We start from the raw sequence: 54,633 nt of genomic DNA, 5'->3' as shown, positions 1-54,633 counted from the left end.
ATCGTGCTGGACTCGCCCGTCCTCGACTGGCACACCACCCTGCGCGCCCTCGTCACCGCCCGCCGCACCCCCGCCCCGCTGGTCCCGCTCGCCGTCCGGGCCGCCGAGGGCCGCGCGGGGCTGCGGGTCGACCGCCGGCCGCCGGGCTCGGACCCGGCCGCGCTGCGCGTCCCCGTCCTGATCTTCCACGGCCCCGACGACACGCTGGCCCCCTGGGAACCCTCCCGCCGGCTCGCCGCCGCCCGGCCCGACCTGGTCACCCTGCGTACCGTCGCTCAGGCCGGGCACGGGGCGATGTGGAACGCCGACCCCGAGCGCTACGAGGAGGCGCTCCGGCGCTTCCTCGTCTCCCTCGTGTGATCCCTTATGTGAAAGGACTGTGGCAGACGGGGCGGGGTGGGTGGATCGCCCCGGTTCGTCCGCCCGCTGCCTTGTGGAAACGGCTGGTTCCGTTTGGGCTTTCGGCCAGTGACGGGCGAGACTGCTTCCGTGACGTCCCGAAAGCCTGATGAGCAGTTGGCTCGCGACTCCAGACTCCGACTCGTCTCCCCGCGCTCCGTCGCCACGGCGCGCAAGGCGGTCACCGACCGGCGAACCCGGACGGCACCGCGTCCCCCGGCGGGCACCCCCGCCCCGGCGGACCTGGCGAACCGGGCCCGCGCCTCCCTCGCGGACGCGGTACGGCTGGCCCGCTGGGCCGAGCTGAACCTCGGAGCCGGCGACGGCGCGCGGCCCGCCCCGGCGGCCGCGCTGCCCGCCTCCGACGTCGAACGGGCCGCCACCGAGCTGTCCCTGACGCACGGCCAGATCCGGGTCGGCTGGGACCGCGCCCGGCTCTCCGGCCTCGTCGAGGTGCACGGCGGCCACGCCCGGCCCGGCTGGCGGCTGCGGGCCTGGGACCGCGACGACACCGCCGTGCTGCGCGGCTGGGTCGCGCTCTTCGACGCCTGGTCGCTGGTCCACCCGGCCCCCGCCGACATCGCCCCCTCGGCCGTCGCCGAAGTGGTCGAGGCGATGCCCCAGTTGCTGTCGCTGCTCCAGCTCTCCGCCGGTCCCGTCACCGTCCCGGACCTGCTGGACCTCCTCGGACAGCGGGTCAGCGAACTCCAGGGCGAGCGCTGCGAGGTCCCCTACGGCCCCCAGCCCGCCCCCGGCTCCGCCGCCGCCCTCGCCGAGAGCCGGCCCGTCCCGCTCGCCCGGCTGCTGCGCTGGGCGCTCGGCGGACTCGCCGCCGTGGACGCCGTCACCCTGGGCCCCGCCCGCGCCACCCTGACCCCGCTCGGCAGCTGGGCCGTCTGGGTCAAGCTGGAGCAGATCTGCGTCGCCGCGCAGAGCCCCGCCGGGAACATCGAGCAGTCCGCCGCCGCCATGCTGCACGGCTGCGCCCGGCTCACCCCCGGACCGGCCCGTGCCGAGTACCAGGCCTGGCTCGCCGCCCGGCCCGTCGGCCACGCCGTCAGCGAGCTGCTGCACGCGGCCCGCGGTGAGGACGCCCTCCTGCGCGGCCTGGCCTTCGAGGCCCTGCGCGTGGTCGGCGCCCCCGCCGAGCCCGAGGTCCGCGCGGCCGTACGGGAAGCGGCGCTGCGGCCCTACGCCCTGCTCTGGCTCGCCGAGCACGACGGGGTCGACCCCGACGAGGCCCAGCACGTCCTGACCCCGGAGGAGTCGACCTGGCTCTGGGTGGACACGGCCGCGGCCATCGCCGACCACGGTGAGGCCGACCTGCTCGCCCGCCACCTGGACTCGGCCGTACGCACCACCGTGCCCCGCCTGCTGGACGAGGTCCGCGCCATCGGCCACCCCCGCACGGTCCAGGTGCTGGTCGCGCTGGCCGCCGCCCACCCCGACCCGGCCCTGGCCAAGGCCGTCCGCCGGGCCGCCTTCCAGGTCCACACCGGCGGCGCCTGAGCCCCGGCCGCCTTTTCCCGGGGCCGCCCCGGCGGGCGGCGGACCCCGGGCGGGGGAGGCTCCGGGCGGGGGAGGTCCCGCGCCGCCGCGCCTCCGGCCGGGGCGCACCGCCGCTTCGCTCAGACCTGCGGCGCGTACGTCCCGAAGCTCCAGATGTTGCCCTCGCCGTCCCGGGCCATGTAGTCCCGCGAGCCGTACTCCTGGTCGGTGGGCTCCATCAGGATCTCCACCCCGTGCTCCACGGCCCGCCGGTGGTGGGCGTCCACGTCGTCCACCACGATGTAGACCCCCACGGGCCCGGCGCCCTCCATCGCCTTGTCGAAGGCCCCGCCCCGGCCCTTGCTGCCGAGCATCACGGCCCCGTTCCCGTACGACAGCTCCGCGTGCATCACCGTCCCGTCGTCACCCTCGTACACCGCGAGCTGGGTGAAGCCGAACGCCTCGGTCAGCAGCCGGATCGCCGCCTTGGCGTCGCGGTAGAGCAGGGTCGGAAAGACGGTCGGAACGCCTGCCATGACGATCACTCCCTCTCGTGAGCTGCGCGTGTGACTCACGACACAGCATGGCAGGGAGGGCCGACCGTCAGCGGAAGGTGTCGCACCGGGCCATGTCGCCCGTGCGGTAGCCCTGGTAGAACCACTGCTGGCGCTGCTCGGACGAGCCGTGGGTCCAGGACTCCGGGGTCACCCGGCCCTGGAACTTCTCCTGGATCCGGTCGTCGCCCACCGCGGCCGCCGCGTCCAGGCCGTCGCGGATGTCCTGGTCGGTCAGGCTGGTGATCAGCGGCCGGCCCGTCGACTTGTCCGGGGTCCGCGTGGCGTTGCGCGCCCAGACCCCCGCGTAGCAGTCGGCCTGGAGTTCGACCTTGACCGCGTTGCTGTTCGCGCCCTGCTGCCCGTCCTGGGCCCGCTGGAGCGTCCCGGTCAGGTTCTGGATGTGGTGCCCGTACTCGTGGGCGACGACGTACGCCTGGGCGAAGGGGCCGCCACTGGCGCCGAACTTCGTCCGCAGCTCGTTGAAGAAGCCGAGGTCCAGGTAGACCTGCCGGTCGGCGGGGCAGTAGAAGGGGCCGACCGCCGAGGTGGCCGCGCCGCACGCGGTGCTCACCCGGCCGGTGAAGAAGACGGTGGAGGCCGGGCTGTACTGCGTGCCGCGCCGCTGGAGCTCCTGCTTCCAGAAGTCCTGGGTGCTGTTCACCACGGCGACCAGCCGGCAGTCCTCCCGCGCGTTCGCGTCCTGCCCGGTCCGGCAGGTCTGCTGCACCTGGGCGGCCGAGGACGAGGTCGCCGCCGGCTCCGGGCTGCCGTCCGAGAGCCCCAGCTGGTCCGGGCCCACCCCGAAGAGCAGGCCCAGCACCAGGGCGATCAGGCCGATGACGCCGCCGCCGACGGTGGCCCTGCCGCCCGGGATCCGGCTCCCGCGCACGTCCTTGACCTCGGAGGTGTCCAGATTGGCGTCGTCGTCGAACTGCATACCGCACCGCCTCGTGTCCCGTGGCCGCCCCTGCGGCGAGTATCACCCCCTTCATCCTCGTACGCGCCGAGGCGCCCCGACAGGGCCCCGGGGCCGAACGGGCGAGGGGAGACGGCGGCAGGCCCCGAAAAGTGGTTGCGCACCCCCGGTAGAATGAACCCATGGCAAATCTCCTCGCGGATTAGCGGCGTCGAAGAAACGCGCGTCCTGCCCCCCTTCCGCCGTCCCCACCGCCCTGGAGTATTTCCGTGATCACCGCCACCGGCGTCGAGCTGCGCGCCGGCGCCCGCATCCTCATCGAGTCCGCCTCCTTCCGCGTCGCCAAGGGCGACCGCATCGGCCTCGTCGGCCGCAACGGAGCGGGCAAGACCACCCTCACCAAGTGCCTCGCGGGCGAGGGCCAGCCCGCCGCCGGCTCCATCGCCCGCTCCGGCGAGGTCGGCTACCTGCCGCAGGACCCCCGCACCGGCGACCTCGACGTGCTCGCCCGCGACCGGATCCTCTCCGCCCGCGGACTCGACGTACTGATCAAGAAGATGCGCATGAACGAGGAGCGCATCGCCACCGGCAGCGGCGGCACCCGCGACAAGGCCATGAAGCAGTACGAGCGCCAGGAGACGGAGTTCCTGACCAAGGGCGGGTACGCCGCCGAGGCGGAGGCCGCCACCATCTCGGCCGCCCTCGGCCTGCCCGACCGGGTGCTCGGCCAGCCCCTGCACACCCTCTCCGGCGGTCAGCGCCGCCGCGTCGAGCTGGCCCGGATCCTCTTCTCGGACGCCGACACCCTGCTCCTCGACGAGCCCACCAACCACCTCGACGCCGACTCGATCGTCTGGCTGCGCGACTACCTGAAGAACTACCGCGGCGGCTTCATCGTGATCTCCCACGACGTCGACCTGGTCGAGACGGTGGTCAACAAGGTGTTCTACCTGGACGCCAACCGCGCCCAGATCGACGTCTACAACATGGGCTGGAAGCTCTACCAGCAGCAGCGCGAGGCCGACGAGAAGCGCCGCAAGCGCGAGCGCCAGAACGCCGAGAAGAAGGCCGCGGCCCTGAACTCGCAGGCCGACAAGATGCGCGCCAAGGCCACGAAGACGGTCGCCGCCCAGAACATGGCCAAGCGCGCCGACCGGCTGCTCGCGGGCCTGGACGCCGTCCGCGTCTCCGACAAGGTCGCCAAGCTGCGCTTCCCCGACCCGGCCCCCTGCGGCAAGACGCCGCTGACCGCCGAGGGCCTGTCGAAGTCGTACGGCTCGCTGGAGATCTTCACCGACGTCGACCTGGCCATCGACAAGGGCTCCCGCGTGGTCATCCTCGGCCTCAACGGCGCCGGCAAGACCACCCTGCTGCGGCTGCTCTCGGGCACCGAGAAGCCCGACACCGGCACCGTCGTGCCCGGGCACGGCCTCAAGCTCGGGTACTACGCCCAGGAGCACGAGACCCTCGACCCCGAGCGCACCGTCCTGGAGAACATGCGCTCCTCCGCGCCGGACCTGGACCTGGTGGCCGTCCGCAAGACGCTCGGCTCCTTCCTCTTCTCCGGCGACGACGTCGACAAGCCCGCGGGGGTGCTCTCAGGCGGTGAGAAGACCCGGCTGGCCCTTGCCACGCTGGTCGTCTCCTCCGCCAACGTGCTGCTCCTCGACGAGCCCACCAACAACCTCGACCCGGCCAGCCGCGAGGAGATCCTCGGGGCGCTGCGCACCTACAAGGGCGCCGTCATCCTCGTCACCCACGACGAGGGCGCCGTGGAGGCCCTGGAGCCCGAGCGGATCATCCTGCTCCCGGACGGGGTCGAGGACCTGTGGGGCCCCGACTACCGGGACCTCGTCGCCCTCGCCTGACAGCCCCCGGGACCGCTGATCCAGTTCCTTATGGATCATTCGGCTCAGACGTGATCCATCATCTGAGTGAGACGCTCTCGTACCGTCGCGCTCTGTACGACGGCCCCTGCCGCCTTCCTTCCGGATGTGCGCCAGGGGCCGCTTCATCTCTGCGTCGGGCCCCTGACCTGGCTATTCCTCTTGGCGGCGGGGAAGTGTGACGGAGGTCATGTGGCGGAAGTGAAGATTCCGTTCTGCTCGCGCGTCCAGTGATCGGGAAATGCCGCCGTACCGACCTTGCTGAATGGGTGGCCAGGAAGCCGGGGAGGGGTGATCATGAGAAGTCCAGAGCGCACTTCCCATGAGGAGGCACGGGTGGCCGAGACTCTGAAGAAGGGCAGCCGGGTAACCGGCGCCGCGCGCGACAAGCTCGCGGCAGACCTGAAGAAGAAGTACGACTCCGGTGCGAGTATCCGGGCACTGGCCGAAGAGACCGGCCGGTCCTACGGATTCGTCCACCGGATGCTCAGCGAATCCGGAGTCACGCTGCGTGGCCGCGGTGGCGCGACACGCGGCAAGAAGGCGGCTGCGGCCTGACCCTGGCCGACAGGCCGAGGCCGGCGCCGCAGGCGCGCACGACACCCCGTTCGGTTCCACGGTTCGGTTCCACGCGCGGTTCCTTCGGTGGCCCCCGGTCGGCTCCATGGTCGACCGGGTGGTTACTGTGCAGTCACTTAGGCCGGAACACGGCCGCGACTGCACACCGGAGGCACCAGATGGCTCTGCTCGACAAGGACGGCGTACGGCTCACCATCGACGACTCGCTCGCCACGGTGACCCTGACCAATCCGGCCAAGCGAAACGCTCAATCCCCCGCGCTCTGGCGGGCGTTGGCGGAGGCCGGACGGTCGTTGCCGGGCACCGTCCGGGTCGTCGTGCTGCGCGGCGAGGGCAAGTCCTTCTCTGCGGGGCTCGACCGGCAGGCGTTCACCCCCGAAGGCTTCGAGGGCGAGCCGTCCTTCCTCGATCTGGCCCGTGGATCCGACGCGGACCTCGACTCCACCATCGCCGCGTACCAGGAGGCTTTCACCTGGTGGCGGCGCAATGACATCGTCTCCGTCGCCGCCGTGCAGGGGCACGCGATCGGCGCCGGCTTCCAGCTCGCGCTCGCGTGCGACCTGCGGGTGGTCGCGGACGACGTGCAGTTCGCCATGCGCGAGACCAGCCTGGGCCTCGTGCCCGACCTGGCCGGCACCCAGCCGCTGACCGCACTGGTCGGCTACGCCCGCGCGCTCGAAATCTGCGCGACGGGCCGCTTCGTGCACGCCGAGGAGGCCGAGCGGGTGGGCCTCGCCAACCTGGTCGTACCGGCCGACGAGCTCGACGCCGCCGTCCAGGACCTCGCCACGGCCCTGCTGGCCCCGCCGCGCGACGCCGTCATCGAGACCAAGGCGCTGCTCCGCGCCGCCGGCTCCCGCACCTACGACGACCAGCGCGCCGCCGAGCGCGCCGCCCAGGCACGCCGTCTGCGCGACCTGGCCGGCCTCTCCGACTGATCCCGGCCGCCCCGCGAGCGCCCGTACCGCACCGGTTCCCACCGGCCGGAAGGTTCATCCCGACCCCCGGACGGTGCGGTCCGAGGGCGCTCCCGGGGAAGGGCGCTTACGGTGGACGGGAGTCCGCAGTCCGTACGGCGCGAAAGGACCAGCGATGACCGAAACCTCATCAGGGGGCTTCGCGAAGGACCCCGCAGAGCGCGGCCGCACCACCATCGCCGACGGCGTGGTGGAGAAGATCGCCGGACTGGCCGCCCGCGAGGTGGCCGGAGTCCATGCCATGGGCAGTGGCAGCGGCCTCTCCCGTACCTTCGGCGCCGTCCGCGACCGGGTCCCCGGCGGAACCAAATCCGCCGTCAGCCGCGGGGTGAAAGCCGAGGTCGGTGAGGTCCAGACGGCCCTCGACCTGGAGATCATCGTCGTTTACGGCGTGTCGATCCGCGACGTCGCCGGGGCGGTCCGTGAGAACGTGATCTCGTCGGTCGAGCGCATGACCGGCCTGGAAGTCGTCGAGGTCAACATCGCAGTCAGCGACGTCAAACTGCCCGACGAAGAGGACGACGAACCGGAATCCCGCCTCCAGTAGCCGAGAGGAGCCACCCACATGAGCATGGCGATCGCCGGCCTGCTGGCCGGCATGCTGCTCGGCTTCGCCGGCTACTTCGGCGGCTTCGGAGCCTTCCTGCTGGTGGCGGCGCTCGGCGCCGTCGGCTTCGTCGTCGGCCGGTTCCTCGACGGGGACCTGGAAGCCGGGGACCTGTTCCGCCCGCGCGGCCGTGACGACCGGCGCGGGCCCCGGTGAGCGCCCCCGCGCCGCGGACCCCACCGCTGCCGGTGCCGGCCGCCGACCGGGGAGCCACCCGCATCGCCGACCGGGTCGTGGCCAAGATCGCGGCCCGGGCCGCGCGAGAGGCCCTCGCCGGAAACCTGCCCGGCAAGGCCCCGCACGCGGCCGTCACCCTCCACCACGACACCGCCCGCGTACGGGTGAGCCTGGAGCTGGACTACCCGGCCGACCTCGCCGCCCAGTGCGCCGCGGTACGCCGCCTCGTCGCCCTCCGGATCGAGGAGTACACCCAGATGGCGGTACCCGAGGTCGCCGTCGACATCGAGCACCTGCACCCCACCAGCCCGCTCCGGCAGTCCTCCGCCGGGCGGGAGCGGCGGCTGCGGTGACGCCCCCGCGACGCCTGCGCTCCGCCCGGCGGATCCCGGCCGCGCTCACCGCGCTGGCCGTGCTCGCGGTGGCCGGGCTGTTCCTCTACGACCTGGCCGCGGTACGGGCGGACCGGCCCGGGATGCGCTGGCGCCGCGAACTCGCCGGCCGGCTGGAGCAGTACACCCCGGCCGATCCCGAAGTGCTGGTGGTGGGCGCGGTCCTGGCCCTGGTGGGGGCGCTGCTCCTGCTGCTCGCGTTCGCCCCCGGGCTGCGCGGCCTGCTGACCATGCGCGCCGAGCCCGGGGTCCGCGCCGGGATCCGGCGCAAGGCCGCGGCCCTGGTGCTGCGGGACCGGGCCATGGAGGTCTCCGGGATCCGGTCGGTACGGGTACGGATGGGCCGTGGCCGGGTCGGGGTCCGGGCCACCTCGCACTTCCGCGAACTGGACGACGTACGGGCCGACCTGGACGCGGCCCTCGCCGCCGGCATCGAGGAACTGGGCCTCGCGCATCCGCCGCGGCCCCGCGTCCGGGTCAGGAGGTGAGCGGATGCTCGCGGTGGTGAACCGGTCCCTGCTGGCGCTGACCGGGTTGGTCCTGCTGGCGGCCGGCGTCTGTCTGCTGACCGGCGCCCCGCCCCTGGCCGGGCGCCACGCCCCGCTGCTCACGGCCGCCGACCGGCAGCGTTACGCGCAGGCCGGGGCCTGGGTGTGGTGGGTGCTGATGGCCGGGCTGGCGCTGTGCGTGCTGCTCGCGCTGTGGTGGCTGCTGGCGCAGCTGCGCCGCTCGCGGCTGGCCGAGCTGCCCGTGGACACCGGCGACGGGGCCTTCGCCCTGCTGCGCGGGCGCGCCCTGGAGTCGGCGGTGGCCGCCGACGCGGGGGCGCTCGCCGGGGTGGCCGGCTGCCGGGTCGCGCTGCGGGGCCGGCGCGGCTCCCCGGCCCTGCGCGTCGCGCTCGAACTGGAACCCCACGCCGTCCCCGCCGACACGCTGGCCGCCCTCGCGGGTCCGGTCCTCACCCGGGCCCGGACCTCGGCGGGCCTTCCCGCACTGCCGGCCGAGGCCCGCCTGAAGGTCGGCGGCCACCAGGCGCGACGGGTCACCTGAGGGGCGGGTGCCCGCGCCGCGCCCGGGTGGCCGTCAGAAGCCGTGGCGGGAGCCGCCGTCGACCGGGAGCATCACACCGGTGAGGTAGGACGCCGCCGGGGACAGCAGGAAGGCGGCCGTACGGCCGAACTCCTCGGGCGTCCCGTAGCGGCGCAGCGGGATCCGGGACTCGTTCGCGGCCCGGGCGGCGTCCGCGTCGCCGGACAGCGCGTCCAGCTCCCGCACCCGGTCGGTGTCGATCCGGGCCGGCAGCAGCCCGACCACGCGGATCCCCCGCGGGCCCAGCTCCACCGACAGGGACTTCGCGAAGCCCGCGAGCCCGGGCCGCAGGCCGTTGGAGATGGTCAGGCCGGGGATCGGTTCGTGGACGGAGCCCGACAGCACGAAGCCGATGACCCCGCCCTCGCCCAGCTCGGCCGCCGCCGCCCGGGCGAGGCGGACCGCGCCCAGGAACACCGACTCGAAGGCCGCCGCCCACTGCTCGTCCGTGTTGTCCGCCGCGCTGCCCGCCGGGGGCCCGCCGACGCTGATGAGGATGCCGTCGAAACGGCCGAAGCGCTCCTTGGCGGTGGCCACCAGCCGCGCCGCCACCTCCGGGTCGGCATTGTCCGCCGCCATGCCGAGCGCGCCCGGGCCGAGCCCGGCGGCCGCGTCGGCCGCCCGCTTCTCGTCCCGGCCGGTCAGTACGACCTTCGCCCCGTCGGCGGCCAGTTCCCGTGCGGAGGCGAAGCCGAGGCCCCGGGTGGCTCCGGTGACGACGTAGACGCGGTCCTTCAGTCCAAGATCCATGCGGGCCACGCTACGCCGAAGCGGGCTCCAGCGTCGCGGCCTTCTCGGCGGCTTCCTCCCGGTCGCGCCTCTCGCGGCGGACCAGGACCACCCAGCCCACCGGTACCGCCGCCGCGAACAGCCACCACTGGACGGCGTACGCCATGTGCGGGCCGATCGAATCGTGGTCGGGCTCGGACACCGCCTCCGGGCTGCCGTCCGGCGGGAGCGGAGCGGTCAGTTCCAGGTACCCGCCGAGGACCGGCCGGCCCGTCGCGGCGGCCTGCTGGGCACTGTTGATCAGCATCACCTGACGGTCCGGGAGGCCCTTGCGGTCCTTGATCCCGCTGTCGCCGCTGGTTTCGTCGGCCTTCAGCCGCCCGGTGACGGTGACCTCGCCGGAGGGCGCGGCCGGCACCGGCGGATAGGCCCGGGAGTCTTCGCCGCCCGCCACCCAGCCGCGGTTGACCAGCACCGCGCGGCCGTCGGCCAGCAGCAGCGGGGTCACGACCTGGAAGCCGACCTTGTCGTCGTTCGAGGTGCGCATCCGCACGACCACCTCGTGCGCCGTGTCGTAGGTGCCGGTGGCGGTGACGGCCCGCCAGTAGTCGGCCCTCGGGACGGTGTGGCCGGGCGAGGTGACCTCGGTCATCGGCACGGGCTTCGCGTACAGGTTCTTCGCGATCAGCTCGTTCTGCGCGACCCGGTGCTCATGGCGGTGGAACTGCCAGAACCCCAGCTTGATCATCACCGGGATGAGGACGAGGGCGATGAGGGTGAGGCACACCCACTGCCGGGTCAGGACGAAGCGGTACACACCCACGACGGTACCCGGGGGGACGGCGACCCCGGCGGCCGGGTGGCCCTCCGGGGTCGGAAGCGGACGCGCGGGCGGTACGGGGGACGGCGCGGGACGGCCCGGTGGCGGCCCAGTGGCGGCGCGAGGGGCCGTGGGCAGGGGGCCTCAGACGCGGTCGGTGATGCCCACCTTCCCCTCCGCGCGGGCGCAGTGCGCACCGCAGAACCACTGGCCCTCCACCTCGACGCCCTGCCCGATGATCTGAACCCGGCAGTGCTCGCAGATGGGCGCCATCCGGTGGATGGCGCAGGAGAAACAGTCGAAGACGTGCACGGCGCCCTGCGCGTGCACCTCGAAGGACATCCCGTAATCGTTTCCGCAGACCTCACAACGTGCCATGCGCCGCATGCTGCGCACGGCGGACGACCGGAACAAGATCCACCGGGGTGAGTCGCCGCCCCTGCACCCGGCCGGAGCAACGCGCCCGTACCGCTCCTACGCCTGCTCGCCGGCGGGCGCCACGTCCCGCAACAGCTGGGTGAAGGCCGCCTCGTCCACCACCGGGGTGCCGAAGGCCTTCGCCTTGACGGTCTTGGACGTCGCCGAGTCGGGGTCGTTGGTCACGAGCAGGCTGGTGAGCCGCGACACGCTCGATGCGATGTGCAGCCCCGCGTCGATCGCCCGGTCCTCCAGTAGCTCCCGGTCCACCGAGGTGTCACCGGAGAACGCGACCCGCATGCCCTGCTTCAGCGGCCTGCCGTCCTCGTAACGGCCCGGGTTGGGGTACGGGCACGCCGGCCGCTTGCGCGAGGCCCGCCAGGTGCCGGAAGTGCCGTACGCGGCCTGGTAGCCGATCCGGGGCGTGGCGGGGGCATCCGACCACTCCGTCAGCGGGCGGCACTCCAGCAGGGGCAGCCGTACGCCGCCCCGCGCGGCCGCGTGCAGCGAGGGCCGGAACGCCTCCGCCAGCACCCGGGCGTCGTCGAGCGCGTGGTGGGCGCGCTGCTGGACCACGCCGAAGTGCGCGGCGAGCGACTCCAGCTTGTGGTTGGGCAGCGGGAGGTCCAGCTCCTTCGACAGGGCGATGGTGCACAGCCGCTGACGGACCGGCGCGGTCGCGGAGGCCCGGGCGTACTCCCGGGCGATCATCTGCCAGTCGAAGATGGCGTTGTGCGCGACGAGCACCCGGCCCGCGAGCCGGTCCGCGAACTCCTCGGCGATGTCCTCGAAGAGGGGCGCGTCGGCGAGCACGGCGCTGGTCAGTCCGTGGATCCAGACGGGGCCCGGATCCCGGCGCGGGTTGACCAGGGTGTACCAGTGGTCCTCCACCTCGCCCCGCGCGTCGAGCCGGTAGACGGCCGCGGACACGATCCGGTCGTCACGAGCGAGCCCGGTGGTCTCCACGTCGACGACCGCGTACCCCTGGGGGTACGCGGCCGGCCACGTCGTGTCTGCGGTCGTACGGTCGTCGAGCATGGTCACAGAGGATATCGGCCCGGACCGACAACCGTGCCCCCGCGGCCTTCCGGCCCGGTTCCGGGCGGCGCCAGGAGGGCGTGGACGAGGGCCCGTACGGACAGCAGGAACAGCCGTTCCGGGTCGGCCGGCCGGGCCAGGGCGCGGGCGAGGTCCGGATCGTCGGGGGCCGTGGCCGGGTCCCAGAGGTCGCCCTCGGCGGGGGACTGGGCGGGGGCGCGCTCGCGATTGCGCTCCACCAGCAGGTAGCCGACGATCTGGAACTGGACCGCGCGCACGGCGTCGGCGGCGCGCGCCCCGCGCAGACCGGCGGCGTGCACCTCGTGGACCAGGGCCTGCTGGGCGGGCAGGAACATCCGCTCGGTGAGGCCGCGTTCGTGGACCATCGCGATCAGGTGCGGGCGTTCGCGCAGTTCGCGGCGGAGGATGCGGGCCACCGACACGATCCGGTCGGCAGGGGTGCGGCCGACGGGGCGGACCGCGCCCATCTCCTGCACGGTGCGTTCCACGAGGGCGTCGAGCAGGGACTCCCGGTTGCCGACGTGCCAGTAGATGGAGGTCACCGCCGTGCCCAGGTCGGCGGCGAGCCCCCGCATGGTCAGGGCGGCCGGGCCGTTCGCCCGGACCAGCGCGGCGGCGGCCGTCAGCACCTCCTCGCGCGTCAGCGGGTTCCTCGCCATCGGCCGGCCGCCAATCTGTCGGATCGTCAGTTCTGGGCGTGCAGGGGTCTTTACCCTTCATCGTCGGCGGTGTAACTGTGTTACAGACCGACCGAAGGAGGGTGCGATACATGGCACGCGTACGGTACGGAGCGCGCACCGAGGCCGAGATCGCGGCATCGCGCGAGAAGAGTTCGAAGCTCCCCGACATCTGGTCCACCGGGGTCGTGGCCGTCTGGGAGAGCGACCCGGACGTGGTGGCGGCGGTCCTGCCGCCGCCGCTCAAGCCCGCGGAGCGGCCCCTGGTACGGGCCAACATCAGCAAGGTCGAACTGCCCGGCTACCCGCTCGGCGCCGGCTCGGTGGCCGTCGCCGCCCGGCACGGCGACGTCGAGGGCTGGTACCCGCTGGTCATGCCGATGACGCACGAGCGCGCCCTGACCGGCGGCCGCGAGGTGTTCGGCGAACCGAAGAAGCTGGGCGAGGTGACCGTCGAGCGCGAGGGCCTCGTCGTACGGGCCGCCCTCGCCCGGCACGGGATCGCCTTCGTGGAGGTGCGCGGGGCCGTGGACCGTCCGCTGCCGCTGCCCGAACCCGTGCGGAAGACCGACTTCTACTTCAAGTTCCTCCCCGCCGTGGACGGTTCGGGCTTCGAGTCCGACCCGGTGCTGGTCCACTGCACGCGCAACGAGAAGGTGCGCAAGCTGGAGCACATCACCGGTGACGTGGTGCTCCGCGAGTCGATGTACGACCCCGTCGCCGACCTCCCCGTACGCCGCGTCGTGGAGATCACCATCGGCGAGAAGACCACCGACCAGAAGGGCCGGGCCGTCGAGCGCGTCAGCGCCCAGGCCCTCCTGCCGTACGTCCACCAGCGCTACGACGACCCGATGCAGATCCTCGACGGGCCGCCCGAGGGGAGCGTCTGACATGCGCCTCGAACCCGGACAGGTGGCCGTCGTCACCGGCGCCGCGAGTGGCATCGGCCTCGCCATGGCCCGCCGCTTCGCCGCCGAGGGGCTGAAGGTGGTCCTCGCCGACGTGGAGGAGGGCGCCCTGAGCGAGGCCGCCGGTGAACTCGCCGCCGAGGGGGCCGAGGTGCTGGCCCGGCCCGTGGACGTCAGCGAGCGCGACTCCGTCCTGGCCCTCGCCGACGCCGCCTACGACGCCTTCGGCGCCGTCCACGTCCTCTGCAACAACGCGGGCGTCGGCTCGGGCGCCGAGGGCCGGATGTGGGAGCACGAGCCCAACGACTGGGCCTGGGCCTTCTCCGTCAACGTCTGGGGCGTCTTCCACGGCATCCAGGCCTTCGTCCCCCGCATGATCGCGGGCGGCGGCCCCGGCCACGTCGTCAACACCTCCTCCGCCGACGGCGGCATCGCGCCCCTGCCCACCGCCTCCGTCTACGCCGTCACCAAGGCGGCCGTGGTCACCATGACCGAGTCCCTCTACGCCCACCTCAAGGCGGAGGGCGCCCCCGTCGGCGCCTCCGTCCTCTTCCCCGGACCGCACATGCTGCGCACCGGCCTGTGGGAGTCCCACCGCAACCGGCCCGAGCGCTACGCGAAGCAGCGGCCGCGCAAGTCCCCGTACCGCAGCCTCGACCAGTACGAGGCCGCCATGAAGAAGGCCGGGCACGAGGTGGACTTCACCCCGGTCGAGGAGGTCGCCGAGCACGTGGTCGACGGCATCCGCGCCGACCGGTTCTGGATGCTGCCTGCCAGTGAGCACAGCGACCGGCAGATCCGCGCCCGCTCGCAGGCGATGCTCGACCGCGCGAACCCCGCCTACCTCGAAAGCTTCATCCTCGACTGAGGAGCGAAGGAGCCCTGCCGTGAACGCGTACGAAGACCCGTACCTGATCATCTCCTCCGACTGTCACGCCGGTCTGCCCACCGAGCGGTACCGCCCCTACCTCGACTCCCGTTTCCACCGCGAGTTCGACGAGTTCCTCGGCCAGCGCGACGCCCGCCGCGAGGAAGCCACCCGGCTCGGCGTGCGCAACGAGGCCTTCGCCGAGAAGTGGTTCCACGATCACGAGGAGGGCCTCAAGGGCGGCTGGGACAGCGCGCAGCGGCTGAAGGAACTCGACGGGGATGGGGTGGCCGCCGAGGTCGTCTTCCCCGACGCGGACGCCGTCGACAGCCAGACCGCCGCCCCCTTCGGGGTGGGCCTCGGCCTCTCCGGGGACCAGGACCCCGAGCTGGGCATGGCGGGCGCGCGGGCGCACAACCGCTGGCTCGCCGAGTTCGTCGCGGCGAACCCGGAACGCCACTGCGGGGTCGCGCTGCTGCCGATCACGGGCGAGCCCGCGCAGGTGGTCGCCGAGATCCACCGGGCCAAGGAGTCCGGGCTGGGCGCCCTGATGATCCCCTCGATGTGGGTGGACAAGGCGCCGTACCACGACCGCCGCTACGACCCCGTCTGGGCGGCGGCCGCCGAGACCGCGATGCCGGTCGTCACCCACTCGGGGGCCGCGCCCCGCCACGAGTACGGGAACCACCTCGGCATCTACGTCTCCGAGGTCACCTGGTGGCCGGCCCGCCCGCTGTGGTTCCTGCTCTGGTCCGGGGTCTTCGAACGCCACCCGGGCCTGAAGTTCGGCGTCGCGGAGTCGGGCTGCTGGTGGCTGCCGAACCAGCTCTGGTTCATGGACCGGCTCTACCTCGGGGCGCACGGCGGCAAGAAGCTGTCCCCCTTCGCGGAGCTGAAGCGGCCCCCGAGCGAGTACCTGGACCGCCAGGTCTTCGTCTGCGCGACCAACACCAAACGGCGCGAACTCGCGCAGCGCTACGAGATCGGCGTCGACAACATCCTCTGGGGCTCGGACTTCCCGCACCCCGAGGGCACCTGGCCCGACACCCGCAACTGGCTGCGCAGGACCTTCCACGACATCCCGGTGGCCGAGACCCGCCGGATGCTCGGACTGGCGGCGGCGGACGTCTTCGGCTTCGACACCGCGAAGCTCGCCCCGCTCGCCCGCCGGATCGGCCCCACCCCCGCGGAGCTCGGCCAGTCCCCGGACCAGGCGGCGGTGGAGGCCTCCTGGGCCCGCTCCCGCGAGACGGGCCGGCACTGGCTCACCGACCACGACTTCCCGGTCCTGGGACAGGAGGTCCCGTCATGACCGAGGACCGCTACACCGTCATCTCGGCGGACTGCCACGCGGGCGCCGACCTCCTCGACTACAAGCCGTACCTGGAGGCCCGCCATCACGACGCGTTCGACGCCTGGGCCGCCACCTACGTCAACCCGTACGAGGACCTCCTCGCCGACACCGCCGACCGCAACTGGAACTCGGCCCGGCGGCTGGCCGAACTCGAAGCGGACGGCATCGTCGCGGAGGTCCTCTTCCCCAACACCATCCCGCCGTTCTTCCCCAAGACCTCGCTGATGGCCCAGCCGCCGACGGCCGCCGAGTACGAACTGCGCTGGGCCGGCCTCCAGGCCCACAACCGCTGGCTGGCCGACTTCTGCGCCGATGCCCCGGGCCGGCGGGCCGGGGTGGCCCAGATCCTGCTGAACGACGTGGACGAGGCGGTACGGGAGATCCGCCGGGCCCGGGCGGCGGGCCTCACGGGCGGGATCCTGCTGCCGGGCGTCCCGCCGGGCTCGGTGGTCCCGGAGCTGTACGCGCAGGCGTACGACCCGATCTGGGCGGTCTGCGCGGAGCTCGACGTCCCGGTCAACCACCACGGCGGCTCGGCCTCCCCGCCGCTGGGCGACGAACCGGCGGCGCGGGCGGTGTTCATGGTGGAGACCACCTGGTTCTCGCACCGGGCGCTGTGGCACCTGATCTTCGGCGGGGCCTTCCGCCGCCACCCGGGCCTCAAGCTGGTCCTGACGGAGCAGGGCTCCGGCTGGATCCCGGGCGTCCTGGACATGCTGGACTACTACCACGGCCGGCTGGTCGCGGCTTCGTCCACGGCGGAGGCCAAGTTCGGCGCGGGGCTGGCCGAGGCGATGGGGCGCGGGCCGAGCGAGGTGTGGCGGGAGAACTGCTTCGTCGGGGCCAGCTTCATGCGCCCCCACGAGGTGCCGCTGCGGGACCGGATCGGCCTCGACAAGATCATGTGGGGCAGCGACTACCCCCACGACGAGGGCACCACCCCCTTCTCCCGCGAAGGCCTCCGCATCGCCTACGCGGGCCTGCCCCGGGACGAGGTCGCCGCGATGGTCGGCGGCAACGCCGCCCGCGTCTACGGCTTCGACCTCGCGCTCCTGGACGCGGTGGCCGCGAAACACGGCCCCCTGGTCTCGGAGATCGCCGAGCCCCTGGAGCGGATCCCCGAGGGCGCCACCAGCCCGGCCTTCGCCCGCGGCGCCTCGGTCCGCGTCTGGTGACCGGCTCCCGCCGGAGCGGCCCGGTCCGTGGGGGACCCGGGCCGCCCCGGCGGGTCAGGGGACGTAGGTGATCCGCTCCGGGGGCAGGGCCTCGGCGCCGTGCACCCGGACGGTGGCCGCCACGCGCACCGTGAGCCCGTCCAGCCCGGCCAAGGGGGTGAGGTCGTACTCGCCCCCGTTGAGGAGGGTCAGCCGGGTCAGATGGGGCAGCTCCCGCAGCACGGAGAGGCCTTGCGGGACGGCGCAGTCACCCAGGGCGAGCCACTCCATGCCGGGGCAGCGCAGCAGCACCTCGGGGCCGACCTCCGCGTCGAGGATCTGCAGCCCCTTGAGGGCGGACGGATCGGGCAGGGCCAGGAAGCCGGCCGTCTGCCCGGGGCCGGAGAAGGTCAGCCAGGTCAGCGCGGGCCAGCGGCCGATGTCGTCGAGGGCGAGGTGCGCGGCCCGGGGGTGCAGGTGCAGGGAGGTCAGCCCGGCGGGCGCGGGCAGGTCGGAGACCCGGTCGATGCCGGGCACCGGGTAGTCGAGGTACAGGTACGTCAGGGCGTCCATGCGGGCCAGCGGGGCGAGGCCCAGCCGCTCCGGGGCGTTGATGAGGGTGAGGCTCTTCAGGGACCGCAGCTCGGTCAGCGGGTCCAGGAACGCGATCCGCTGGCAGCCGTACATCCCCAGGTACTTCAGGTCCTCGAACACCTTGAGGCCGGCCAGGTCCGTCAGTGAGCTCTGCAGGAGTACGAGGTTCTCCAGCTCGCGCAGGGCCCGTACCTGCGGCGGCAGGCTCCCGCCGCCGACGAGGCCGATCCAGCGGACGCCGGTCAGCCGGGGCAGCACCGCGAGCTGCGCGGGGGTGCGCACCCACAGCTGGACGTCGTCCAGCCGGGTCCGCGCCAGCACGGCGTCCGCGTACTCCCCCGCCTGCTCGAAGCGGTCCCAGCCCTCGGCCAGTTCCCGGCGCACCTTGTACCGGTGGTCCGGCCGGAACCGGGCCAGCACCTCCACCGCCTGGTCACCGCCGATCAGCGTCGCCGTCCGTACGGTGGCCGCCGCCGCGTCCTCCTCCAGGAGCAGCGGCTCCGTCAGCAGCTCCAGCACCAGCGGCCCCGCCTTCGCCAGCTCCTCCGCCTGCGCGGCGCTGCGCGGCGGCAGCAGTTCGGCCGTGCGGCGTTCGACCTCCCGGCGTACCGACGGGTCCAGCTCCGGGGCGTGTTCGAGGCAGGCGGCGGCCAGCAGGACCAGCCGGTCGCGGTACTTCCGCACCTTGTCGGCCCGGGCCAGGATCCGGCGCAGCAGCGTGGCCCGCTCGTCGGCCCGGGCGTGCCCCACCGCCATCCGCACCACGTCGTCCCAGGTGTCGTCGTGGGCGTTGCGCACCAGCACCCCGAGGTCGCGGGCCTCCACGGCGGCCTTCGCCCCGAGGTAGTCTTGGAAGGTCCGGTGGACGAAGTCGACCGTGCCCGGCACGGGTTCGCGCAGCAGCCCGCTGCGGATCAACAGGTGGCTGAAGACCTCGGCCGCGGTGCCCTGCGCCCGGACCTGGGGCATGGAGTCCAGCCACTCCTCCACCATCTGCACGGCCTCGTCGCGGTCGGCCTCGTTCTGGCCGTTGCGGATCAGCCAGTACGCCAGCCGCTGGAGCAGCACGGTCTGTTCCTCGCGGGTGAGCCGGACCCCCTCCACCCCGCTGATCTCCCGCTCGGCGTCGCGCCGGACGAGCAGCATCTCCAGGGCCGCGTCGTACAGCTCCTTGCGCACCCGGGGGAGGTGCGTGCGGCGGTCCCGGTTCAGGGCGCACAGCAGGGCGCACATCAGCGGGTTCGCGGCCAGCCTGCCCAGGTCGCGGCGGGTGGCGACGGCCTCGCGCAGGGAGGTCTCGTACGTGTCGACCTCGGCGCGCTGGGCCGCGTCGGCGCACTCGGCGCGGGCGGCGGCGTGCCACTGCCCGACGAAGGCGCCGATGTCCTCCCGTTCCATGGGCAGCAGGGAGTGGGCGGTGAAGCCCTGGCCGGCGAGCCAGCCCTCGGGGACCGCCGACGGGCGGGTCGTCACCACGTAACGGGCCTTCGGGAAGGCGGAGACCAGACCGCGCAGCCACGCCTGCGTACGGCCGCGCAGCCGCAGCGGGACCTCGTCCACCCCGTCGACCAGGACCAGCGCCCGCCCGGTGCGCATCATGTCCTCGGCCCAGCCCGGCGGAGCGGTCAGCGGTACGCCGGACTCCGGCAGGAACTCGGCCGGCAGGGGCAGGCGTTCGGCGGCGGTGAAGGAGCGCAGCCGCAGGACGAACGGGACGCAGGCGTTCCAGGGCGCGAGGTCACCGGTGAAGGAGCGGCCGGCGGCGTTGACGGCCAGCCACTGCACGAGGGTGCTCTTGCCGGATCCGGCGGGGCCGCGCAGCAGCGTCCGGTCGGCGGCGGCCAGCGCGTCGGCCGCCTTGCGGATCGTCCGGTGGGAGGCGGCCTCGCCCGCGAGCAGCTGCTCGCCGCTCACCGCGAGGCTGATGTAGGCCACGTCCAGCGGCCATTCGCGCGGGGAGCTGCTGAGGGTGACGCCGAAGAGCTGGAGGCGGCCGTGGGCTCCGGCGGTGTACGCGGCGTAGCGCTCCTCGAAGGCGTGCGCCGCGCCGCTCGGGGCGTCCTTGAGGTCCTGGACCGCGTGGGCCAGGGAGGTGGTGCGGTCCAGCAGTTCGACGCCGACGCGCGGGCCGAAGCCGGGCAGGGTCGTCATGTGCTCCACCGCGTGGGCGCAGCTCTGGGTGACCAGTTCCCGGTACAGCGCCTGCGCGGGGCCGCTCAGTCCGGCCGGCGGGGAGTGGGCCAGGACGTGATCGGCGAGAGCCCCGGGGGCGAGGTCCAGGGCGAGCAGGGTGTCCAGGTCGAGGGTGCCCAGGGCGGCGAAGGCGTCGCCGACGGCGTCCACCGCCGACAGCCGCTCGTTCTCCGGCAGTGTCGCCGAGGCCGCGTCGAGCCGCCGGGCGAGGCTCTCGGTGAGCCGGCGTATCTCGCGATCGCGCAGTTCCGCCGGGGGCCGCTGCCAGGGCCGGACGGGCGCGACCGGGTCGGGTACCTGGCCCGCGCCCGGGGCCCGGGCCAGGAAGGACTTCACCACGGCGCTCGCCGCCGTACCCGCCACCCGTAAGAGCAAGCTTTCCAGACCCGTCACACGACCTCCCCGACCCGATCGGCCAGTATCGCCGGTACCGCCGGTAACGCGGTCGGATACCGATCGGTAACAACCTCTAGCGCGGGCCCCGGAGGCGCCTCTATGGTGCGGGACATGCCGAACCTGCCCGATGTCGTGCTGTGGTCCATACCCGCCTTCGTGCTGCTCACCGTCATCGAGGTGGTGAGCTACCGGCTCCATCCCGACGACGATGCCGCCGGGTACGACCCCAAGGACGCGGTCACCAGCGTCACGATGGGCCTCGGCAGCATCGGGTTCGACCTGCTCTGGAAGATCCCGGTCGTCGCCGTCTTCACCGCCGTCTACGAACTGACGCCGCTGCGCGTGCCGTTCCTCTGGTGGACCGCCCTGCTGATGCTGCTCGTCCAGGACTTCCTCTACTACTGGCAGCACCGCCTCCACCACGTCATCCGCATCCTGTGGGCCTGCCACGTGGTCCACCACAGCAGCAAGCGGTTCAACCTCACCACCGCCCTGCGGCAGCCCTGGACCAGCGCCACCACCTGGTGGTTCTACCTGCCGATGGTCGCCCTCGGGGTACACCCGGCCGCGATCCCGTTCTGCTACGGCCTCAACCTGCTGTACCAGTTCTGGGTCCACACCGAGCGCATCGGGAAGCTGCCGCGGGCGTACGAGTACGTGTTCAACACGCCCTCCCACCACCGCGTCCACCACGCCTCCCAGGGCGGCTACCTCGATCGCAACTTCGGCGGGATCCTGATCGTCTGGGACCGGATGTTCGGGTCCTGGGTGGGGGAGACGGAGCGGCCCGTCTACGGGCTCACCAAGAACATCGACACCCACAACCCGCTGCGCGTCGCCACGCACGAGTACGCCGCCATCGCCCGCGACGTACGCGCCGCACGCAGCTGGCGCGAGCGCGCCGGCCGCGTCTTCGCCGGCCCGGGCTGGCAGCCGACGGCCGCGCCCGCCGCCGCCCGGCCCGCCGCGCCCGCCGCCCGGCCCGCCGCGCCCGCCGCCCGGCCCGCCGTCGCTTCGGCCGCCCCCGCCCAGTCCGCCCAGCCCGCCGCGTCCGCCGCCAAGGCCCCGGCTCCCCAGGCCTCCGCGCCGGAGCCCGGACGCGTCGCGTGAGCGCCACCGGGTCCCGTACGCCGTTCCGGCAGGCGGCGCCCCGCCCCGCCGCGGCCGGCGCCGGGCGGCTGCTGCTCGGCGCCTTCGCCGTGGCCGCGGCCGTCGACCTCGGCGCGCTGCTGGCCGGCTGGCACCTCGGGCACGTGATCGCCAAGCCGCTGCTGATGCCGCTGCTGGTGGCGTACGTCCTCACCCGCCGGGCCCCCCGGCCGCTGGTCGCCGCCCTGCTGTTCGGCTGGGGCGGGGACGTGGCCCTGCTCTTCGACGCCGATGCCGCCTTCCTCGTCGGCATGGGCTCCTTCGCCGCCGGGCACGTCTGCTACCTCGTGCTCTTCGGCCGGCGCCGGACCGGCCCCGCCCTAGCGGTCGCGTACACCCTCGCGCTCGCCGGGACCGTCGCGCTGCTCTGGCCGGACCTGCCGCCCGGCCTCCGCGTCCCCGTCGCCGGGTACAGCCTGCTGCTCACCGCCATGGCCTACCGCTCCGGCGCGCTCGGCCGCGCCGCGGGCCTCGGCGGGGCGCTGTTCCTGCTCTCCGACACCCTGATCGCCACCGGGGTCGCCGACTGGCCCCAGCCGCCCCGCCCCGACTTCTGGATCATGGCCACCTACCTCGCGGCCCAGTACCTGCTGGCCGCGGGCGCACTCGCTCCGGAGCGGGCGTACGGTAGGAAAGTCCTACAAGACTGAACGACCCTGATCCGAAGGGCTGCATCACCATGCGCGCCACCGTCATCCACGCCCCGCACGACATCCGCGTGGAGGAGGTGCCCGACGCCGCGATCCAGCGTCCCGAGGACGCCGTCGTCCGCGTCCTGCGCGCCTGCATCTGCGGCAGCGACCTCTGGGCCTACCGCGGCGAGGCCGCCCGGGAGCCCGGTCAGCGGATCGGGCACGAGTTCCTCGGCGTCGTCGAGGAGACCGGTTCCGCCGTCTCCGGACTGCGCGCCGGCGACCTGGTCGTGGCCCCCTTCATGTGGTCCGACGGCACCTGCGACTACTGCTCCGAGGGCCTGTACACCTCCTGCGTGCACGGCGGCTTCTGGGGCTCGGTCGGCCACGACGGCGGCCAGGGCGAGGCGGTGCGCGTCCCGCACGCCGACGGCACCCTGGTCCGGCTCCCGGCCGACGCCGCCTCCGACGACCACCTGCTGACGGGGCTGCTCGCCCTCTCCGACGTCATGGGCACCGGCCACCACGCCGCCCTCGGCGCGGGCGTCCGCAAGGGCTCCACCGTCGCGGTCGTCGGCGACGGGGCGGTCGGGCTGTGCGGCGTACTGGCCGCCAAGCGGCTCGGCGCCGACCGGATCATCGCCCTGGGCCGGCACACCGTCCGCACCGACATCGCCAGGCTGTTCGGCGCCACCGACGTGGTCGCGGAGCGCGGCGAGGCGGCCGAGGCTGCCGTGCGCGAGCTGACCGGCGGGCAGGGCGCGCACGCCGTCATCGAAGCCGTCGGCACCGAGCAGTCCATGCGCACCGCCTTGAACATCACCCGCGACGGCGGGGCCATCGGCTACGTCGGCGTCCCGCACGGCAGCGGCACCGGCCTCGACCTGGGCGAGATGTTCAACCGCAACCTCACCCTGCGCGGCGGGGTCGCGCCGGTCCGCGCGTACATACCGGAGTTGCTGGAGGACGTGCTGAGCGGTGCCATCGACCCGGCGCCCGTCTTCGACCGCGCCGTGTCCCTGGACGAGGTCCCGGAGGGCTACCGGGCGATGGACGACCGCAGCGCCCTCAAGGTCCTGATCAAGCCCTAGGCCGCGACGGGGACGGGCCGGGCGGGGAGTTCCCCGCCCGGCCCGTTCCGCTTCTCGCGTGGTGAGCGCCGCTACTTGACGGCCTTGAGCGCGTCGACCACGCCCGAGCCGTAGTAGCCCGTCTGGCCCCACTTGGCCTTGCAGGTGGCGGCGTCCACCAGCAGGCCGTTGTCGTCGTAGATCTTGTCCGGGCAGGCCGTCTTCGTCGCCTCGGCCTTGAGCAGTGCCTGGATCTGCGAGGGAGTCGCCCACGGGTGGGCGCTCTTGATCAGCGCCGCGACGCCCGCCACGTGCGGGGTGGCCATCGAGGTGCCCTGCTTGTAGCCGTAGCCGCCGCCCGGGAGGGTGGACAGCACCCGGCCGTTGGCGTCGGGGGTGGCCGGGATCTGCCACTTGTCGCCGCCGGGCGCGGCGACGTCGACGACGCCGAGTCCGAAGCTGGAGTAGTACGACCGGAAGCCCTGGGCGCCGGTCGCGCTGACCGTGACCACACCGGGCAGCTGGGCCGGCAGGTCCAGGCAGGTCTTCGGGTCGATGGTGCGCGGGACGGGAGTGGCGTCGTCCGGGCTGGTCGGGTCGACGAGCGAGTCGGCGGCCAGGTCGTACTCCTCGTTGCCCGCCGCCGCCACGTTCAGCACGCCCTTGCGCTCGGCGTACTTGGTGGCCCGCGCGAGGGACTCCACCAGCGCCTTCTGGTCGTCGTCCGACTTGCAGTTGAACATCCACGGGTCGACGTAATAGCTGTTGTTCGTCACCTCGATCCCCTTCTCGGCGGCGAACATGAAGCCGCAGACGACCGCCTCGGTGAAGAACAGGCTGGTCCCGGGCTCGCTCACCTTGATGCCGGCGACCTTCACCCCGGGCGCGACCCCGCTGACGCCGATGCCGTTGCGGGGCGCGGCGATGGTGCCCGCGACGTGCGTGCCGTGGTCGGAGCCGTCCGGGTACGGGCGCCAGGCCCCGTCGGTGGTGTCCGCGACGCCCCCCACGCAGTTGGCGGACTGGCTCTTGGAGAAGTTCGCGGCCAGATCGGGGTGGGTGTCGTCCACACCCGTGTCGATGACGCCCACGGTGACGTCCGGGCTGCCATCGTTGATCTTGTGAGCCTGATCGGCCTTGATCGCCCGCAGGTCCCACTGGTTCGACTCCAGGGGCTCCTGCCCCGGAGCCGCCTGCGCCGCCGCCTTCGCCGCGTCCGCCGCGCTCAGCTTCTGCGTCGTGCCCTCCTCGGTGGTCTGCACCGTCTGGAGGGGAGCCGTCCGGGTGGCGCCGACCGACACGAAGAGGCTGCGCTGGGCCCGCAGCACCTTGGCGAAGTCCGGGTTCTGGGAGTGTGCGACGACGACCCCGATCTGCTCATAGGACGTCACCACCGTTCCGCCGGCCCGCTCGATGGCCTTCTGGGCCTGCTTCACCGTCCCGTACGCGGTCAGGTTCGCCACGTACGACAGCTTCGGGCCCACGGGGGCTGCCTTCGCGGCCGTCGCCGGGCCCGCCGTGTCGCCGACCGGCGCGGCCGAGGCCGCCACCGAGGGCAGGAAGGCGAGTGAGGCCGTGAGCGCCAGGCCGACCGGAACGGCGAGGGCTCGCCGGCGGCCGTGTCCCAGATGAGCCATGGGTTCTCCACATCATCCGCGAAAAAGCCGTCCGCACGCGGTCGCGTCGGACGGGTTCATGACACGCGAACCTAGCGCTGACGTTCCCTTCTGCGCCATGCGTTCGAGAAATCAGTTCTCCGAAAAGCCGAAGAGTCACAGAAACAGCGGGTGTTGAACCGTCCCGACACGCCGGCCGTGCCGTTGACAGGGGGGTATCAGCACCGCCGTCCCCCCACACGGAGGTTGCTTTGCCCGTCCCCACCGCACCCGCGCCACAAGGAGAACCCCCCGTGACCACCGAAGCAAAGCCCCCGCTGAGCGGCGCGGCAGCGCCACCGGCGAGCCCCACGGCCGAGCAGTACGCGGCCGCGCAGCAGAGCCCCGAGTTCACGGAACTGCGCCGCTCCTACCGCTCCTTCGCCTTCCCGCTCACCGTGGCCTTCATCGTCTGGTACCTGCTCTACGTCCTGCTGTGCAACTACGCGGGCGGCTTCATGGGGACCAAACTCTTCGGCAACGTGAACGTCGCCCTGGTGCTCGGACTCGCCCAGTTCGCGACGACCTTCCTCATCGCCTGGTGGTACTCGCGCCACGCCGCCACCCGCCTCGACCCGCAGGCCGAGGCCATCAAGGCGCGCCTGGAGGCCGGAGCATGAGCGCGATCGCGCCGCTGACGCTCGCCGCCGGAGCGAGCGAGCACCGCCCGCTGATCCTCACCCTGTTCGGGCTGTTCGTCCTCGCCACCCTCGGCATCACGATCTGGGCCGGCCGCCAGACCAAGGACGCCGCCGACTTCTACGCGGGCGGCCGCCAGTTCACCGGCTTCCAGAACGGCCTGGCCATCTCCGGCGACTACATGTCCGCCGCGTCCTTCCTCGGCATCGCCGGAGTCATCGCCCTCAAGGGCTACGACGGCTTCCTCTACTCCATCGGCTTCCTGGTCGCCTGGCTGGTGGCCCTGCTGCTCGTCGCCGAGCCGCTGCGCAACTCCGGCCGCTACACGATGGGCGACGTCCTCGCGTACCGGATGCGCCAGCGGCCCGTCCGCACCGCCGCCGGCACCTCCACCATCGTCGTCTCGATCTTCTACCTGCTCGCGCAGATGGCCGGCGCCGGCGTGCTGGTCTCGCTGCTGCTCGGCATCACCAGCGACGCCGGCCAGATCGGGATCGTCGCCCTGGTCGGCCTGCTGATGATCGTCTACGTGACCATCGGCGGCATGAAGGGCACCACCTGGGTGCAGATGGTCAAGGCCGTCCTGCTGATCGCCGGGGCCCTGCTCATCACCTTCCTGGTGATGTGGAAGTTCCACTTCAACGTCTCCGCCCTGCTCGGCAAGGCCGCCGAGAACAGCGGCAAGCACGCCGCCTTCCTGGAGCCGGGGCTCAAATACGGCATCACCGGGAACTCGAAGCTGGACTTCATCTCCCTCGGCCTCGCCCTGGTCCTCGGCACCGCCGGCCTGCCGCACATCCTGATCCGCTTCTACACCGTCCCCACCGCGAAGGCCGCCCGCAAGTCCGTGAACTGGGCCATCGGCATCATCGGCGTCTTCTACCTGATGACGATCGCCCTCGGCTTCGGCGCCGCCGCGCTGCTCAGCCCCAAGGAGATCACCGACTCCAACCCGTCGGGCAACACCGCCGCCCCGCTGCTGGCCCAGGCCGTCGGCGGCGGCGCCGATTCCACCGGCGGCGCGGTCCTGCTCGCCGTGATCTCCGCGGTCGCCTTCGCGACGATCCTCGCGGTGGTCGCCGGCCTGACCCTCGCCTCCTCGTCCTCCTTCGCGCACGACATCTACGTGAACGTGATCCGCAAGGGCGAGGCCACCGAGAAGGAGGAGGTACGGGCCGCCCGCTGGTCCACCGTCGTGATCGGCGCCGTCGCCATCGTCCTCGGCGCGCTCGCCCGGGACATCAACATCGCCGGCCTGGTGGCCCTCGCCTTCGCCGTCGCGGCCTCGGCGAACCTGCCGACGATCCTCTACAGCCTCTTCTGGAAGCGCTTCACCACCCGGGGCGCCCTCTGGTCCATCTACGGGGGCCTGGTCTCCTCGGTGGTGCTGGTGCTGTTCTCGCCCGTGGTCTCCGGCAACGAGAAGACCTCCATGTTCAAGGGCGTCGACTTCCACTGGTTCCCCCTGGAGAACCCCGGGATCGTCTCCATCCCCCTCGGCTTCCTCCTCGGCTGGCTGGGAACCGTCCTGTCCAAGGAGAAGGCCGACCCCCAGAAGTTCGCCGAGCTGGAGGTGCGCTCCCTCACCGGAACAGGGGCGCACTGAGATCCGCCGAACACCCGGCGCGGCCGCCTCGTACTTCTCTACGACGCGGCCGCGCCACCTCTCGTTCCTTCGGGCCCCCCTGCGGGAGATCCCCGTCGCGTAGGCTCGAAAGGAGCGCACCCGCGTACCCGCGACTGCGCCAAGCTCTACGGATCCGGACAGGGAGGGGGCCCACAGTGCTTCTCGACACCTACGGCCGCGTGGCGACCGACCTGCGCGTCTCGCTCACCGACCGGTGCAATCTGCGCTGTACCTACTGCATGCCCGAGGAGGGCCTGCAGTGGCTCGGCAAGTCCGACCTGCTGAGCGACGACGAGATCGTGCGGCTGATCCGCATCGCCGTCACCGACCTCGGCATCACCGAAGTCCGCTTCACCGGCGGCGAACCGCTGCTGCGGCCCGGCCTGGTCGGCATCGTCGAGCGGTGCGCGGCCCTGGAGCCCCGCCCGCGGATGTCCCTGACCACCAACGGCATCGGCCTCAAGCGCACGGCGCAGGCGCTCAAGGCCGCCGGCCTGGACCGGGTAAACGTTTCGCTGGACACGCTGCGCCCCGAGGTCTTCAAGACCCTCACCCGCCGCGACCGCCACCGCGACGTGATCGACGGCATGGCCGCCGCCCGCGCGGCCGGTCTGACCCCCGTCAAGGTCAACGCCGTCCTGATGCCCGGCCTGAACGACGACGAAGCCCCCGACCTGCTCGCCTGGGCCGTGGAGAACGCCTACGAACTCCGCTTCATCGAGCAGATGCCGCTGGACGCCCAGCACGGCTGGAAGCGCGACGGCATGATCACCGCCGGGGACATCCTCCAGTCCCTGCGCACCCGCTTCACCCTCACCGAGGAAGGCTCCGAGGAGCGCGGCTCCGCCCCCGCAGAGCGCTGGCTGGTCGACGGCGGCCCGGCCACCGTCGGGGTCATCGCCTCCGTGACCCGCCCCTTCTGCGGAGCCTGCGACCGTACCCGGCTCACCGCCGACGGCCAGATCCGTACGTGCCTGTTCGCCACCGAGGAGTCGGACCTGCGCTCCGCCCTGCGCTCCGGCGCACCGGACGAGGAGATCGCCCGCCTGTGGAAGGTGGCGATGTGGGGCAAGAAGGCCGGGTCCGGTCTCGACGACCCGTCCTTCCTCCAGCCCGACCGCCCCATGTCGGCGATCGGCGGCTGAGCCGCCGGGCCGTTTCCCGGCCGGGGGATCGGGCGCGGCCCTCGGGCGCGCTCCTCGGGCGCGCTCCTCAGGTGCGCTCCTCAGGTGCGCTCCGAGCCCTCCGGCTGTTCCCACGCGCCGAGTTCGACGACGTCCTTCAGGAAACCGCGTACGTCCAGGAACCGGGACAGGTGCTCGCGGTGCTCCTCGCACGCCAGCCACGTCTTGCGCCGCTCCGGCGTGTGCAGCTTCGGGTTGTTCCACACCAGGACCCAGACCGCGGCGGCGCGGCAGCCCTTGGCGGAACAGGTGGGAGTGTCGATCTCGGAGCCGGGCCCGGAGAAGAAGAAGTCAGGGGAGTTCACAGCCTCAACCCTACAAACGGAAGGGCGACGCCGGGCAGCCACGGGGGGAGCTGCCCGGCGTCGGTCCGTCGCTCCGACGGGGGATGCGGAGCGCGTAGGCAGTATGTCACGCAGGACCCGCTGGGGTGCACCGGAACTTCATGATTGATCTGAGGTTTTCTTGAGGTTTCCGGTCTCCAGCGCCGGGCGCACCGGGGCCGGTACGAAGTGTGAGGGCAGCGAGGGCGCCGACTCGCGGCCGGCGTTGGCGATGACCACGGCGATGTAGGGCAGCAGGAGACCCGCAGCCAGCGTCACCATCGCCACATGGCGTTCCACGTTCCACAGCACGACCGTGGCGACCACCGACAGGGTGCGGATCCCCATCGAGATCACGTACCGGCGCTGCCGTCCGCGCACGTCCTCGGCGAGGCTCATCCGCGCTCCGGTGATCCGGAAGACCTCGGCCCCGTTCGGCTTCGACCGCTGCATGCTCCACCACCCGATCCGCCCGCCGGGCACACCCCGGCCCGGAACCCTCCCACCGTACGCCGCCCCGGCGCCGGTGAGGAGCCGGGGGTGGCTCCGGTCTCCCGCCGGCGTCCCCGGATGGCCGCGCCCGGCGTGCGCGCGCGGCCGGACCGGCCGAGACTGGGCCCACCTGCGCACAACGCGCGTCACGAGGAGGCTCGACATGCAGTGGTTGTGGGCGATCATCGTCGGTTTCGTGCTGGGCCTCATCGCCCGTGCCATCCTGCCGGGCAAGCAGCACCAGCCCCTGTGGCTGACCACCATCTTCGGCATCATCGGCGCCCTGCTCGGCAACGCCGTCTCGCGCTGGATCGGCGTCGAGGACACCAAGGGCATCGACTGGATCCGGCACCTGCTCCAGCTGGTCGGAGCCATCGTCATCGTCGGGCTGGGCGACATGGCCTACCTGGCGCTGCGCGGCGACAGACGCCGTACCGTCTAGCGCCGCGCGTGCCGGTGGGCCGGTACGGACGTCCTGTCCGTACCGGCCCACCGTCGCGTCAGGCCGTTCTCGCCGGTCCCGCCGGTCTCCCGGCCGTCAGGCGCCGGTGACCTCGACCGCCGCCAGGTTCTTCTTGCCGCGCCGCAGCACCAGCCAGCGGCCGTGCAGCAGGTCCTCCGCCGCGGGGACCGCGTCCTCGGCGGTGACCTTCACGTTGTTCACGTAGGCACCGCCCTCCTTCACGGTCCGGCGGCCGGCGGACTTGCTGGCGACCAGGCCGGTCTCCGCGAACAGGTCCACGACCAGGCCAGGCTCGGCGACCCGCGCGTGCGGCAGCTCGGAGAGGGCCGCGGCCAGCGTGGCCTCGTCCAGCTCCGCCAGCTCGCCCTGGCCGAACAGCGCCTTCGACGCGGCGATCACGGCGGCGCACTGGTCCGCGCCGTGCACCAGCGTGGTCAGCTCCTCCGCCAGCGCCCGCTGCGCGGCGCGCGCCTGCGGCCGCTCGGCGGTCTGCGCCTCCAGCGCCTCCAGTTCCTCGCGGGACTTGAAGGACAGGATCCGCATGTAGGTGGAGATGTCCCGGTCGTCCACGTTCAGCCAGAACTGGTAGAACGCGTACGGGGTGGTCATCTCCGGGTCCAGCCAGACGGCCCCGCTCTCGGACTTGCCGAACTTGGTGCCGTCCGCCTTCACCATCAGCGGCGTCGCCATCGCGTGGACGTGCGCGTCCGGCTCCACCCGGTGGATCAGGTCGAGCCCGGCCGTCAGGTTGCCCCACTGGTCCGAGCCGCCCTGCTGGAGGGTGCAGCCGTAGCGGCGGTACAGCTCCAGGAAGTCCATGCCCTGGAGCAGCTGGTAGCTGAACTCGGTGTAGCTGATGCCCTGGTCGGACTCCAGCCGCTTGGCGACCGAGTCCTTCGTCAGCATCTTGTTGACGCGGAAGTGCTTGCCGATGTCCCGCAGGAACTCGATGGCGGACATGCCCGCCGTCCAGTCCAGGTTGTTCACCATGAGCGCCGCGTTCTCGCCCTCGAAGGAGAGGAACGGCTCGATCTGCGAGCGCAGCCGGGTCACCCAGGCCGCGATGGTCTCCGGGTCGTTCAGGGTGCGCTCGGCGGTCGGGCGCGGGTCACCGATCTGACCGGTGGCCCCGCCGACCAGCGCCAGCGGCCGGTGGCCGGCCTGCTGGAGCCGGCGCACGGTGAGCACCTGCACCAGGTGTCCCACGTGCAGCGAGGCCGCCGTCGGGTCGAAGCCGCAATAGAAGGTGACCGGACCGTCCGCGAACGCCTTGCGCAGCGCTTCTTCGTCGGTGGACTGGGCGAAGAGCCCGCGCCACTTCAGTTCGTCGACGATGTCCGTCACGGTCTCTCGACTCCTTCGGTGTCTGAAATTGCCATGGTCAGTCTAGGTGGGTCAGACGCCCTTGCTGACCGAGCTCATGTTGAAGTCCGGGATCCGCAGCGCGGGCATCGCGGCCCGTGTGAACCAGTCGCCCCACTCGCGCGGCAGCGTCTTCTCGGTCCGCCCGGCCTCGGTGGCCCGCGACAGCAGGTCCACCGGGGACTCGTTGAACCGGAAGTTGTTGACCTCGCCCGTGACCTGCCCGTTCTCCACCAGGTACACCCCGTCCCGGGTCAGGCCCGTGAGCAGCAGGGTGGCCGGATCGACCTCGCGGATGTACCAGAGGCAGGTCAGCAGCAGCCCGCGCTCGGTGCCCGCCACCATCTCCTCCAGCGAGGTGTCCCCGCCCCCGTCCAGGATCAGGTTCCCGAAGGAGGGGGAGAGCGGCAGCCCGGTCAGGGCCGCGCTGTGCCGGGTCGTGGTCAGCCGGGCCAGCTCGCCGCCGCTGATCCACTCGGTGGCTCCGACCGGCAGGCCGTTGTCGAACACCGAGGCGTCGTCGCCCGAGCTGTGCGCGATCACGAACGGCGCCGACTCCAGGCCCGGCGCGTGCGGGTCGCTGCGCAGGGTCAGCGGCAGCCGGGAGAGCCGCTCCCCGACCCGGGTGCCGCCGCCGGGCTTGGAGAAGACCGTCCGGCCCTCCACCGCGTCCCGGGCCGCCGCCGACCACATCTGGTAGATCAGCAGGTCCGCCACGGCCGTGGGCGGCAGCAGCGTCTCGTACCGCCCGGCGGGCAGCTCGACCTTGCGCTCCGCCCAGCCCAGCCGGACGGCCAGCTCCGCGTCCAGCACGGTCGGGTCCACGTCCTTGAAGTCCCGGGTGGCGCGGCCGGCCCAGGCCGAGCGCGAGCGGTCCGGGGACTTCGCGTTCACCTCCAGGGTCCCGTTGGGCTGGTCGTGGCGCAGCCGCAGCCCGGTCGAGGTGCCGACGTACGTGGACACCAGCTGGTGGTGCGCGAAGCCGTACAGCTCCCGCCCGCCGGCCCGGGCGCGGGCGAAGGCCTCGCCGAGGGCCGGGGCGAAGTCCGCGAACACCGCCGAGGAGGTCTCGGCGGGGCCGTCGGTGAAGTCCGGGGAGGCCGGGGTCCCGGTCACCAGCGGCTGGGCGTCCTCTGCGGGACCGGCCCCGCGCGCGGCCGCCTCGGCGGCCCGGACCAGCGGCTCCAGGTCCGCCGCCGTGACGGCGGAGCGCGAGACGACCCCCGAGGCCGTGCCCTCCTTGCCGTCGACGGTGGCGATGACCGTCAGGGTGCGCCCGCGGGTGACGCCGTTGGTGGTGAGCGCGTTGCCCGCCCAGCGCAGGTTGGCGCTGGACTCCTCGTCGGCGATGACGACGCAGCCGTCGGCCGTGGACAGCTCCAGGGCGCGCTCGACGATCTCGTGCGGCTTGGTTCGGGTCGACATCAGCGTCCGGCCTCCTGCGTGGTGTTCAAGATGTTCACGTCGCGGAACAGGGCCGAGGGGCAGCCGTGGGAGACCGCCGCGACCTGGCCCGGCTGGGCCTTCCCGCAGTTGAAGGCGCCGCCCAGGACGTAGGTCTGCGGACCGCCCACCTTCTCCATCGAGCCCCAGAAGTCGGTCGTCGTGGCCTGGTAGGCGACGTCGCGCAGCTGCCCGGCCAGCCGGCCGTTCTCGATGCGGAAGAAGCGCTGGCCGGTGAACTGGAAGTTGTAGCGCTGCATGTCGATCGACCAGGAGCGGTCGCCGACCACGTAGATCCCGCGCTCCACCCCGCCGATCAGGTCCTCCGTGGACAGCCCGCCCGGGTCCGGCTGGAGCGAGACGTTGGCCATGCGCTGGACGGGCACGTGGCCGGGGGAGTCGGCGTACGCGCAGCCGTTGGAGCGGCCGAGACCGGTGAGCTTCGCGATGCGCCGGTCCAGCTGGTAGCCGGTCAGGGTGCCCTCCGTGACGAGGTCCCAGCTCTGCGCCTCGACGCCCTCGTCGTCGTACCCGATCGTGGCCAGGCCGTGCTCGGCCGTGCGGTCACCGGTCACGTTCATGACCGACGAGCCGTACTTGAGCTTGCCCAGCTGGTCGAAGGTGGCGAACGAGGTACCCGCGTACGCCGCCTCGTAGCCCAGCGCCCGGTCGAGCTCGGTGGCGTGGCCGATGGACTCGTGGATGGTCAGCCACAGGTTGGACGGGTGCACGACCAGGTCGTAGCGCCCGGCCTCGACGCCCGGGGCCCGCATCTTCTCGGCGAGCAGGCCGGGGATCTCCTCCAGCTCGGCGTCCCAGTCCCAGCCGGTGCCCGTCAGGTACTCCCAGCCGCGCCCGGCGGGCGGGGCGATGGTGCGCATCGAGTCGAACTCGCCGGTGGTGGCGTTCACGGCGACGGCCGTGAGCTGCGGGTGGATCCGGACCCGCTGCTGGGTGGTGGAGGTGCCCGCGGTGTCGGCGTAGAACTTGTTCTCGTGGACGGCGAGCAGCGAGGCGTCGACGTGCGCCACGCCCTCGGCGGCCAGCAGCCGCGCGCTCCAGTCGGCCAGCAGGGCCGCCTTCTCGGCGTCGGGGACCGCGAAGGGGTCCACGTCGTAGGCCGAGATCCAGGTCTTGTCGGCGTGCACCGGCTCGTCGGCGAGCTCGACCCGCTCGTCGGAGCCGGCGGCCTTGATGACCTGGGCGGACAGCTTGGCCATGGCGACGGCCTGCGAGGCCACCTTGGCGGCGGCGTCCATGGTCAGGTCGACACCGGAGGCGAAGCCCCAGCTGCCCCCGTGCACCACGCGGACGGCGTATCCGAGGTCGGTGGTGTCGGAGCCGCCGGAGGGTTTGGCGTCGCGCAGCCGCCAGGAGGCGCTGCGGATCCGTTCGAGCCGGAAGTCGGCATGGTCGGCGCCCAGCGCGCGGGCCCGGGCGAGCGCCGCGTCGGCGAGCGCCCGCAGGGGCAGCGCGGTGAAGGCCGCGTCGAGGGAATGGGCCACGGAAATCCTCCGGGGGTCGGGGCAGGTCGGCTCGATCATGTCGCGATCGGGTCCCGGGTGCATACCCGTTTCTGTAGGTACTCGACAGAGCCCGTCGCGAGGCCCTGTCGGAGCCCGATTCTCCGGATGCCGGACCGGACCTATAGGTTTTTGGTATTCAGACAGCTAGCGAAAGGGTGATCCGTTGAGCCGCTCGGTTCTCGTCACCGGAGGTAACCGGGGCATCGGCCTCGCCATCGCCCGAGCCTTCGCCCAGGCCGGCGACAAGGTCGCGATCACGTACCGCTCGGGAGAGCCGCCGCAGGAGCTCACGGAGCTGGGCGTGCTGGCCGTGCGCTGCGACATCACCGACAACGAGCAGGTGGAGCAGGCCTACAAGGAGGTGGAAGCCAAGCACGGCAACGTCGAGGTGCTGGTGGCCAACGCCGGCGTCACCAAGGACACGCTGCTCATGCGCATGTCCGAGGAGGACTTCACCTCCGTCGTCGACACCAACCTCACGGGCACCTTCCGCGTCGTCAAGCGCGCCAACCGCGGCATGCTCCGGGCGAAGAAGGGCCGCGTCGTCCTGATCTCCTCGGTCGTGGGCCTGCTGGGCTCGGCCGGCCAGGCCAACTACGCCGCCTCGAAGGCCGCGCTGGTGGGCTTCGCCCGCTCCCTCGCCCGCGAGCTGGGCTCCCGCAACATCACCTTCAACGTGGTCGCCCCCGGTTTCGTGGACACCGACATGACGAAGGTGCTCACCGACGAGCAGCGCGCCGCCATCGTCGGTCAGGTGCCCCTCGCCCGCTACGCGCGGCCCGAGGAGATCGCGGCGGCCGTGAGCTTCCTGGCGTCCGACGACGCCGCGTACATCACCGGAGCCGTCATTCCCGTTGACGGCGGATTGGGCATGGGTCACTGATCACATGAGCGGAATTCTCGACGGCAAGCGCATCCTCATCACCGGGGTGCTGATGGAGTCCTCCATCGCCTTCCACACCGCCCGCCTGGCCCAGGAGCAGGGCGCCGAGGTCATCCTCACCGCCTTCCCGCGGCCGACGCTGACCGAGCGCATCGCGCGCAAGCTCCCCAAGCCCGTGAAGGTCATCGAGCTCGACGTCACCAATGACGAGCACCTGGCGCGCCTGGAGGGCCTCGTCCGCGACGAGCTGGGCGGCCTCGACGGCGTCGTCCACTCCATCGGCTTCGCGCCGCAGGACGCGCTGGGCGGCAACTTCCTCAACACCCCGTTCGAGTCGGTGGCCACCGCCATGCACGTCTCGGCGTTCTCGCTGAAGTCGCTGACGATGGCCTGCAAGCCGCTGTTCCCGCACGAGGGCGCGGCCGTCGTCGGCCTCACCTTCGACGCGCAGTTCGCCTGGCCGCAGTACGACTGGATGGGCCCGGCCAAGGCCGCGCTGGAAGCCACCAGCCGCTACCTCGCCCGCGACCTGGGCAAGGAGAACATCCGCTGCAACCTGGTCTCGGCCGGTCCGATCGGCTCGATGGCCGCGAAGTCCATCCCGGGCTTCGGCGAGCTGGCGGAGGTCTGGAACTCCCGCTCCATGCTGGAGTGGGACATGAGCGACCCGGAGCCGGCGGGCAAGGGCGTCGTCGCCCTGCTGTCGGACTGGTTCCCGAAGACCACGGGCGAGATCGTCCACGTCGACGGCGGCCTGCACGCGATGGGTGCCTGACCGGCGTCCGCGTCCGTACGGCGGTGGCCGCGCCTCCCTCTCCGGGAGGCGCGGCCACCGCCGTTTCCGCGCTCAGGGGCCGGGGGACGGGACGTCGTTCGATCAGATTTTCGCCGCCTGACCGGATCTTCTCGATTCGAAAACCGGGACAGATGCCTGCAAACTGACCACGTCGGGATCTTCCCGGCTGCTTCGGGGAGGAGGTACGGGCGTGCGCGCGAGGCCGAGCCGAGCGGTATCCCTGCTGGTCACCTCCGTGGTCCTGACCGGCCTCGTGATCCCGGGAGCCACCGCGCAGGCCGGCGGCCCGGAGCCCGGAGCGGGCCCCGAAGCCGCGGCCCCGGCCGTCGTCGACCTCGCCGACATCCCGGCCGAGCCCCCCGTACGGCCCCCTCCCGCCGCGCCTCCCGAGCTCTACGGCGCCGACTGCGACACCGAGATCGAGGGCTCCGAGGTCATCGCGTACTGCCACAACGGCTACCCGGAGACCGACCTGCTCCGCCTCCACGTGGAATGCGAGCGCTGGTGGGACCTGGACGCCGACACCACGGCCGTGCCCCTGGACCCGGCCGGGCGGATCCGGCTCACCGGGCGCTGCTGGAAAGAGGTCCGTACGGCCTGGGTGAGCCACCAGCGGCCCTGAGGCCGGCCGTTCAGCGGCGGCGCCTGCCCAGGCAGACGTACGGGTAGCCGGCCGCCTCCGAGGCCGCCGTGTCCCCGTCCCCGCGCCGGATCGCCTCGATCAGGCGGGCGTGGTCCAGGTGGTCGGCCGGGTCCAGCACGGCGCCGACGTCCGCCCGCAGCCAGTCCGCCACCAGGTCGGCCAGGTCCGCGTACAGCTCGATCAGCACCTCGTTGTGCGAGGCCGTCACCACCGCCATGTGCAGCCCGACGTCCGCCGCGACGAACAGGTCCGTGTCCCCGCTCGCCCACGCCTCCTCGCGCCGCGCCAGCAGCGCGTCCAGCTGGACGAGGTCCCGCTCGGTGCGCCGCTCGGCGGCCAGCCGGGCCCCCGACGACTCCAGCGTCGAACGCAGCTCGGCGATGTGCCGGGGATCGGCTCCGGAGAAGCGGCGGTGCATCACCCCGGCCAGCTCGCTGGTGGCGATCACGTAGGTGCCCGAACCCTGGCGGATGTCCAGCAGCCCGTTGTGCGCGAGCGCGCGGACGGCCTCCCGCACCGTGTTGCGGGCCACCCCCAGCAGTTCCACCAGCTCCGGCTCGGTCGGGATCCGGCCCCCCACCGGCCACTCCCCGGAGGTGATCTGGTTCCGCAGCTGGGCGATCACCTGATCGACGAGGGCGGATCGCCGGGGCGAGGTCAGCGGCATGGGGGGAAGGTCCTCTCTGGGACGACTGGACAACCAATCATCCCATGATTCTATGATGGTTCAATGTCCGACGAAGAAATCCGCACCATGAACCGCCCCACGGCCGTGCGCAGCTCCGCCCACGCGCCGCTCCCCGCCTCCCCGCACGTCGCCCCCACGTGGCTGGGTCCGGTGCTGATCGTCGGAATCGTGCTGGCCGCCCTCAACCTGCGGCCCGCCATCACCAGCCTCGGCGCCCTCTTCGAGGAGACCCGCACCGGCCTCCACATGAGCGGCACCGTCGCCGGACTCATCACCTCCGTCCCGGCCCTCTGCTTCGCCGTCTTCGGCGTCACCGCGCCCCGCCTCTCGCGCCGCTTCGGCCCCGCCGCCGTCGTCTGCGCCGGCATGGCCGCCGTCGCCGCGGGCCTGCTGATCCGCCCCTTCGCGGACAGCGCCGTCGGCTTCCTCGCGGCCAGCGCCCTGTCCCTGGCCGGCATAGCCCTGACCAACGTGCTGCTGCCGGTCATCGTCAAGCGCTGGTTCCCCGACCGAGTCGGCACCATGACCGGCCTCTACTCCATGGCCCTGGCCGCCGGCACCTCCCTCGCCGCCGCCGTCACCGTCCCGCTGACCTCCGCCCTCGGCGGCAGCTGGCGCGGCGGGCTGCTGGTCTGGGCCGTCCTCGCGCTGGCCGCCGTACTGCCCTGGCTGCCCATCGCCGCCGCCGGACGCCGCGAGAAGGCCGCCGCGCCCGCCACCGCCGTACGCGAGGACGCGGGCCCCTCCGTCATCCGCAGCCGCACCGCCTGGGCGCTCGCCTGCTACTTCGGCCTCCAGGCCACCGGTGCCTACGTCACCATGGGCTGGCTCCCGCAGATCTTCCGCGACGCCGGGGTCTCCGCCTCCACCGCCGGCGTGCTGCTCGCCGTCACCATGGTCATGGGCGTGCCGCTGGCCTTCGTCATCCCCCGCCTCGCCGGACGCATGCGCCACCAGGGCCCCATCGCCGTCACCCTCGGCCTGTTCGGCTTCGCCGGCTACCTCGGGCTCTACCTCGCGCCGGCCGGCGGAGCCTGGGCCTGGGCCCTGCTGCTGGGCGTCTCCAACTGCGCCTTCCCCCTGGTCATCACCATGATCGGGCTGCGCGCCAAGTCCCCGGCCGGGGTCGTCAAGCTCTCCGCCTTCGCCCAGAGCACCGGCTACCTGATCTCCATCCCCGGGCCCCTCGTCATCGGCACCCTCTACCAGCACAGCGGCGGCTGGGACCTGCCGCTGGCCGTGATGGCCGCCCTGCTCGTCCCGCAGATCGTCCTCGGCGTCCTCGCGGGCCGGGACCGCACGATCGAGGACGAATGCGGCATGCGAGACTGACCGGCATGTCGCCCGTACTCGAACCGAACCCCCAGGACGGCCACAAGAAGCTCGGCCTCGTGCTGGGCGCGATGCTGCTCGTGACCGTCGTCATCGCCGTCATCGCCACCCTCGCCTCCCCCTGAGCCGTCGCCCCGGACCGGCCCCCGCACCCCGGTGGTGGGGTTACCCCCCCATCCCCTAGGGGGCCGGGTTCAGGGTCGACTGGGGTGTGCCCCCGATGGGAAACGCCGCCTCGGATCCCTAGATTCGAGGGAGCGAGCCCGTCCCAGCACACCCCCGGAGGCGGCCATGTCGGCCCCCACGCACTTCCCCCCGGCCCGTCGACGCCGTCCCTCGGCCCACGCCGGAGCCGACGCCCGGCTGCACTGGTGGGCCCTCGCGCTGCCCGCGCTCGCCTTCGGGCTCCTGCTGCTGCTCCTCGCGGGCTCGGGCGAGGTCCACGCGGCCGCCACAGACGATGCCGGGCTGCTCCACATGAGTCGGGAACTGCTGCGCGCCGTGGGCTGACCCGCCCCCCGACGGGGCACCCCCCCGGCCGGGCGCGAGCCCCCAACGCCCCGCGCCCCGTGGCGCCTTTCGTGGGAAGCTGGGAGTCATGAGCGCCGACACACCCCGCAGGATCGCCCTCCTCCGGCACGCCAAGGCCGACTGGCCCGATGTGTCCGACCACGACCGCCCGCTGGCGGAACGCGGCCGTAAGGACGCGCCGGCCGCCGGACTGAAGCTGGCCGAGACCGGCATCGACTTCGACCTGGCCCTCTGCTCCACCGCCGTCCGCACCCGGGAGACGTGGAAGCTCGCCGTCCAGGCCCTCCCGCACCGGCCGCGGACCTCGTACGAGGAACGGCTCTACGAGGCTTCGCCGGGCGAGCTCATCGCCCTGCTGAACGAGACCCCCGACGAGGTCGCGAACCTCCTCGTCATCGGCCACAACCCGGGCATGCACGCCCTCGCCGACGCCCTCACCGGGCGGGCGGAGGGCGACGCCCTGGCGCGGATGTCCCGTACGGGCTTCCCGACCGCCGCGCTGGCCGTCCTCTCCTTCACCGGAACGTGGAAGTCCGTCGAGCACGGCGTGGGCACGCTGCTGGACTTCTGGACCCCCAAGGAGCACTGACCGCGCCGCCCGCGCCCGCGCCCCGGGGACGACGGACGCCCGGCCGGGGAGCCCGGCCGGGCGTGGGGGAGCGGTGGCGGTCGGGGCGGCTGTCTTCGGCCTCAGGCCAGGTCGGCCGCTTCCACTTCCTCGCGGGTGATGCCGAGCAGGTACAGCACCGCGTCCAGGAACGGCACGTTCACCGCGGTGTGCGCCGCCTCGCGGACCACCGGCTTGGCGTTGAAGGCCACGCCCAGCCCGGCCGCGTTCAGCATGTCCAGGTCGTTGGCACCGTCGCCGATCGCCACCGTCTGCGCCAGCGGCACCCCCGCCTCGGCCGCGAAACGGCGCAGCAGGCGGGCCTTGCCGGCCCGGTCCACGATCTCGCCGGTGACCTTGCCGGTCAGCTTCCCGTCGACGATCTCCAGCGTGTTCGCCGAGGCGAAGTCCAGCCCGAGCCGCTCGCGCAGGTCGTCCGTCACCTGCGTGAAGCCGCCCGAGACCACGCCGACCTGGTAGCCGAGCGTCTTCAGCGTCCGGATCAGGGTCCGGGCCCCCGGGGTCAGCCGCACCTCGGCGCGGACCTTGTCCACGACCGACGCGTCCAGCCCCGCGAGCAGTGCCACCCGGGCGTGCAGGGACTGCTCGAAGTCCAGCTCCCCGCGCATCGCCCGCTCGGTCACCTCGGCGACCTCGGCCTCACAGCCGGCGTGGGCCGCGAACAGCTCGATGACCTCGTCCTGGATCAGGGTGGAGTCCACGTCCATCACGACGAGCCGCTGCGCACGGCGGTGCAGGCCCGCCGACACCACGGCCACGTCGACGCCGATCTGCGCGGCGGTGGTGGCGAGGGCGGTGCGCAGCGGCCCCGTCTCGACGCCCGAGACGGCGAACTCGACCGCCGTCACCGGATACTTCGCGAGCCGGAAGATGCGGTCGATGTTGCCGCCGGTCCGGGTGATCCGGGCGGCGATGATGGCGGTGGACTCGGCGGTGAGCGGGTTGCCGAGCACGGTGACGTGTGAACGGCCGCTGCCGCGCGGCCGGTTGTCACCGGTGCCGGAGAGGATCTCCGCCTGGAGCTTGAGCGACTCGGCCCAGCTGTGGACGGTGGCCCGCAGCTCGCCCTCGACGCCGGAGCCGGGCTTGGTGACGAGGGCGCACAGGACGATGCGGCCGCGGGTGACGACCTGCTCGATGTCGACGACATCGACGGAGTAGGCGGCGAGGGTGTCGAACAGCCCGGCGGTGATCCCGGGACGGTCCTTGCCGAAGATCTTGACGAGGAGGGTGGGGACGTCGGAGGTCTGCGAAGCGCTCATGGTCCCCTCACCGTATCTTCCCCACCCCCCGCACCGGAGCCCCGTCCCACCCCTCAGACGCCTGCGGCCCCACCCTGCCCTCTGGTCGTTACCGGCCGGTACGTGGCCGGGCGGCCGGCCGAGACGTCCCCTATCGCACTCTCCGGGTGGCTTTCACCCCCGCCGGCGGACAGCGCGGAAGGCCCCGATTCCACATGTGGCCGCGGGCCTGAAATAGTTCCCCCGGATGTTCGCCATCCCTAGACTCCCTGGCATCAGGGGGATTCTCGGGGGACTTAAGTGGGGCTGGAGTGCCGGAACTCGTACTGGAATTGAACGGAAGGACCTGGACGCTCGATCCGTCCAGGTCGTACTCGCTGGGGCGCGACCCCCAGGGTGACGTGGTGGTCGACGACGCCCGGGTGTCGTGGCGGCACGCCACCATCAGCTGGAACGGGCGGGGTTGGGTCATCGAGGACCACGGCAGCACCAACGGCACGTACGTGCACGGTGCCCGGGTCCAGCAGAGCGACCTCGTGCCCGACACGCCGGTCCACCTGGGCAACGCGACCGACGGTCCGCGGCTGAATCCGAGCGGTGCGGGCGCCGCCGCGGCGGCGCCGCAGCCGGCCTACCAGGCCCCGGCGCAGGCGCAGGCGCACGCGCAGCAGCAGGCCCCGGCCTACCAGGCTCCGGTGCAGCAACAGCCGCAGCAGCCCGCCTGGGACCAGCAGCCGCAGCAGCACCAGCAGCACCAGCCGTACGTGCCGCCCCAGCAGCAGCACCCCGGCCAGCCGCACGCGCAGCCCGCCGCCCCCGCCCACGGCGGTGACCGCAGCCCGACGACGTTCCACCAGATCGCCGTCGGCCGCGTCATGCGCATCGGCCGCGCCCTGGAGAACGAGCTCGTCGTCTCCGACCTCCAGGTCTCCCGCCACCACGCGGAGTTCCGCTCCACCGGCGGACGCTTCGAGATCCACGACCTCGGCAGCCACAACGGCACCTACGTCAACGGCCAGCCGCTCCCCAAGTCCGGCACCGCGCTGCTCGGCCCGAACGACATCGTCGGCGTCGGCCACTCCACCTTCCGGATCGTCGGCGACCGCCTTGAGGAGTTCGTCGACACCGGTGACGTCTCCTTCTCGGCCCGCCACCTCACCGTCACCGTCGACGGCGGCAAGCAGATCCTCAAGGACGTCACCTTCGGCGTCCCCGAGAAGTCGCTGATCGGCGTCATCGGCCCCTCCGGCTCGGGCAAGTCCACCCTGCTCAAGGCGCTCACCGGCTACCGGCCCGCCGACCAGGGCGACGTCCTCTACGACAACCGCAACCTGTACAAGCAGTTCGCGGAGCTCCGCCAGCGCATCGGCCTGGTCCCGCAGGACGACATCCTGCACAAGGAGCTGAAGGTCCGCACGGCCCTCAAGTACGCGGCCAAGCTCCGCTTCCCCGGCGACACCGCCGAGGCCGAGCGCGCCGCCCGCGTCGACGAGGTGCTGCGCGAGCTCAAGCTCGACATCCACAAGGACAAGAAGATCACCGCGCTCTCGGGCGGGCAGCGCAAGCGCGTCTCCGTGGCCCTGGAGCTGCTCACCAAGCCCTCGCTGATCTTCCTGGACGAGCCCACCTCCGGCCTCGACCCGGGCATGGACCGCGACGTCATGCAGCTGCTGCGCGGCCTCGCCGACGACGGCCGCACCGTCCTCGTCGTCACCCACTCCGTCGCCGAGCTGGCGCTGTGCGACAAGCTGCTGGTCATGGCCCCGGGCGGGTCCGTCGCCTACTTCGGCCCGCCGGACGAGGCGCTGAACTTCTTCGGCTACACCACCTGGGCCGACGTGTTCTCCGCCTTCGAGAACTACCGCGAGTACGACTGGGCCGGCCGCTGGAAGGGCTCACAGCACTACCAGCTCTACGCCGCCGACCTCGACGCGGTCGCCCCGCAGCCGGTCGCGATGCCGACCCCGCAGCAGATGAACCCGCCGAAGCCGCAGGGCTGGGGCTCGCAGCTGTGGACGCTGATCCGCCGCTACGTCTCGGTGATCGCCTCCGACAAGGGCTTCCTGGCCCTCATGGTGCTGCTGCCCGCGGTCCTCGGCATCGTCTCCACGGTGATCCCCGCGAAGTTCGGCCTGGCTCCGCCGACCCCGCCGAGCCGCTTCAACGGCGACGCCGGCACGATCATGCTGATCCTCGCGGTCGGCATGTGCTTCTCCGGCGCCGCGAACTCGGTCCGCGAGCTGATCAAGGAACGCGTCATCTACGAACGTGAGCGCGCGACCGGCCTGTCCCGGTCCGCGTACCTCATGTCGAAGGTGATCGTCCTCGGCGTGATCACGATCATCCAGGGCGTGATCATCTGCGCCATCGGCTTCACCCCGCGCAAGCTGCCCGCCGAAGGCCTGCTCATGCCCCCGGCCGTCGAGCTGTGCATCTCGGTGAGCGCCCTCGGCCTCACCGCGATGATGTTCGGCCTCGTCATCTCCTCGCTGGTGAAGACCGCCGAGAAGACCATGCCGCTGCTCGTCATGTTCGCGATCATCCAGGTCGTCTTCACCGGCATCCTGTTCCAGCTGTACGACAAGATCGGCCTGGAGCAGTTCGCCTACCTGATGCCGTCCCGCTGGTCCGTCGCCGCGGCCGGCACCACGCTGAACCTCGGCAAGCTCATGGCGCCGTGGGACCCCGAGAACCCCACCAACACCGACCCGCTGTGGGACCCCACCGCCGGCCAGTGGTTCCTGGACGTCTCCGTCCTCCTGCTGCTCGGCGTCCTCTGCGGCTTCGCGGTGGCCCGCCTGCTGCGCCGCCACGAGCCCGAGGTCATGCGCAAGTAGCGCCCCGGCCCCCGTACGAAACGCCTCAGGGCGGCACCCGGATCACCGGGGGCCGCCCTGAGGCGCATGGGGGGTCTGGGCGCGAGGACGTCAGGCCGTCGCGAAGGCTCAGTAGGCGCTGTTGACGTTGTCCATCGAGCCGTAGCGGTCGGCGGCGTAGTTGCACGCGGCGACGATGTTCGCGACCGGGTCGTACAGGTCGAACTTCGTGCCCTTGACGTGGTACGCGGCGAACGTCGGCTGGATGACCTGGAGCAGGCCCTTCGACGGGATGCCGTTGCGGGCGTTGATGTCCCAGTTGTTGATCGCGCGGGGGTTGCCGCTCGACTCGCGCATGATGTTCTTGTGGATGCCGGCGTACGTGCCCGGGATGCCCTCCTTCTTCATGATGAAGAGGGCTTCCTTGATCCAGCCGTCCAGGTTGTTCGCGAAGACCGGGGTGCGGACGGCGGACCGGCTGGCCGCGGCCTTCTGCTCACGGGCCTTCTTCGCCTGCGCCTCGGCCTGCGCCTTCGCGGCGTCCTTGGCCTTCTGGTCGGCGACGGCCGTCTGCGCGGTCAGGTTCTGCTTCACCGACTGCGTCCAGGCCACGGGGGCCACGTTCACGACCGTCTCGGGCCGCGCCTGGGCGGCGGCGGCGCCGTCGGCAGCGCCGGCGGGGACGAGGGTGAGGGCGAGTGCGGCGGCGCCGAGCGTGGCGACACCGGCGATGGACAGCTTGTGTGCCTTCGTCAGACGACTGTGACCGGGAGTGCTGGAAGCAGACATGGCGGGGGCAACCTCTTCGACGGGGGCACCCCCGAGGATCTGGGGGCGGTGGCCGCAGGAAAGCGCCGCGTGGATCCGGGATCCGCGGGGCGCTCGGTGCGACGTCGACATTCTTAGCTCCGGCAAAAACCCCTGGCAAAGGTGTGACGTACGATCCCGCTTAGTGGATCAGGCCCTGCGACCGACGCCCGGATCGGCACCCCGGCGCTAGGCGGGACCGAACTGACAAGGCCTTTATCTATCCACTAGGCAGCTTCGTAAGTGATGTGCGTCCTATGCCCGGGCTCACATCGGCCCCATAACGGTCTGACCCAGAGTTGCGACCGCAACGCAATGCGTGACGCTTCTCGGCCGTAAGGAGGAGGCGCGGCCCCGCAGGCCTCGTCCCCAGGGCAGAGAAAGCCCCCGCGGCCTCCCGCCCCAGACGGACCGCCTCCGGCCCCAGACCTACGTCTCGGGCCCGATCCCGCAGGTCAGGGCCGCCGGTACGGTGAATCCATGCACCACGGACCCCCCACGGGACTGGCGGCCGTCAGCAGCGCGCTGCTCGCCATGAGCCGGCGCCTGGAGGTCCACGACGTCCTGCGCACGATCGTCGCCTCTGCCCGCGAACTGCTCGACGCCGAATACGCGGCCCTCGGCGTCCCCGACGACCACGGCGGCTTCGCCCAGTTCGTCGTGGACGGCGTCAGCGAGGAACAGTGGCGCCGCATCGGCCCCCTGCCCCGCCAGCACGGCATCCTCGCCGCGATGCTCCACCACGACGCCCCCGAACGACTGGCCGACGTACGCCGGGACCCCCGCTTCGGGGGCTGGCCCGCCGCCCACCCCGAGATGTCCGACTTCCTCGGCCTGCCCATCCGCGACGGCGAGGAGACCCTCGGCGCCCTCTTCCTCGCCAACAAGCGCCCCGGCGCCCACGGCGGCCCGGGCGGGTTCACCGACGAGGACGAGGAGCTCCTCTCCCTCCTCGCCCAGCACGCCGCCATAGCCCTCACCAACGCCCGCCTCTACGAACGCAGCCGCGAGCTCACCATCGCCGAGGAGCGCTCCCGGCTCGCCCACGAGCTGCACGACGCCGTCAGCCAGAAGCTGTTCTCCCTGCGCCTCACCGCCCAGGCCGCCGCCACCCTCGTCGACCGCGACCCCGACCGCGCCAAGGACGAGCTCCACCAGGTCGCCGTCCTGGCCGCCGAGGCCGCCGACGAGCTGCGCGCCGCCGTGACCGAGCTGCGGCCCGCCGCGCTCGACGAAGACGGCCTCGTCGCCACCCTGCGCAACCACGTCCGCGTCCTGGACCGCGCCCACACCGCCGCCGTCACCTTCGCCTGTGACGGCGTACGGGCCCTGCCCGCGGCCCAGGAGGAGGCGCTGCTCCGCGTCGCCCAGGAGGCCCTCCACAACGCCCTGCGCCACTCCGGCGCCGACCGGGTCGAGGTCACCCTCGCCCGGACCCCCGCCGGCGGCGCCGTCCTGCGCGTGCGCGACGGCGGCCGCGGCTTCTCCCCCTCCGCCGTCCGCACCGCGGGCCGCCACCTCGGGCTCGTCTCCATGCGGGACCGGGCGAGCGGGGCCGGAGGCCGGCTGGAGGTCCGCTCCGCGCCCGGCGAGGGCGCCACGATCGAGATGGAGGTCCCCGGTGCCTGACACCCCCGGCCGTCACCGCATCCGCGTCCTGCTGGTCGACGACCACCAGGTGGTCCGGCGCGGCCTGCGCACCTTCCTGGAGGTGCAGGAGGACATCGAGGTGGTCGGCGAGGCCGCGGACGGGGAGGAGGGCCTCGCCCGCGCCGAGGAACTGCGGCCCGACGTGATCCTCATGGACGTCAAGATGCCGGGCACCGACGGCATCGAGGCCCTGCGGCGGCTGCGGCAGCTGGCCAACCCGGCCCGCGTCCTCATCGTCACCAGCTTCACCGAGCACCGGACGGTGGTCCCCGCCCTGCGGGCCGGCGCGGCCGGCTACGTACACAAGGACATCGACCCCGACGCCCTCGCGGGCGCCATCCGCTCCGTGCACGCCGGGCACGTCCTGCTCCAGCCGGAGGTCGCCGAGGCCCTGCTCGCGGCCCAGGACGACCAGCCGTCGGGCCGCCCGGGCGCGCTGACCGACCGCGAGCGCGAGGTCCTCGGCCTCATCGCGGACGGCCGCGCCAACCGGGAGATCGCCCGGGCCCTCGTCCTCTCCGAGAAGACGGTCAAGACGCACGTGTCGAACATCCTGATGAAGCTCGACCTTTCCGACCGCACCCAGGCCGCGTTGTGGGCGGTCAGACACGGCCTGGCGGACTGAGGGGGAGGGAGCCGGAGCGACAATCCGCTGAACGGAGATTCATACGACCGGGTGTATGTAGCCCACATGGCGTATCCCGGCGGGCCGGGGAGCCGTTCTTCCTCACGTGCCGCGGCGGCTGGTCGCGGCAGACGTACTGGAGGACGAGAACGTGAAGAACTTCAAGAAGGCCGCAGCCGCCACCATGATCGCGGGCGGCCTCCTCGCCGCCGGCGCGGGTGTCTCCTCGGCGCACGGCGGTGCGTTCGCGGAGGGCGAGGCCCAGAACTCGCCCGGCGTGGCCTCCGGGAACCTGCTCCAGGTCCCCGTCAACGTCCCGGTGAACGTCGTCGGCAACACCGTCAACGTGATCGGCCTGCTCAACGGCGCCTTCGGCAACACCGGCGTCAACGCCTGACACCCCCCACGGCCCCGCCTCCCCCCTCTCCCCGGGGAAGCGGGGCCGCGGCACGCCCTACCGGGCCCCGCGTATCCAGCCCCGCCGGTTTCCCTGGGGAAGCGACGCCGCGGCACGCCCTATCCAGCTCCAGCCCCGCCGCTCTCCCCGGTAAGCGGGGCCGCGGCGCCCCCTATCCAGCCTCGCCGCTCTCCCCGCTAGGCGGGGCCGCAGCGCCCCTCATCCAGCCCCGCCGGCGTTTGAGGCGCGGGGCCTGGGGCGGAGCCCCAGAAGGCCCGGGCGCAGCCGGGGCGCCGACTGTGCCCCCTATCCAGCCCCGTCGGCGTTTGAGGCGCGGGGTCTGGGGCGGAGCCCCAGGAAGCCCGGGCGCAGCCCGGGGCCGCCCGAGGGCGCCGCACGGACCGACGCCCCCCGCAGGGCCCACGGCCGGGCCCCCACAACCGCCGGAGGCTACCGCTCCTCCACCGCCGAGTTGTACGCCGCCACCAGCGCCCTCCGCGCCACCCGCTCCACGGGCCGCAAGGCCTCGGCCCGCGCCGCCATCTCCGAGGCGGCCACCGCACCCCCGTGCCCGTTCTCGTACGCCAGGGACACCATCAGGTCCACCCGCTGCGCCAGCGCCAGCACCCGCACCGCCCGCGGCGGATAACCCGGCGCCAGCGCCTCCCGCCCCGCCTCAGCCCGCGCCCGGTACGCCGCCAGCGCCGCCTCCGCGACCGGACCCGACCCCGCCACGTCCAGCCGGGTCAGCACCACCGTCGCCTCCCGCAGGGCCTCCGCCAGCTCCCGCTCCGCCTCCCCGAGCGAGGGCACGTCCGCCGGCGGGGCCTCCCGCACCGGCAGGCAGTGCCACACCACCGAGACGTGGACGTCACCCGCCGGGCCCGCCTCCGTGACCTCCGGCACCAGCCCCAGCGCCGCGCCCACGCACACCACGGCCTCCTCGGCCTCCAGCGCCCGCGCGTTGAACTCCGGCGGCCCGCTCAGCCCCAGCGGATGCCCCGGCGCCGGCAGCGCCACCCGCAGACCGGCCGCCCCCAGCGCCCGCAGCCGCCCCAGGGCCAGCGTGAGCCCGACCGGCCCCGCCTCCCCCGGCAGCCCGGCCACCCGGTGCACGGCGTCCTCGCCCACGATCGACAGCGCGGCCTCGTCGGGCGAGACCAGACCGGCCAGCAGAGCGTTCCCCCAGGCGGCCAGCCGCCCTGAACGTGGTTCGAAAAGCATCCCCCCACTTTACGGATCCGCCCCCGCGCCCGGCCTGGCGCCCGGAGCCCTCCGGGAGTGGCGTAGGTTTTCCTCCGGGGCTGCGCCTTCCGGCGCACACAGAGAACCGTGACTGCAAGGGGTGACAACACGCTCATGAGCGATGTTCTGGAGCTGGTGGACGTATCCGTGGTCCGCGAGGGCCGGGCTCTGGTGGACCAGGTCTCCTGGTCGGTGAAGGAGGGGGAGCGCTGGGTGATCCTCGGCCCCAACGGCGCCGGCAAGACCACGCTGCTGAACCTCGCCTCCAGCTACCTCTTCCCCACCAAGGGCTCCGCCACCATCCTCGGCAGCACCCTCGGCAAGCCCGGCGCCGACGTCTTCGAACTGCGCCCGCGCATCGGCGTCGCCGGCATCGCGCTCGCCGACAAGCTCCCGAAGCGGCAGACCGTCCTGCAGACCGTGCTCACCGCCGCCTACGGCATGACCGCGACCTGGCAGGAGGAGTACGAGGACGTCGACGAGCAGCGCGCCCGCGCCTTCCTCGACCGCCTCGGCATGAGCGACTACCTCGACCGCAAGTTCGGCACCCTCTCCGAGGGCGAGCGCAAGCGCACCCTGATCGCCCGCGCCCTGATGACCGACCCCGAGCTGCTCCTCCTCGACGAGCCCGCCGCCGGCCTCGACCTCGGCGGCCGCGAGGACCTCGTACGCCGTCTCGGCCGCCTCGCCCGCGACCCCCTGGCTCCGTCGATGGTCATGGTCACGCACCACGTCGAGGAGATCGCCCCCGGCTTCACGCACGTCCTGATGATCCGCCAGGGCAAGGTCGTCACCGCCGGTCCCATCGACCTGGAACTGACCTCCCGCAACCTCTCCCTCTGCTTCGGCCTCCCGCTCGTCGTCGAACGCAACGAGCACGACCGCTGGACGGCCCAGGGCCTGCCGCTGCGCTGAGCGCGGAGCCCCCGACGCCCCCTGTCCGGACCGTGCCCGGCGGATCTACCATGACCATGTGGACATCGACGCATGGGTGTGGTGGCTCATCGGCGCGGTCGGACTGGGCATCCCCCTCGTCCTGACCGCCATGCCGGAGTTCGGCATGTTCGCCCTCGGCGCGGTCGCGGCCGCCGTCACGGCGGCCCTCGGCGGGGGAGCGGTGGCCCAGGTCCTGGTCTTCGTCCTCGTCTCGGTCGCGCTGATCGCCGTCGTCCGGCCGATCGCCAACCGCCACCGCGACCAGCGGCCCCAACACCGCAGCGGCATCGACGCGTTGAAGGGCCGCAGCGCCCTCGTCCTCGAACGCGTCGACGGCCGCGGGGGCCGCATCAAGCTCGCCGGCGAGATCTGGTCCGCCCGCACGCTCGACGCGGACAGCAGCTTCGAGCCCGGCCAGTCCGTGGACGTGGTGGAGATCGACGGGGCGACCGCCGTCGTGATGTGACAACCAGCCTGCTCGTGAGCCCCGGGTCTGCGAGACTCCGGTCAACGGGGCAGCACAGACAGCCGGAAGGGCACGGGGAACCGCATGCAACCGATCATCATCGTCCTGATCATCCTGGTGGTTCTGGTCTTCATCGCCCTGGTCAAGACGATCCAGGTGATCCCGCAGGCCAGCGCCGCCATCGTCGAGCGGTTCGGCCGCTACACCCGCACCCTCAACGCGGGCCTCAACATCGTCGTCCCGTTCATCGACTCGATCCGCAACCGGATCGACCTGCGTGAACAGGTCGTCCCGTTCCCGCCGCAGCCGGTCATCACGCAGGACAACCTGGTCGTCAACATCGACACCGTCATCTACTACCAGGTGACCGACGCCCGCGCCGCCACGTACGAGGTGGCCAGCTACATCCAGGCCATCGAGCAGCTCACCGTCACCACCCTGCGCAACATCATCGGCGGCATGGACCTGGAGCGGACCCTGACCTCCCGCGAGGAGATCAACGCAGCGCTGCGCGGCGTCCTCGACGAGGCCACCGGCAAGTGGGGCATCCGCGTCAACCGCGTCGAGCTCAAGGCCATCGAGCCGCCGACCTCCATCCAGGACTCGATGGAGAAGCAGATGCGCGCCGACCGCGACAAGCGCGCCGCGATCCTCCAGGCCGAAGGTGTCCGCCAGTCCGAGATCCTGCGCGCCGAAGGTGAGAAGCAGTCCTCCATCCTGCGCGCCGAAGGTGACGCCAAGGCCGCCGCCCTGCGCGCCGAGGGCGAGGCCCAGGCCATCCGTACGGTCTTCGAGTCGATCCACGCCGGCGACGCCGACCAGAAGCTCCTCGCCTACCAGTACCTCCAGATGCTCCCGAAGATCGCCGAGGGCGACGCCAACAAGCTCTGGATCGTGCCCAGCGAGATCGGCGACGCACTCAAGGGCCTCTCCGGCGCCATGGGCAACTTCGGCCCCATGGGCGGCGGTCCGGGCGGCTTCAACCCCCAGGGCGGCAAGGGCGGCGCCGACGCCGACAAGGGCGCCGACCGCCGGGAACAGCCCCCCATCGACTGACGCGGCCCGCCCCTGATGCATGATCGGTGAGACCCCTCGACCTTCATGGCGGGGAGGCGACCCACTCACGCAAAGGGGATGGCTCCGTCCATGTCCATGTCCATGTCCCTCTGGGAATCACTCGCGGTCCTCGCCGCCGGCATCGGCGCCGGAACGATCAACACCATCGTCGGCTCCGGCACCCTCATCACCTTCCCGGTGCTGCTCGCCACCGGGCTGACCCCGGTCACCGCGAACGTGTCCAACACCCTCGGCCTGGTGCCCGGCTCCCTCAGCGGAGCCTTCGGCTACCGCAAGGAACTCCGCGGCCAGGGCCGCCGCGTCCTGCGCCTCGGCGCGGTCTCCCTCGTCGGCGGCCTCGCCGGCGCCGTCCTGCTCCTCACCCTGCCGTCGGACTCCTTCGACACGATCGTGCCCGTCCTCATCGGCCTGGCCCTCGTCCTCGTCGTCCTCCAGCCCCGCCTCGCCGCGGCCCTGCGCCGCCGCCAGGAAGCCGCCGGAGCCGGCACGGGCCACGACGACGGCGGCCCGGTCCTGCTCACCGGCATGCTGCTCTCCAGCGCGTACGGGGGTTACTTCGGCGCCGCGCAGGGCGTGCTCTACCTCGGCCTCATGGGACTCTTCCTCCACGAGGACCTGCAACGCATCAACGCCGTCAAGAACGTCGTCGCCGCCCTCGTCAACGGCATCGCGGCCGTCTTCTTCCTCTTCGTCGCCGACTTCGACTGGACCGCCGTCCTCCTCATCGCCGTCGGCTCCACCATCGGCGGCCAGATCGGCGCCAAGATCGGCCGGCGCCTCCCGCCGACCGTCCTGCGCGGCATCATCGTGACCGTCGGAATCCTCGCGATCGTCCAGCTCCTGCTCCGCTGAACGACGTACCGGGGATACGTCGCCCAGCGGACCGGTCCCTCAGGCGGTACGCCCCAACCACTCGGGCAGCGCCTCCTGCACACCCACCCCCAGGGCCAGCAGCATCGCGTCCGCCGGCGACGGCACGAAGGGCTTGCGCAGCAGCGGCATCCCCGCTTCCTCCGGAGTCCGCGCCGCCTTGCGGTGGTTGTCCTCGGCGCAGGAGGCCACCGTGTTCAGCCACGTGTCCCCACCACCCTGCGCCCGCGGAAGTACGTGGTCCACGGTCGTCGCGCGCTTCCCGCAGTACGCGCACCGGTGTTGGTCCCGGACCAACACCCCCCTCCGCGACCAGGGAGCGTGTCTTCGGAAGGGCACCCGTACGTAGCGGCAGAGCCTGATCACCCGGGGCATCGGCAACTCCATGGTGGCCGCACGCACACGCAGCTCGGGATGCGACTGCTCGACCACGGCCTTGTCCTGGAGCACCAGGACCACGGCCCGGTTCAGCGTCACCGTCGACAGCGGCTCGAAGCTCGCGTTCAGCACCAGCGTGTCCCGCATCTCGCCCACCTCCCGTGTGCAGGCCCGCGACCACACCGGCAGCAGGGCCCGCGACCACTCTGGCCGCGCGCGCCACGCGGGACAACGCAATAAAAATGCCCGGTGCTGGCCGTCTTTAGACCAGGACCGGGCAAACGCTCGGAGAACGATCAACCCTCGGGCGAGGCGTACTCACCGATCAGCTGGGCCCGCCCGAGCGTGTGGAAGCGCAGATTGAATCCCACCACCGCCGGCGAGGCGTCCGCGTCGGGACCCAGCTTCTCCTGGTCCACCGCGTACACCGTGAACACGTACCGGTGCCGCTCCCCGGCCGGCGGAGCCGCCCCGCCGAAGTCACGGCTGCCGTAGTCGTTGCGCGCGTGCACCGCCCCGGCGGGCAGCCCCTCGAACTTCCCGCTGCCCGCACCGGCCGGCAGCTCGGTCACCGAGACCGGCAGATCGAAGAGCACCCAGTGCCAGAAGCCACTGCCCGTCGGCGCGTCCGGGTCGAAGCACGTCACCGCGAAGCTCTTGGTCCCCTCGGGGAAGCCCTCCCAGCGCAGGTGCGGCGACTCGTTCCCGCCCGACTGGACCTGGGCATCGCCCAGCTCCGCCCCGTGGGCCACATCCGCACTGGTCACCGTGAAGGACCGCACCTCCGGATGGAAATCGTGCGGAAGGGGCGCCCTGTTCTGCTCGGCCACTGCTGTACCTCCTGATCGGAAACCCGTACGGGCCGAGCCTAGAACCAGTTGCGCTGCGAACCGACCGACGCGATCCACTGGTTCAGGTACGCGGCCCAGTCCGTTCCCTCGTACGACTGCAGCCCCACCTGGAAGCAGCGGTAGGTGTCACTGCCCTCGCTGAACAGGCCCGGCTTCTTGTCCATCTCCAGGACGACGTCCATCTCCCGGCCGTCCGAGACGAAGGTCAGCTCCACCTGGTTCAGCCCCCGGTACTGCGACGGCGGCAGGAACTCGATCTCCTGGTAGAACGGCAGCGTCTGCCGCGTCCCGCGGATGTGCCCGCGCTCCATGTCCGCACTGCGGAAGGAGAAGCCCAGCTGCCGGAACGCGTCCAGGATCGCCTGCTGCGCCGGCACCGGGTGCACGTTGATCGCGTCCAGGTCGCCCGCGTCCACCGCCCGCGCGATCTCCAGCTCGGTGCTCACCCCGATGTTCATCCCGTGCAGGTGCTGACCACCGAAGTGGGTGATCGGCGTCTCCGCCGGGATCTCCAGCCCGAAGGGCACCACGTGCAGCGCGCCGGCCTGGACCTGGAAGGCACCGCCGAGACGCTGCTTGGTGAAGACGATGTCCTGCTTGTACTCGTTGTCGCCGCCCTCCACCTCCACCCGCGCCTGCAGGCCGACGGACAGCCCCTCGATCTGCTGCTCCACGGACCCGCCCTGGATCCGGACCTCGCCCTGGACGATCCCGCCCGGCACGACGTTCGGCTCGGTGATGACCGTGTCCACCGAGGCACCACCGGCCCCCAGACTCGCGAACAGCTTCCTGAACCCCATGCTCAATCTCCCCTGATACAGCTCTAAGGACTACGTCTTACCAACGCGGAACCTTAGGCCCCCGGTTGCCCGGCCGCCGGTTCCGTTACGCTCGACCGGATGAGCGCGCGACCCGACCGTACGCCCCTGGCCCGGTCCTTCTTCGACCGCCCGGTCCTCACCGTGGCCCCCGACCTCCTCGGCCGCACCCTGGTCCGCCGTACCCCGGACGGCCCCCTGGAGCTACGCATCACCGAGGTGGAGGCGTACGAGGGCCAGGCCGACCCCGGCTCCCACGCCTACCGCGGCCGCACGGCCCGCAACGCGTCGATGTTCGGGCCGCCCGGACACGCGTACGTCTACTTCATCTACGGCATGTGGTTCAGCCTCAACCTGGTGTGCGGACCGCCCGACCACGCGAGCGGCGTACTGATCCGCGCGGGGGAGGTGACGGTGGGCGCCGACCTGGCCGCCAAACGCCGACTTACGGCCAGAAACCCTCACGAACTGGCCAAGGGTCCGGCCCGTCTGGCCACGGCCCTGGACGTGGACCGCTCCCTCGACGGCACCGACCTGTGCGCGGGCCCCGACTCCCCCCTCTCTCTCCTCACGGGCACTTCCACCCCGCCCGACCTGGTGAGCAACGGCCCCCGCACCGGAGTCGGCGGCGCCGGAGCCGCCCACCCGTACCGCTACTGGATCACCGGTGACCCCACGGTGAGCCCGTACCGCGCCCACGCACCACGCCGCCGCGCAACTTGACTCGGCCGTGCCGGACGCCTAACGTAGCCCGAGCCACTTGAACGGGGCACTGCCTTCGCAGACCCCCGGAGCGGCCAATCCACTACCTACGACGCACCCCTGGCGGGGTCTCATTCGGCACGCCCGAATTCCCCGCCCATCGGCCCGATTATGAGCCGGAAGGGGAAAGCGCTAACGTAGCGGAGCGCCGAAAGGCACAGACCCTCCAACGGTCACCGAATTCAATTCCAAGCCGGAAACGGCATGGAAATGATCTGGTAAGGTTGGAATCGCCGGAAAGGGAAACGCGAAAGCGAAGAACCCGGAAAGCAAGCGCGAAAGACTCTGATAGAGTCGGAAACGCAAGAACAGAACGAAAGCCCGGAGGAAAGCCCGCGAGGGTGAGTACAAAGGAAGCGTCCGTTCCTTGAGAACTCAACAGCGTGCCAAAA

At 72.4% G+C, this 54,633-nt stretch carries 58 protein-coding genes (1 of these 58 only partly in view); 37 read left to right on the top strand and 21 right to left on the bottom strand.

Annotation, left to right across the window (positions count from 1 at the left end; genetic code table 11):
• Together ACZ6ZT_RS26440 and ACZ6ZT_RS26435 are read left to right on the top strand one after the other, a co-directional pair.
• Positions 1-360: the end of an alpha/beta hydrolase family protein gene (locus ACZ6ZT_RS26440; RefSeq protein ID WP_469722417.1), read on the top strand. The gene continues 771 nt to the left of window position 1, outside the view; 360 of the gene's 1,131 nt are visible here — the last part of the coding sequence; the start codon falls outside the window, past its left edge; its stop codon occupies positions 358-360.
• A gap of 129 nt (positions 361-489) precedes the next feature.
• The gene (locus tag ACZ6ZT_RS26435) at positions 490-1,908 is read left to right on the top strand and encodes a hypothetical protein (protein ID WP_469722416.1); all 1,419 of its coding nucleotides are present in this window, start codon (positions 490-492) and stop codon (positions 1,906-1,908) included.
• 119 nt (positions 1,909-2,027) lie between these two features.
• Here ACZ6ZT_RS26435 and ACZ6ZT_RS26430 read toward each other — a convergent pair whose 3' ends face one another.
• Both ACZ6ZT_RS26430 and ypfJ read right to left on the bottom strand, forming a co-directional pair.
• Positions 2,028-2,423, bottom strand: a complete 396-nt coding sequence (locus ACZ6ZT_RS26430; RefSeq protein ID WP_469722415.1) for a VOC family protein — start codon at positions 2,421-2,423, stop codon at positions 2,028-2,030.
• 67 nt (positions 2,424-2,490) lie between these two features.
• Complete coding sequence (ypfJ, locus tag ACZ6ZT_RS26425) at positions 2,491-3,381, bottom strand: KPN_02809 family neutral zinc metallopeptidase (protein ID WP_469722414.1); 891 nt, start codon at positions 3,379-3,381, stop codon at positions 2,491-2,493.
• A gap of 248 nt (positions 3,382-3,629) precedes the next feature.
• On the opposite strand from ypfJ, the gene ACZ6ZT_RS26420 reads away from it, so the two are divergent.
• From ACZ6ZT_RS26420 to amaP, 8 genes are all read left to right on the top strand, one after another.
• Positions 3,630-5,228, top strand: coding sequence for an ABC-F family ATP-binding cassette domain-containing protein (locus tag ACZ6ZT_RS26420; RefSeq protein WP_469722413.1), 1,599 nt, complete (start codon positions 3,630-3,632; stop codon positions 5,226-5,228).
• Between the two features lie 354 nt (positions 5,229-5,582).
• On the top strand, positions 5,583-5,804 hold the full coding sequence (locus tag ACZ6ZT_RS26415; RefSeq protein WP_007263382.1) for a helix-turn-helix domain-containing protein: 222 nt from the start codon (positions 5,583-5,585) through the stop codon (positions 5,802-5,804).
• Between the two features lie 179 nt (positions 5,805-5,983).
• Positions 5,984-6,763, top strand: a complete 780-nt coding sequence (locus ACZ6ZT_RS26410) for an enoyl-CoA hydratase/isomerase family protein (protein WP_469722412.1) — start codon at positions 5,984-5,986, stop codon at positions 6,761-6,763.
• A gap of 154 nt (positions 6,764-6,917) precedes the next feature.
• On the top strand, positions 6,918-7,349 hold the full coding sequence (locus ACZ6ZT_RS26405; RefSeq protein WP_469722411.1) for an Asp23/Gls24 family envelope stress response protein: 432 nt from the start codon (positions 6,918-6,920) through the stop codon (positions 7,347-7,349).
• A gap of 18 nt (positions 7,350-7,367) precedes the next feature.
• Positions 7,368-7,565 (top strand): hypothetical protein, encoded by a 198-nt coding sequence (locus ACZ6ZT_RS26400; RefSeq protein ID WP_469722410.1) that lies wholly within the window; start codon positions 7,368-7,370, stop codon positions 7,563-7,565.
• The gene (locus tag ACZ6ZT_RS26395) at positions 7,562-7,939 is read left to right on the top strand and encodes a hypothetical protein (protein ID WP_469722409.1); all 378 of its coding nucleotides are present in this window, start codon (positions 7,562-7,564) and stop codon (positions 7,937-7,939) included. Before ACZ6ZT_RS26400 ends, ACZ6ZT_RS26395 begins: the two co-directional genes overlap by 4 nt.
• Positions 7,936-8,466, top strand: a complete 531-nt coding sequence (locus ACZ6ZT_RS26390; protein WP_469722407.1) for a DUF6286 domain-containing protein — start codon at positions 7,936-7,938, stop codon at positions 8,464-8,466. The genes ACZ6ZT_RS26395 and ACZ6ZT_RS26390 overlap by 4 nt, the downstream gene beginning before the upstream one ends.
• Before the next feature lie 4 nt (positions 8,467-8,470).
• Complete coding sequence (gene amaP, locus ACZ6ZT_RS26385; protein ID WP_469722406.1) at positions 8,471-9,028, top strand: alkaline shock response membrane anchor protein AmaP; 558 nt, start codon at positions 8,471-8,473, stop codon at positions 9,026-9,028.
• 33 nt (positions 9,029-9,061) lie between these two features.
• Here the strand turns inward: amaP and ACZ6ZT_RS26380 are convergent, their stop codons facing one another.
• The 5 genes from ACZ6ZT_RS26380 to ACZ6ZT_RS26360 form a co-directional block, all read right to left on the bottom strand.
• A complete protein-coding gene (locus tag ACZ6ZT_RS26380; protein ID WP_469722405.1) occupies positions 9,062-9,817 on the bottom strand; it encodes an SDR family oxidoreductase in 756 nt (251 codons plus the stop codon).
• 10 nt (positions 9,818-9,827) lie between these two features.
• Positions 9,828-10,613: an SURF1 family cytochrome oxidase biogenesis protein gene (locus tag ACZ6ZT_RS26375; protein WP_469722404.1), complete on the bottom strand. Its 786-nt coding sequence runs from the start codon at positions 10,611-10,613 to the stop codon at positions 9,828-9,830.
• Positions 10,614-10,760: 147 nt separating this feature from the next.
• Complete coding sequence (locus ACZ6ZT_RS26370; RefSeq protein ID WP_215031936.1) at positions 10,761-10,994, bottom strand: hypothetical protein; 234 nt, start codon at positions 10,992-10,994, stop codon at positions 10,761-10,763.
• A gap of 96 nt (positions 10,995-11,090) precedes the next feature.
• Entirely contained in the window at positions 11,091-12,077 is a 987-nt protein-coding gene (locus tag ACZ6ZT_RS26365) for a DEDDh family exonuclease (RefSeq protein ID WP_469722403.1), read from the bottom strand.
• Entirely contained in the window at positions 12,074-12,751 is a 678-nt protein-coding gene (locus ACZ6ZT_RS26360; protein WP_469722402.1) for a TetR/AcrR family transcriptional regulator, read from the bottom strand. The genes ACZ6ZT_RS26365 and ACZ6ZT_RS26360 overlap by 4 nt, the downstream gene beginning before the upstream one ends.
• A 110-nt stretch (positions 12,752-12,861) precedes the next feature.
• Between ACZ6ZT_RS26360 and ACZ6ZT_RS26355 the strand changes: the two genes are divergently transcribed.
• Genes ACZ6ZT_RS26355 through ACZ6ZT_RS26340 form a run of 4 tightly spaced genes read left to right on the top strand, consistent with a single transcriptional unit; the run spans position 12,862 to position 17,074 of the window.
• A complete protein-coding gene (locus tag ACZ6ZT_RS26355; RefSeq protein ID WP_469722401.1) occupies positions 12,862-13,659 on the top strand; it encodes an acetoacetate decarboxylase family protein in 798 nt (265 codons plus the stop codon).
• A gap of 1 nt (position 13,660) precedes the next feature.
• Complete coding sequence (locus ACZ6ZT_RS26350; RefSeq protein WP_469722400.1) at positions 13,661-14,545, top strand: SDR family NAD(P)-dependent oxidoreductase; 885 nt, start codon at positions 13,661-13,663, stop codon at positions 14,543-14,545.
• A 19-nt stretch (positions 14,546-14,564) separates the two neighbouring features.
• On the top strand, positions 14,565-15,857 hold the full coding sequence (locus ACZ6ZT_RS26345) for an amidohydrolase family protein (protein WP_469722399.1): 1,293 nt from the start codon (positions 14,565-14,567) through the stop codon (positions 15,855-15,857).
• Complete coding sequence (locus tag ACZ6ZT_RS26340) at positions 15,854-17,074, top strand: amidohydrolase family protein (protein ID WP_469722398.1); 1,221 nt, start codon at positions 15,854-15,856, stop codon at positions 17,072-17,074. Before ACZ6ZT_RS26345 ends, ACZ6ZT_RS26340 begins: the two co-directional genes overlap by 4 nt.
• 54 nt (positions 17,075-17,128) lie before the next feature.
• Here ACZ6ZT_RS26340 and ACZ6ZT_RS26335 read toward each other — a convergent pair whose 3' ends face one another.
• Positions 17,129-20,233: an NACHT domain-containing protein gene (locus tag ACZ6ZT_RS26335; protein ID WP_469722397.1), complete on the bottom strand. Its 3,105-nt coding sequence runs from the start codon at positions 20,231-20,233 to the stop codon at positions 17,129-17,131.
• Positions 20,234-20,347: 114 nt separating this feature from the next.
• On the opposite strand from ACZ6ZT_RS26335, the gene ACZ6ZT_RS26330 reads away from it, so the two are divergent.
• Genes ACZ6ZT_RS26330 through ACZ6ZT_RS26320 form a run of 3 tightly spaced genes read left to right on the top strand, consistent with a single transcriptional unit; the run spans position 20,348 to position 23,108 of the window.
• Complete coding sequence (locus ACZ6ZT_RS26330) at positions 20,348-21,346, top strand: sterol desaturase family protein (protein ID WP_469722396.1); 999 nt, start codon at positions 20,348-20,350, stop codon at positions 21,344-21,346.
• A complete protein-coding gene (locus ACZ6ZT_RS26325) occupies positions 21,343-22,035 on the top strand; it encodes a lysoplasmalogenase (protein ID WP_469722395.1) in 693 nt (230 codons plus the stop codon). Before ACZ6ZT_RS26330 ends, ACZ6ZT_RS26325 begins: the two co-directional genes overlap by 4 nt.
• 29 nt (positions 22,036-22,064) lie before the next feature.
• Positions 22,065-23,108 carry a zinc-dependent alcohol dehydrogenase family protein gene (locus tag ACZ6ZT_RS26320; protein WP_469722394.1) on the top strand — a complete coding sequence of 348 codons (1,044 nt, stop codon included), beginning with the start codon at positions 22,065-22,067 and terminating at the stop codon, positions 23,106-23,108.
• 71 nt (positions 23,109-23,179) lie between these two features.
• Here the strand turns inward: ACZ6ZT_RS26320 and ACZ6ZT_RS26315 are convergent, their stop codons facing one another.
• Positions 23,180-24,724, bottom strand: coding sequence for a S8 family peptidase (locus ACZ6ZT_RS26315; RefSeq protein ID WP_469722393.1), 1,545 nt, complete (start codon positions 24,722-24,724; stop codon positions 23,180-23,182).
• Positions 24,725-24,996: 272 nt separating this feature from the next.
• On the opposite strand from ACZ6ZT_RS26315, the gene ACZ6ZT_RS26310 reads away from it, so the two are divergent.
• The 3 genes from ACZ6ZT_RS26310 (at position 24,997) to moaA (ending at position 28,153) form a co-directional block, all read left to right on the top strand.
• Positions 24,997-25,362: a DUF485 domain-containing protein gene (locus ACZ6ZT_RS26310; RefSeq protein WP_469722392.1), complete on the top strand. Its 366-nt coding sequence runs from the start codon at positions 24,997-24,999 to the stop codon at positions 25,360-25,362.
• Positions 25,359-26,987 carry a solute symporter family protein gene (locus ACZ6ZT_RS26305; RefSeq protein ID WP_469722391.1) on the top strand — a complete coding sequence of 543 codons (1,629 nt, stop codon included), beginning with the start codon at positions 25,359-25,361 and terminating at the stop codon, positions 26,985-26,987. The genes ACZ6ZT_RS26310 and ACZ6ZT_RS26305 overlap by 4 nt, the downstream gene beginning before the upstream one ends.
• A 176-nt stretch (positions 26,988-27,163) precedes the next feature.
• Positions 27,164-28,153 carry a GTP 3',8-cyclase MoaA gene (gene moaA, locus ACZ6ZT_RS26300; protein WP_469722390.1) on the top strand — a complete coding sequence of 330 codons (990 nt, stop codon included), beginning with the start codon at positions 27,164-27,166 and terminating at the stop codon, positions 28,151-28,153.
• 80 nt (positions 28,154-28,233) lie between these two features.
• Here the strand turns inward: moaA and ACZ6ZT_RS26295 are convergent, their stop codons facing one another.
• A complete protein-coding gene (locus ACZ6ZT_RS26295; protein ID WP_469722389.1) occupies positions 28,234-28,497 on the bottom strand; it encodes a hypothetical protein in 264 nt (87 codons plus the stop codon).
• A 138-nt stretch (positions 28,498-28,635) separates the two neighbouring features.
• Complete coding sequence (locus tag ACZ6ZT_RS26290) at positions 28,636-28,968, bottom strand: DUF3099 domain-containing protein (RefSeq protein ID WP_469722388.1); 333 nt, start codon at positions 28,966-28,968, stop codon at positions 28,636-28,638.
• A gap of 202 nt (positions 28,969-29,170) precedes the next feature.
• Between ACZ6ZT_RS26290 and ACZ6ZT_RS26285 the strand changes: the two genes are divergently transcribed.
• Entirely contained in the window at positions 29,171-29,449 is a 279-nt protein-coding gene (locus ACZ6ZT_RS26285) for a GlsB/YeaQ/YmgE family stress response membrane protein (RefSeq protein WP_469722387.1), read from the top strand.
• A 96-nt stretch (positions 29,450-29,545) separates the two neighbouring features.
• Here the strand turns inward: ACZ6ZT_RS26285 and tyrS are convergent, their stop codons facing one another.
• The 3 genes from tyrS to ACZ6ZT_RS26270 are packed head-to-tail and all read right to left on the bottom strand — an operon-like array spanning position 29,546 to position 33,819.
• On the bottom strand, positions 29,546-30,814 hold the full coding sequence (gene tyrS / locus ACZ6ZT_RS26280) for a tyrosine--tRNA ligase (protein ID WP_469722386.1): 1,269 nt from the start codon (positions 30,812-30,814) through the stop codon (positions 29,546-29,548).
• Positions 30,815-30,865: 51 nt separating this feature from the next.
• Entirely contained in the window at positions 30,866-32,257 is a 1,392-nt protein-coding gene (locus tag ACZ6ZT_RS26275; protein ID WP_469722385.1) for a metallopeptidase TldD-related protein, read from the bottom strand.
• Positions 32,257-33,819: a TldD/PmbA family protein gene (locus ACZ6ZT_RS26270; protein WP_469722384.1), complete on the bottom strand. Its 1,563-nt coding sequence runs from the start codon at positions 33,817-33,819 to the stop codon at positions 32,257-32,259. Before ACZ6ZT_RS26270 ends, ACZ6ZT_RS26275 begins: the two co-directional genes overlap by 1 nt.
• Positions 33,820-33,964: 145 nt before the next feature.
• On the opposite strand from ACZ6ZT_RS26270, the gene fabG reads away from it, so the two are divergent.
• The 3 genes from fabG (at position 33,965) to ACZ6ZT_RS26255 (ending at position 36,102) form a co-directional block, all read left to right on the top strand.
• Complete coding sequence (fabG, locus tag ACZ6ZT_RS26265) at positions 33,965-34,684, top strand: 3-oxoacyl-[acyl-carrier-protein] reductase (RefSeq protein ID WP_469722383.1); 720 nt, start codon at positions 33,965-33,967, stop codon at positions 34,682-34,684.
• A gap of 4 nt (positions 34,685-34,688) precedes the next feature.
• Entirely contained in the window at positions 34,689-35,459 is a 771-nt protein-coding gene (gene fabI / locus ACZ6ZT_RS26260) for an enoyl-ACP reductase FabI (protein WP_469722382.1), read from the top strand.
• A 211-nt stretch (positions 35,460-35,670) separates the two neighbouring features.
• A complete protein-coding gene (locus ACZ6ZT_RS26255) occupies positions 35,671-36,102 on the top strand; it encodes a hypothetical protein (protein WP_469722381.1) in 432 nt (143 codons plus the stop codon).
• 10 nt (positions 36,103-36,112) lie between these two features.
• Here ACZ6ZT_RS26255 and ACZ6ZT_RS26250 read toward each other — a convergent pair whose 3' ends face one another.
• Positions 36,113-36,790 carry a FadR/GntR family transcriptional regulator gene (locus ACZ6ZT_RS26250; protein ID WP_469722380.1) on the bottom strand — a complete coding sequence of 226 codons (678 nt, stop codon included), beginning with the start codon at positions 36,788-36,790 and terminating at the stop codon, positions 36,113-36,115.
• Positions 36,791-36,853: 63 nt separating this feature from the next.
• Here ACZ6ZT_RS26250 and ACZ6ZT_RS26245 point away from each other — a divergent pair, with 63 nt between their 5' ends.
• From ACZ6ZT_RS26245 to ACZ6ZT_RS26230, 4 genes are all read left to right on the top strand, one after another.
• Positions 36,854-38,143 carry a CynX/NimT family MFS transporter gene (locus tag ACZ6ZT_RS26245; RefSeq protein WP_469722379.1) on the top strand — a complete coding sequence of 430 codons (1,290 nt, stop codon included), beginning with the start codon at positions 36,854-36,856 and terminating at the stop codon, positions 38,141-38,143.
• A gap of 5 nt (positions 38,144-38,148) precedes the next feature.
• Positions 38,149-38,268: an SGM_5486 family transporter-associated protein gene (locus tag ACZ6ZT_RS26240; RefSeq protein ID WP_469722378.1), complete on the top strand. Its 120-nt coding sequence runs from the start codon at positions 38,149-38,151 to the stop codon at positions 38,266-38,268.
• A gap of 166 nt (positions 38,269-38,434) precedes the next feature.
• Positions 38,435-38,653, top strand: coding sequence for a hypothetical protein (locus ACZ6ZT_RS26235; protein WP_469722377.1), 219 nt, complete (start codon positions 38,435-38,437; stop codon positions 38,651-38,653).
• 88 nt (positions 38,654-38,741) lie between these two features.
• Positions 38,742-39,263, top strand: a complete 522-nt coding sequence (locus ACZ6ZT_RS26230; RefSeq protein ID WP_469722376.1) for a SixA phosphatase family protein — start codon at positions 38,742-38,744, stop codon at positions 39,261-39,263.
• A 101-nt stretch (positions 39,264-39,364) separates the two neighbouring features.
• Here the strand turns inward: ACZ6ZT_RS26230 and serB are convergent, their stop codons facing one another.
• Positions 39,365-40,564, bottom strand: coding sequence for a phosphoserine phosphatase SerB (serB, locus tag ACZ6ZT_RS26225; RefSeq protein ID WP_469722375.1), 1,200 nt, complete (start codon positions 40,562-40,564; stop codon positions 39,365-39,367).
• Between the two features lie 290 nt (positions 40,565-40,854).
• Here serB and ACZ6ZT_RS26220 point away from each other — a divergent pair, with 290 nt between their 5' ends.
• Entirely contained in the window at positions 40,855-43,380 is a 2,526-nt protein-coding gene (locus tag ACZ6ZT_RS26220) for an ABC transporter ATP-binding protein/permease (RefSeq protein WP_469722374.1), read from the top strand.
• A 108-nt stretch (positions 43,381-43,488) separates the two neighbouring features.
• Here the strand turns inward: ACZ6ZT_RS26220 and ACZ6ZT_RS26215 are convergent, their stop codons facing one another.
• Complete coding sequence (locus tag ACZ6ZT_RS26215; RefSeq protein ID WP_469722373.1) at positions 43,489-44,148, bottom strand: transglycosylase SLT domain-containing protein; 660 nt, start codon at positions 44,146-44,148, stop codon at positions 43,489-43,491.
• A gap of 498 nt (positions 44,149-44,646) precedes the next feature.
• Between ACZ6ZT_RS26215 and ACZ6ZT_RS26210 the strand changes: the two genes are divergently transcribed.
• The 3 genes from ACZ6ZT_RS26210 (at position 44,647) to ACZ6ZT_RS26200 (ending at position 46,838) form a co-directional block, all read left to right on the top strand.
• Positions 44,647-45,795 (top strand): GAF domain-containing sensor histidine kinase, encoded by a 1,149-nt coding sequence (locus ACZ6ZT_RS26210; protein WP_469722372.1) that lies wholly within the window; start codon positions 44,647-44,649, stop codon positions 45,793-45,795.
• Positions 45,788-46,441 carry a response regulator gene (locus ACZ6ZT_RS26205; RefSeq protein ID WP_469722371.1) on the top strand — a complete coding sequence of 218 codons (654 nt, stop codon included), beginning with the start codon at positions 45,788-45,790 and terminating at the stop codon, positions 46,439-46,441. The genes ACZ6ZT_RS26210 and ACZ6ZT_RS26205 overlap by 8 nt, the downstream gene beginning before the upstream one ends.
• Before the next feature lie 151 nt (positions 46,442-46,592).
• Complete coding sequence (locus tag ACZ6ZT_RS26200; protein WP_469722529.1) at positions 46,593-46,838, top strand: chaplin family protein; 246 nt, start codon at positions 46,593-46,595, stop codon at positions 46,836-46,838.
• Positions 46,839-47,288: 450 nt separating this feature from the next.
• On the opposite strand, the gene ACZ6ZT_RS26195 is transcribed toward ACZ6ZT_RS26200, so the two are convergent.
• Complete coding sequence (locus ACZ6ZT_RS26195; protein ID WP_469722370.1) at positions 47,289-48,062, bottom strand: hypothetical protein; 774 nt, start codon at positions 48,060-48,062, stop codon at positions 47,289-47,291.
• 135 nt (positions 48,063-48,197) lie between these two features.
• On the opposite strand from ACZ6ZT_RS26195, the gene ACZ6ZT_RS26190 reads away from it, so the two are divergent.
• The 4 genes from ACZ6ZT_RS26190 to ACZ6ZT_RS26175 all read left to right on the top strand — a co-directional run bounded on the left by ACZ6ZT_RS26190 (position 48,198) and on the right by ACZ6ZT_RS26175 (position 51,414).
• On the top strand, positions 48,198-48,998 hold the full coding sequence (locus tag ACZ6ZT_RS26190) for an ABC transporter ATP-binding protein (protein WP_469722369.1): 801 nt from the start codon (positions 48,198-48,200) through the stop codon (positions 48,996-48,998).
• A gap of 58 nt (positions 48,999-49,056) precedes the next feature.
• Positions 49,057-49,485, top strand: a complete 429-nt coding sequence (locus ACZ6ZT_RS26185) for an NfeD family protein (protein ID WP_469722368.1) — start codon at positions 49,057-49,059, stop codon at positions 49,483-49,485.
• A gap of 84 nt (positions 49,486-49,569) precedes the next feature.
• Entirely contained in the window at positions 49,570-50,541 is a 972-nt protein-coding gene (locus ACZ6ZT_RS26180; RefSeq protein WP_469722367.1) for an SPFH domain-containing protein, read from the top strand.
• A 102-nt stretch (positions 50,542-50,643) separates the two neighbouring features.
• The gene (locus ACZ6ZT_RS26175) at positions 50,644-51,414 is read left to right on the top strand and encodes a sulfite exporter TauE/SafE family protein (RefSeq protein WP_469722528.1); all 771 of its coding nucleotides are present in this window, start codon (positions 50,644-50,646) and stop codon (positions 51,412-51,414) included.
• Positions 51,415-51,453: 39 nt separating this feature from the next.
• On the opposite strand, the gene ACZ6ZT_RS26170 is transcribed toward ACZ6ZT_RS26175, so the two are convergent.
• The 3 genes from ACZ6ZT_RS26170 to ACZ6ZT_RS26160 form a co-directional block, all read right to left on the bottom strand.
• Complete coding sequence (locus ACZ6ZT_RS26170; RefSeq protein WP_469722366.1) at positions 51,454-51,957, bottom strand: HNH endonuclease; 504 nt, start codon at positions 51,955-51,957, stop codon at positions 51,454-51,456.
• A 149-nt stretch (positions 51,958-52,106) separates the two neighbouring features.
• Complete coding sequence (locus tag ACZ6ZT_RS26165; RefSeq protein ID WP_469722365.1) at positions 52,107-52,640, bottom strand: YbhB/YbcL family Raf kinase inhibitor-like protein; 534 nt, start codon at positions 52,638-52,640, stop codon at positions 52,107-52,109.
• A 38-nt stretch (positions 52,641-52,678) separates the two neighbouring features.
• Positions 52,679-53,461 (bottom strand): sporulation protein, encoded by a 783-nt coding sequence (locus tag ACZ6ZT_RS26160; protein ID WP_469722364.1) that lies wholly within the window; start codon positions 53,459-53,461, stop codon positions 52,679-52,681.
• A gap of 99 nt (positions 53,462-53,560) precedes the next feature.
• On the opposite strand from ACZ6ZT_RS26160, the gene ACZ6ZT_RS26155 reads away from it, so the two are divergent.
• Positions 53,561-54,202: a DNA-3-methyladenine glycosylase gene (locus tag ACZ6ZT_RS26155; RefSeq protein ID WP_469722363.1), complete on the top strand. Its 642-nt coding sequence runs from the start codon at positions 53,561-53,563 to the stop codon at positions 54,200-54,202.
• Positions 54,203-54,633 lie beyond the last annotated feature (431 nt).

Source organism: Streptomyces sp. NPDC102258, from assembly GCF_055584685.1.
The sequence above is the reverse complement of the archived record's forward strand: the minus strand, read 5'-3'. Positions and strand labels throughout refer to the sequence as shown.

Coding starts and splice junctions, on each gene's coding strand:
- ypfJ (WP_469722414.1), bottom strand. CDS start 3,381: ATGCAGTTCGACGACGACGCCAATCTGGACACCTCCGAGGTCAAGGAC.
- ACZ6ZT_RS26210 (WP_469722372.1), top strand. CDS start 44,647: ATGCACCACGGACCCCCCACGGGACTGGCGGCCGTCAGCAGCGCGCTG.
- ACZ6ZT_RS26155 (WP_469722363.1), top strand. CDS start 53,561: ATGAGCGCGCGACCCGACCGTACGCCCCTGGCCCGGTCCTTCTTCGAC.
- ACZ6ZT_RS26190 (WP_469722369.1), top strand. CDS start 48,198: ATGAGCGATGTTCTGGAGCTGGTGGACGTATCCGTGGTCCGCGAGGGC.
- ACZ6ZT_RS26430 (WP_469722415.1), bottom strand. CDS start 2,423: ATGGCAGGCGTTCCGACCGTCTTTCCGACCCTGCTCTACCGCGACGCC.
- ACZ6ZT_RS26180 (WP_469722367.1), top strand. CDS start 49,570: ATGCAACCGATCATCATCGTCCTGATCATCCTGGTGGTTCTGGTCTTC.
- ACZ6ZT_RS26330 (WP_469722396.1), top strand. CDS start 20,348: ATGCCGAACCTGCCCGATGTCGTGCTGTGGTCCATACCCGCCTTCGTG.
- ACZ6ZT_RS26405 (WP_469722411.1), top strand. CDS start 6,918: ATGACCGAAACCTCATCAGGGGGCTTCGCGAAGGACCCCGCAGAGCGC.
- ACZ6ZT_RS26355 (WP_469722401.1), top strand. CDS start 12,862: ATGGCACGCGTACGGTACGGAGCGCGCACCGAGGCCGAGATCGCGGCA.
- ACZ6ZT_RS26170 (WP_469722366.1), bottom strand. CDS start 51,957: ATGCGGGACACGCTGGTGCTGAACGCGAGCTTCGAGCCGCTGTCGACG.
- ACZ6ZT_RS26340 (WP_469722398.1), top strand. CDS start 15,854: ATGACCGAGGACCGCTACACCGTCATCTCGGCGGACTGCCACGCGGGC.
- ACZ6ZT_RS26160 (WP_469722364.1), bottom strand. CDS start 53,461: ATGGGGTTCAGGAAGCTGTTCGCGAGTCTGGGGGCCGGTGGTGCCTCG.
- ACZ6ZT_RS26315 (WP_469722393.1), bottom strand. CDS start 24,724: ATGGCTCATCTGGGACACGGCCGCCGGCGAGCCCTCGCCGTTCCGGTC.
- ACZ6ZT_RS26305 (WP_469722391.1), top strand. CDS start 25,359: ATGAGCGCGATCGCGCCGCTGACGCTCGCCGCCGGAGCGAGCGAGCAC.
- ACZ6ZT_RS26270 (WP_469722384.1), bottom strand. CDS start 33,819: ATGATCGAGCCGACCTGCCCCGACCCCCGGAGGATTTCCGTGGCCCAT.
- fabI (WP_469722382.1), top strand. CDS start 34,689: ATGAGCGGAATTCTCGACGGCAAGCGCATCCTCATCACCGGGGTGCTG.
- ACZ6ZT_RS26360 (WP_469722402.1), bottom strand. CDS start 12,751: ATGGCGAGGAACCCGCTGACGCGCGAGGAGGTGCTGACGGCCGCCGCC.
- ACZ6ZT_RS26230 (WP_469722376.1), top strand. CDS start 38,742: ATGAGCGCCGACACACCCCGCAGGATCGCCCTCCTCCGGCACGCCAAG.
- ACZ6ZT_RS26175 (WP_469722528.1), top strand. CDS start 50,644: ATGTCCCTCTGGGAATCACTCGCGGTCCTCGCCGCCGGCATCGGCGCC.
- amaP (WP_469722406.1), top strand. CDS start 8,471: ATGCTCGCGGTGGTGAACCGGTCCCTGCTGGCGCTGACCGGGTTGGTC.
- ACZ6ZT_RS26240 (WP_469722378.1), top strand. CDS start 38,149: ATGTCGCCCGTACTCGAACCGAACCCCCAGGACGGCCACAAGAAGCTC.
- ACZ6ZT_RS26320 (WP_469722394.1), top strand. CDS start 22,065: ATGCGCGCCACCGTCATCCACGCCCCGCACGACATCCGCGTGGAGGAG.
- ACZ6ZT_RS26245 (WP_469722379.1), top strand. CDS start 36,854: ATGTCCGACGAAGAAATCCGCACCATGAACCGCCCCACGGCCGTGCGC.
- ACZ6ZT_RS26410 (WP_469722412.1), top strand. CDS start 5,984: ATGGCTCTGCTCGACAAGGACGGCGTACGGCTCACCATCGACGACTCG.
- ACZ6ZT_RS26285 (WP_469722387.1), top strand. CDS start 29,171: ATGCAGTGGTTGTGGGCGATCATCGTCGGTTTCGTGCTGGGCCTCATC.
- ACZ6ZT_RS26250 (WP_469722380.1), bottom strand. CDS start 36,790: ATGCCGCTGACCTCGCCCCGGCGATCCGCCCTCGTCGATCAGGTGATC.
- ACZ6ZT_RS26195 (WP_469722370.1), bottom strand. CDS start 48,062: ATGCTTTTCGAACCACGTTCAGGGCGGCTGGCCGCCTGGGGGAACGCT.
- ACZ6ZT_RS26290 (WP_469722388.1), bottom strand. CDS start 28,968: ATGCAGCGGTCGAAGCCGAACGGGGCCGAGGTCTTCCGGATCACCGGA.
- ACZ6ZT_RS26350 (WP_469722400.1), top strand. CDS start 13,661: ATGCGCCTCGAACCCGGACAGGTGGCCGTCGTCACCGGCGCCGCGAGT.
- ACZ6ZT_RS26215 (WP_469722373.1), bottom strand. CDS start 44,148: ATGTCTGCTTCCAGCACTCCCGGTCACAGTCGTCTGACGAAGGCACAC.
- ACZ6ZT_RS26370 (WP_215031936.1), bottom strand. CDS start 10,994: ATGGCACGTTGTGAGGTCTGCGGAAACGATTACGGGATGTCCTTCGAG.
- serB (WP_469722375.1), bottom strand. CDS start 40,564: ATGAGCGCTTCGCAGACCTCCGACGTCCCCACCCTCCTCGTCAAGATC.
- ACZ6ZT_RS26235 (WP_469722377.1), top strand. CDS start 38,435: ATGTCGGCCCCCACGCACTTCCCCCCGGCCCGTCGACGCCGTCCCTCG.
- ACZ6ZT_RS26400 (WP_469722410.1), top strand. CDS start 7,368: ATGAGCATGGCGATCGCCGGCCTGCTGGCCGGCATGCTGCTCGGCTTC.
- ACZ6ZT_RS26380 (WP_469722405.1), bottom strand. CDS start 9,817: ATGGATCTTGGACTGAAGGACCGCGTCTACGTCGTCACCGGAGCCACC.
- ACZ6ZT_RS26275 (WP_469722385.1), bottom strand. CDS start 32,257: ATGTCGACCCGAACCAAGCCGCACGAGATCGTCGAGCGCGCCCTGGAG.